Genomic DNA, 53,066 nt, shown 5'->3' with positions numbered 1-53,066 from the left:
TCGCCGCCGAGCCCATCCGGAAGGGCGCCTCGATCTGGCGCCTGGATCCGGATTTCGATCGGCTGATCCCGATGGACAAATACGAGACGGCGCCGCAACCCCTGAAGGAATTGCTCGACCGTTATGCCTATCCGAGCCCGGACAAGCCCGGTTTCATCGTCTATGAGGTCGACAATGGCCGCTTCATGAACCATTCGGCGACCCCGAACACCGATTTTTCGCAATATGGCGGCGCCACCGCGACCCGGGATATCGCCGTCGGCGAGGAGATCACCTGCGACTACGGTGAGTTCTTCGAGGATTTCGAGCGGCTGCACCTGGCCACGGCGTAACAGGCACCCTATCTCCAGGCGACCGTGGCAATTTGGCTGTCGTCCGTCATTTCGACTGTGGACAGCGAGGCTTGATTCTGATATCAGCCGCCACAATTCGTGGTGTCGAGCGCCGCGGAGGCTTGTGGCTATGGCTGCTTGCCTGTTGATATCAAACCCGAAAGACAGGATTGCCCGTGCAGGTACTCGTCCGCGACAATAACGTTGATCAGGCGCTTCGCGCGCTGAAGAAGAAGATGCAGCGCGAAGGCATTTTCCGCGAAATGAAGATGCGCGGCCACTACGAGAAGCCTTCCGAGAAGCGCGCCCGTGAAAAGGCCGAAGCCGTTCGCCGCGCCCGCAAGCTGGCCCGCAAGCGCGCACAGCGCGAAGGCCTGCTGCCGATGACCCCGCGTCCGGTTGCTGCTGGCGGTGCCGCCGGTGCAGCGCGTCCGCCGCGCTGATTATCGCCAATATTTCGTCCTTTTCGAAGGATACCAGGGTGGCGCGATGCGGAATCGCCGCCACCCTTTTATTTTGATTGTGACCCGGCCCGGAGGGGGGAACCGGACCTGAACGACGGCGCAAGTGAGGACAGGGCAGACATGAACGCAACAAGCGTGGAGCGCGGGACCGCATTGCGTGGTTTCGCCCTGACAGCGGCCCTGCTTTCCGGACTGGTGCTTGCCGGCTGCCAGACGTCGGGCCCGGCCGGCGAGTTCAACAACATCGACAAGGCGCAAGGGTCGAGCGAGAACATCTCCTCGCTGTCGGCGGTCATCCAGCGCAATCCCCAGGATCCTGAAGGCTACAATGTGCGCGGTTCGGCCTATGGCCGCGGCGGCCAGTACCAGCAGGCGCTCAAGGACTTCAACCAGGCCATCCAGCTCAACCCGAATTTCTACCAGGCCTATTCGAACCGGGCCCTCATCCAGCGCTTCCTCGGCAACCAGGAAGCCGCACTCGCGGACTACAATCGCTCGATCCAGATCAACGGCAATTACGACGCCGCCTATATCGGCCGCGGCAATCTCTATCGCAAGGCGGGCCGCACCCAGGATGCCTTCACCGACTTCCAGAAGGCGATCCAGCTCGACACGACGGATGCCCGCGCCTACCACAATCGCGGCCTGATCTATCAGAGCCAGGGCCAGCACAAATTCGCCATCGAGGACTTCTCGACCGCCATCTCGCTGGCCCCTGACGCCGCCGAGCCCTACAACGGCCGTGGCCTCTCCTATCTTGCGACCGGCGACGAGGACAACGCCTTCTCCGACTTCAACATGGCGATCAAGCTCGACGGCCAGAACGCCGAGGCCTGGGCCAACCAGGCGCTGATCTACGAACGGCGCGGCGACAAGGCAAAGGCGGCGAAGGCCTATCGCGAGGCCGTGCGCCTCAACCCCACCTACCAGCCGGCCAAGGACGGCCTCGCCCGCGTCAGCTGACATCGGCTCCCGCAGGCCCGCGCCAAGCGCCCCACTGCATCGTGCGTCCGAAAGGACACGCGGCGCGGCGGATCGCCGTCAGTCCGGCAACCCTGTGTTAACCCCCGCGACAAGCCGTTAACCCTCGCCTTGTTCGCGCCAAGTTTTCGGCGGAACGGTCGCGGCGCTCGAGACGTTACTGAAGACTGATTGCGAAAGGACCCTCCCCATGATCAAGAAACTCGTCTGCGCCGCTGCTCTTGCAACGACCGTTTTCGCTGCCGCCCCGGCCAGCGCCGGCAGGCTGCAACTCGGCACGCTCGACTGCACCATCGATGGCGGCACCGGCTATATCGTGACGTCCAACAAGGGCGTGTCCTGCGTCTTCCGGCCCCATCATCACGGGCCGTCGGAAATTTATACAGGCGTCATCTCGAAGCTCGGTGTCGATGTCGGCAAGACGCACCAGGGCCAGCTCATCTGGGCGGTTTTTGCCGCGACCCGTGACCGTGACGCGGGCGACCTTGCCGGCAGCTACTACGGCGTCAACGCCGAGGCGAGCGTCGTGACCGGTGGCGGCGCCAACCTGCTGGTCGGTGGCTTCGACAGCGCCTTCATGCTGGAGCCGCTCAGCGTCCAGGCGCAGACCGGCGTCAATCTCGCCGTGGCGGTGACTTCGCTGGAGCTGATCCACTCGCTCAAATAAGCGGTTTGGGGCCTCGGCTCCAGACCCTTCACTCTGCGGCGCGGAACCGGATAGGATGGTTCCGCGCCGTTTGTTTTTTGGGGGGACGCCATACCGAGGACAGCTCCCGCCGCTGCCATGATTGCAAATCATGCTTGCCGGCAAGCGGTGCATCCAGGACGACGCTGGCCCAAACATATCTCGAAAAAACCGCTTGAGCTCAACCGAGGTTGAGGTTCTACAAACCCGTCCCGAGCAAAACAGCGTCTCGACGCGGCGCGCATGGTCCTGCCGGAAGCCTCGCGCTGGCTTCTGGTGCCGTGCGGCTGCATCAAGATATGCAAAGCAGGGATGGACATGACCGAGATCAGCACAAACAGGGTCGACTGGCGCGCATTGTGGGCAAGCGGCGACCTGGCGCGCTTCTGCTTCATCAGCCTCGGCATCCTGCTTCATGCCACCAATGAGACGATGGTGGCGACCGTCATGCCGGCCATGGTCGGCGAACTGGCCGGCGTGCAGCTCGTCGGCTGGTCGCTGGCGATCCACGAACTCGGCGCCATCGTCGCCGGTGCCGCGGCGGGACGGCTGGTGAGCTATGTGGCGCTGCGCACCAACATGGTGGTCGCCGCCCTGCTTTACGCCGCCGGGGCGCTGATCTGCGCCACCTCGCCTTCCATGCAACTTTTCCTGGCCGGCCGTCTGATCGAGGGGCTGGGCGGTGGCGCGCTGGTGTCGCTCGCCTTCGTCTCGGTCGAACGGCTGTTTTCGCGTGCCATCTGGCCGCAGCTTTTCGGCATCATGTCGGCGATCTGGGGCGTCGCGGCGTTCAGCGGCCCGCTCCTCGGCGCTGTTATGACCGAATTGCTGTCGTGGCGCTGGGCCTTCGGCGTCTTCACCCTCGGCGGCACCGCCATGGCGCTGGCAAGCTTCCTCGTGCTCGACACGCCGGAAGCGACAAGACCCAGCACGAGCGCCGGCAAGGCGCCGCCTTTTCCGTTCATGGCGCTTGGCTGCCTTGCCATTGCCGTGGTGCTGATCGCCTCGGCCGGCGTCGACATCGCCCTGCTGCGTTCCTCGCTGCTGATCGTGCTGGGGCTGGCAGGTCTCGCGCTGTTCTTCTACATCGATGCGCTGAAGCCGCGCTCCCGGCTTTTCCCGGCGCGGCTGTTCTCGTGGCGCACGCCCGTCGGCGCCGGCATGACCATGGTCGCCGCCTTTTCCATCGCGACCTGCTCCTTCGGCGTCTACGGGCCGCTGCTGCTGACCAGCCTGCACGACATTCCGCTGCTGACCACCGGCTACATCATCGCCGCCGAATCGATCGCCTGGTCGATCCTGTCGATCCTCGTCGCCAACGCGCCGCCACGGCGCGAAAGGCTGATCATCGTCTGCGGCGCACTGATGATCGCGGCGGGCATCGCCGGCTTCGCCTACACGATACCGCTGGGCTCGATCCCGCTGATCCTGGTCTGCGCCCTGCTGCAGGGCGGCGGTTTCGGCATCGCCTGGCCGTTCCTGACCCGCGTCATCGTCGCCTCCGCCCCGGACGACGAACAGACCATCGCCTCGGCCGCGGTGCCGACCATGCAGCGCATCGGCTACGCCGTGGGCGCCGCCCTTGCCGGCATTGTCGCCAATGCCAGCGGTTTTTCGCAAGGCCTGAACCATGACGCGGCCGCCGGTGTCGCGAGTTGGCTGTTCCTTGCCTTCGTGCCGCTCGGCATTCTCGGCTGCCTCGCCGCCTTGCGGATATCGGCGGCGGCAAACCGGCCGCTCGCAGCCATCGGCTGACGCAGGTTTCTACCGGACGGCTAATTCACTCGACACGCAGGCGGTAGCCGACACCGGTCTCGGTGGTGATGTAGCGCGGCTGGTCGGGGGTTTTTTCGATCTTCTGCCTGAGCTGGCGCACATAGACCCTGAGATACTGCACGTCTGTCGAATCGTCCCAGATCTGCTTCAGGATGAAGTGGTGGGTCAGCACCTTGCCGGCATGCTGCACCAGGATGCGCAGTATGTCGTACTCCTTCGGCGAGAGCTTCACCTCCCTGTCCTCGACCTTGACGATGCGCTTGACCAGATCGACGCTGAGGTCGCCGCTCTGGAAAACCGGCTTTTCGCCTTGTTGCTGGAACTTGTGGCGCAGCGCAACGCGGATGCGCGCCACCAGTTCGTTCATTCCGAACGGCTTGGTGACATAATCGTCGGCGCCGAGTTCGAGCGCGCTGACGATGCCGGCCTCGTCGGTGCGGCTGGAGAGGATGACGACGGGAATGTCGACGCCCTCGTCACGCCATTTGCGCAGCAGGTCATGGCCCCCTATGCCGGGCAGGCCGAGATCGAGCAACACCAGGTCGGGCTTTTCCTGTTCCATCAGCTCGATCGCCACCTTGGCGTTCGGCGCCTCGCTGACCCCGTAGCCTTGGCTGGCAAGGCCGACCCGCAGCAGCTTGCGGATCGGCGGCTCGTCATCGACAACCAGTATCCTGACATTCGAATTGGTCATCGGGGCTGGTCCACGCCGGGTTCGTCGCCGTGGTTGCCGACACCGCGCGCTTGCGCCGGCACCGGCATCCTGATGGTGAAGGCGGCACCGGGGCGGTCGGTCCGGTTGGCGGCCGCGATCGTGCCGCCCATCGCCTCGACGAAGCCACGGCAGATCGACAGGCCGAGCCCAGTGCCGGCGCGCACCTGATCGCCCTTGCGCACCCGGTAGAAGGTGTCGAACACGCGTTCCAGGTCCTGCGCCGGAATGCCCGGCCCCTCATCCATGATCTGCACGATGCCAGAGCCATTGTCGGCCCAAGCCTGGACGCGGATCGCCGAGCCCGGCGGCGAATATTTCGACGCATTGTCTAGAAGGTTGAACAGCACCTGCTCGAACAACACGGGATCGAGCTTCAGCATCGGCAGGTCGGGCGGAATATCGACCTCGATCTTGTGTTCACTGGCGATCTTGCGGGCTCGGTCGAGTGCCGTACCGACGATATCTCCAAGATAGTGAAGGGCGTAGTTCGGCTCCATCGCACCGGACTCGATCTTAGTCATGTCGAGCAGATTGGCGATGAAGCGGTTCAGCCGTTCCGATTCGTCGATCACCGTCGACAGAAGCTCCGCCCTGTCCTGCTCGGGCAGGTCGGGGGCGAACTCCTTGAGTGTGCCTGCCGCCCCCATGATAGCCGCGAGCGGCGTCTTCAGGTCATGCGAAATCGAGGTCAGCAGCGCCGAGCGCAGCCGGTCGGCTTCGGCGGCGAGCTTGGCGCGGTCGACATCGGCGACGAGCTGGACGCGTTCGATCGCCACCGCCGCCTGGTCTGCCAGCGCGTCGAGCAGCCGCTGCTGCTCGGGCGTCAAAAGCGGGCCCTGCTTGTCATTGTCGAGACCGACGACGCCGATTGCCGTGCGTCCCGTGCGCAAGGGAAGATAGAGGCGCTTGGCACCGGGCAGCGTGTCGGCGCCGCGTCCGGCGGCGCGGTTATGCTCCCAGGCCCAGCGGGCGGCGGCGATGTCGGCCTCGGCCAGCGTGTCGTCGGGCGGATAGCCTGCCTTGACGGTGATGGCGCCGTCTTCCGGCAGCAGCAGCACCACGCGCAGCTTCAGCATCGAGGCGATCTGGAAGGCGGTGGCCCAGAGCACGTCATCGAGCGTGCCGGCGCCGGCGAGCTTCTTGGAGAACAGATAGATGTCCTCGGTTGCCCGCGCCCGTGAGCGGGCGGCGGCGGCCTGACGCTGGACGCGCGCCGTCAGGTTGCTGGCGATGACGGCAACGGCGACGAAGACGGCAATCGCGACGATGCTCTCGGGATCCCGGATCGTCAGCGTGTAGCGCGGCTCGAGGAAAAAATAGTTGAAGGCAAGGACACTGAGGAAACAGGCGTAAAGCGCCGGCCAGAGACCACCGGCCACCGCCGATGTCAGCACGGAGAGCAGGAAGACGATCGCCAGGTTGCGAACGTCGAGGAACTGGTCGAGAACAGTGCTGACGGCCAATGATCCGGCAACGTAAGCCGTGGCGAGCAAATACGGCTTGGCCTGAAACTGCCTCTGCTCGGCTGCCGCGCTCACTCTCCTGGAAGGCGTCTCGGTGTCCCGCTCCGTTCCGGAGATGACATGGACGCTGATGTCGCCGGCATTGCGGATCAGATCATAGGTGAGCGATCCCTCGATCAGTTCCCGCCAGCGCGACCGGGTCGGCCTGCCGACCACGATGTGGGTGAAATTGTTCGCCGTCGCATGGCGAACGATGTCCTGCGCCACGCTCTGGCCCGGAATGGTCGTCACCTCGGCGCCGAGCTGCTCGGCCAGGCGCAGGAGTGTGGCGAGCCTGTCCTTGTCGTCCTCGGACATGCCGGCCGAGCGAGGCGTATCGACATGAAGTGCCGTCCATGGCGCACGAAGCCTGTCGGCCAGCCTGCGTGCGTAGCGAATGCGGGCTGCCCCGCCCGGACGCGCATCGACGCAGACGAGAACCCGTTCCCCGGCAGCCCACGGTCCCTGGATGGCGTGGGACTGCATGTGGTTGAGCAACTGCTCGTCGACGCGCTGAGCGGTACGCCGCAGCGCCAATTCCCGCAACGCGGTCAGATTGCCCGGCGAAAAATAGTTCTCGACGGCACGCTGCGCCGTGTTGGGGAAATAGACCTTCCCCTCCTCCAGCCGCTTGATCAGGTCGTCGGGCGTCAGATCGATGATTTCGACATCGTCGGCCTGGTCGATGATGGAATCGGGCACCGTCTCGCGCACCCTGACCCGCGTGATCTGGGCGACGACGTCGTTCAGGCTTTCGACATGCTGGACGTTGAGCGTCGTATAGACGTCGATGCCCCGCGCCAGGATTTCCTGGACGTCGAGATAGCGCTTGGGGTGGCGGCTACCGGGCGCGTTGGTGTGGGCGAGTTCGTCGACCAGGACCAGCGCCGGACGCCGGGCAAGGATGGCATCGATATCCATCTCGTCGAGGACACGCCCCCTGTAATCGACCTTGCGGCGGGCAATGACTTCATACCCCTCGACCAGGGCCCGGGTTTCCTTGCGGCCATGCGTCTCGACCACGCCGATCACCACGTCGACACCGTCGGCCAGCCTGGCACGGCCCGACATCAGCATCTCGTAAGTCTTGCCGACACCCGGTGCCGCGCCCAGGAATATGCGCAGACGGCCGCGCCCTTCCCGCCCGGCATGCTCTAGCAGCGCGTCGGGAGATGGTCTGTTTTCGACGTAGCTTCTGTTGTCCGGCATCGGGTCCGATCATGAATGGCGCCGGGGACCGTGTCGATCCCCGGCGCCGGCCATCACCTATTTCGCGGCATCCAGCGCCAGGTTGAGAGCCAGCACATTGACCGCCGGCTCGCCGAGCACGCCCAACTCCCGGTCCACGACCTGGCTGTCGACGAGCGCCTTGACCTTGGCTTCGTCGACGCCCCTTGCCTTGGCCACGCGCGGAACCTGGAAATAAGCGGCCTCGGGGCTGATCTGCGGATCAAGGCCGCTGCCGGATGTGGTCACCAGGTCCATCGGCACCGGCGCATTCGGATTTTCCGCCTTCAGCTTCCCGGCATCGTCCTTGATGCGCTCGATCAATTTCGGATTGGTCGGGCCGAGGTTGGAGCCGCCCGAGGCGCCGGCATCATAGCCATTGCCCGCCGCCGAAGGCCGTCCGTGAAAATACTTGTCGCTGGCGAAGGCCTGGCCGATCAGTTCGGAGCCGATCACCTTGCCGTCCTTCTCGATCAGGCTGCCATTGGCCTGGCGCGGGAACAGCGCCTGCGCGATGCCAGTCATGCCCAAGGGATAGATGAGCCCGGTCAGCACGGTGAAGAAGGCGATCATGATGATCGCGGGTCTGATTTGCTTGAGCATCGGAATGATCCTTATGCAAGGCCGAGGGCCGTGACGGCCATGTCGATTATCTTGATGCCGACGAACGGCACGACGATGCCGCCGAGGCCGTAGACGAGAAGGTTGCGGCTGAGCAGCGCACCGGCGCCGATCGCCCGGTACTTCACGCCGCGCAACGACAGCGGGATCAGCGCGATGATGATCAGCGCGTTGAAGATGATGGCCGACAGGATGGCGCTCTGCGGTGTCGCAAGGTGCATGATGTTGAGCGCCTGCAACGGGCCGGTGGCCTGGCCTGGCGCGACGTAGAAGACGGCGAACATGGCCGGAATGATGGCAAAATACTTGGCGACGTCATTGGCGATCGAGAAGGTGGTCAGCGATCCGCGCGTCATCAACAGCGCCTTGCCGATCTCGACGATCTCGATGAGCTTGGTCGGATCGCTGTCGAGGTCGACCATGTTGCCGGCCTCGCGGGCGGCGACCGTGCCGGTGTTCATGGCCACGCCGACATCGGCCTGCGCAAGGGCTGGCGCGTCGTTGGTGCCGTCGCCGCACATGGCGACCAGCTTGCCCTTGGCCTGCTCGTCGCGGATCAGCTTCAGCTTGTCCTCGGGCGTTGCCTGGGCGAGGAAGTCGTCGACGCCGGCTTCCGCCGCGATGGCTGCCGCTGTCATCGGATTGTCGCCGGTGATCATCACCGTGCGGATGCCCATGCTGCGCAATTCGGCGAAGCGCTCGCGGATGCCGCCCTTGACGATGTCCTTGAGGTGGACGACGCCGAGCAGCCGCCCGTCCCTCTCGACCGCCAGCGGCGTGCCGCCCGATTTGGCGATCTCGTCAGCGATCGCCTGCAGGTCGCGTACGGTATCGCTTCCGGGCCGTGTGCCATGCGTGGCTGATGTCGGCTGGCTGACATAGGTCAGGATCGAATCGACCGCGCCCTTGCGCACCGAAGAGCCGTCTACGTCGACGCCGCTCATGCGGGTCTGTGCCGTGAAGGGCACGAACGTGGCGTGCAATGTCGCCATGTCGCGGGCACGGATGGCATATTTCTCCTTGGCCAGCACCACGATCGAGCGGCCTTCCGGCGTCTCGTCGGCGAGCGAGGCAAGCTGTGCCGCGTCGGCCAGTTCCTGCTCGCTGACGCCCTTGACCGGGCGGAACTCGGTCGCCTGGCGATTGCCGAGCGTGATGGTGCCGGTCTTGTCGAGCAGCAGCGTGTCGACGTCGCCGGCGGCTTCGACGGCGCGGCCCGACATGGCCAGCACGTTGAAGCGCACCAGGCGGTCCATGCCGGCAATGCCGATGGCCGACAGCAGCGCGCCGATCGTGGTCGGGATAAGGGTCACGAACAGCGCGACGAGCACGGTCACCGAGATATAGCCGCCTGAGTAGGAGGCAAAGCTCGGGATGGTGGCGGTGGCCAGCACGAAGATCAGCGTCATGCCGACGAGCAGGATGTTGAGCGCGATTTCGTTCGGCGTCTTCTGGCGCTCGGCGCCTTCGACCAGCGAGATCATGCGATCGAGGAAAGTATGGCCGGCGGCGGCGGTGATGCGCACGCGGATCCAGTCGGAGAGCACCTGCGTGCCGCCGGTGACCGCCGAGCGATCGCCGCCGGATTCGCGGATGACCGGCGCGGACTCGCCCGTGATCGCCGCCTCGTTGACCGAGGCGACGCCTTCCACCACCTCGCCGTCGGACGGGATGATGTCGCCGGCCTCGACTAGTACGATGTCGCCGACCTTCAAACCGGTGCCGGGCACCAGCTTGAACTTGGTGCGATCCTCGCCTGTCAAAAGCTTGGCCTGGGTTTCGGTGCGCGCCTTGCGCAGCGAATCCGCCTGCGCCTTGCCTCGCCCTTCGGCGACGGCTTCGGCGAAATTGGCAAACAGCACCGTGAACCACAGCCAGATGATGATCTGCAGCGTGAAGCGCAGATCGCCGCCACCGGTGACGAGATCCTTGACGAACAGCACCGATGTCAGCGCCGACACGACGGCGACGACGAACATCACCGGATTGCGGGCCAGCGTGCGCGGATCGAGTTTGCGGAAGGCACCGCCGATGGCGGGCCACAGGATGCCGGCATCCATGATGCTGGCCGATCTTGACTGGCTCATTTTGAAGATCCGGTTTCAATATTGATGTGCGGCACCGATTGGTCGGATGCCGGAAAAAGATGAGGAAGCCCGTAGGCCAGCAGCCAGAGCGCGATCATGGCGGCGGCAAGCCCAAGAAATGTCGACAGGGTCGGGAAAGGAGGCGGCATTCCCTCCTTCCCCGGATCGGCCCGATGCCTGACATTGCGGCGCTTGTTGCTGAACCAGGACATGTCTGCCTCAGAATGTCTGTCCATGAATCGTTGCCAGGTGCTCGACAACAGGTCCGACGGCGAGCGCCGGGAAGAAGGTCAGGCCGCCGACGATGACGATGACGCCGACCAGCAGCCCGACGAACAGCGGGCCGTCGGTCGGGAAGGTGCCGGCCGAGGCGGGCACCGTCTTCTTCGCCGCCAGCCCGCCGGCGATGGCGAGCGCCGGGATGATGACCAGGAAACGGCCCATCAGCATGCCGATGCCGAGCGTGATGTTGTACCAGGGCGTGTTGCCGCCGAGGCCGCCGAAGGCCGAGCCATTATTGGCCGCCGCCGAGGTGTAGGCATAGAGGATTTCGGAAAAGCCGTGCGGCCCGCCATTGGCGATCGACGCGGCCGCGCTCGGCAGCACCACCGCGATGGCGGTGAAGACCAGCATCGCCAGCGGCAGGCACAGGATGGCCAGCATCGCCATCTTGACCTCCTTGGCCTCGATCTTCTTGCCGAGATATTCGGGCGTTCGGCCGACCATCAGGCCGGCGACGAAGACGGCGATCAGGATGAACATCAGCATGCCATAGAAACCGGCGCCGACGCCGCCGACGATGACCTCGCCGAGCTGCATGTTGATGAGCGGGATCATGCCGCCGAGCGCGGTGAAACTGTCATGCATGGCGTTGACCGCGCCGCAGGAGGCCGCCGTGGTGATGACCGCGAACAGCGCCGAGAGCGCGATGCCGAAACGGGTCTCCTTGCCTTCCATGTTACCGCCGTCGATGCCGAGCGCATGGACCAGCGGATTGCCCGCCGCTTCCGCCCAATAGCAGACGGCGACGCCGGCGATGAACAGCACGCCCATGGCGGCCAGGATCGCCCAGCCCTGACGCTGATTGCCGACCATGCGGCCGAAGACGTTGGTCAAGGCAGCGCCGACGACGAAGATCGACAGCATCTGGATCAGGTTGGAGATGGCATCGGGGTTTTCGAATGGATGTGCCGCGTTGGCATTGAAGAACCCGCCGCCATTGGTGCCGAGCATCTTGATGGCGACCTGCGAGGCGACCGGGCCGAGCGCGATCGTCTGCCTGGCGCCCTCCAGCGTGGTGGCGTTGACGTAAGGCCCGAGCGTCTGCGGCATGCCGAGCCAGACATAGACAAGGGTAAGCACGACGCAGAGCGGCAAAAGCACATAGAGCGTGGCGCGCGTCATATCGACCCAGAAATTGCCGATCGATCTTCCGGAAGCGCGGGCAAAGCCTCGGATCAGCGCGATCGCAATGGCAATGCCTGTGGCGGCCGAAACGAAATTCTGGACAGTCAGGCCGGCCATCTGCACGAGGTAGGACATCGTGCTTTCGCCGCCGTAGTTCTGCCAGTTGGTATTGGTCATGAAGCTGGCGGCGGTATTGAAGGCGAGCGCCGGATCGACCGCGCTCATGCCTGCCGGATTGTAAGGCAGGCCGCCCTGCAGGCGCTGCAGCACATAGAGCACCAGGAAGCCTGCCAGGTTGAACAGCAGCAGCGCCACCGCATAGCTGGCCCAGTGCTGTTCCTCGCGCTCGCTGGTTCCGCAAATGCGGTAGAGCCCCTGTTCGAGCGGGCGGAAGATCGGCGAAAGCGGCGTGCGATCACCTTTGAAGACGCGGTGCATGTAGAAGCCGAGCGGCTTCACCAGCAAAACGAGGATCCCGCAATAGAGGAGGATCTGTATCCATCCGTTCATGGTCATGATGTAGCTTCCGTGCGCCGGTGGATTAGAAACGCTCTGGGCGAATGAGGGCGTAGGTGAGGTAGGCGAGCAGGAACAAGGTCACGCCACCACCGAGGATGTAATCGAAAAGCATGACTCGACCCTCCGCTCAGATACTGTCGCAGGCTTTGACGTAGACGAGGGACAGAGCGAAGAACAAAATCCCGATCCCGAGAACAATGACGTCCATGATTGCCTTCCTTGCTTTCACTCGTGTCTTTCGGCCACAATCGAACAGGCCAAAAACGGCTCGCGCTTGTTCGTCGCCTCGATGGCGACGGCATTCAAAGCTTCTGTCGGCGTGTTATATGGACCCGATCGCCATAAAGGTTCGAGACGGGACGGATGGGAAAGAAATAGGAATTTTATAAAGGTTTCGGGGTAGGCGGCGGACCACCGGCGATAGAGGTCGCCTTCGACGACTACCAGCGAGCCACGGTTTGGAGGTGGCATCGATTATCAGGCGGCGTATTGTGAAAGCGGCAAAGGACCATCCCAAGCCAACGCCAGGCGGGAATTGCGGCCTAACGCAGTGACGCGCTGTAGGATGCTGTTGCACGCAGTCGCATCCAATGGCATTTCCGATGACAGGGCTTCTTGGCGGGCAAGGTTTGAAAAATTTTCAAATTACCCAGGAAAATCAAAAGGTTATGGCGGAGAGAGCGGGATTCGAACCCGCGTTACGGTCTCCCGTAAACACACTTTCCAGGCGTGCGCCTTCAACCACTCGGCCACCTCTCCGTCCTTGCATTTTTCGCGTTGGCCGGTTTCGCCGCGCGGGTTGGGGACAATGCAGTCCCTTCAGGGAGGCCGGTACGCGAAATCAGCGCCGTGGGTGCCGCCAACCAGCAAACACCTTCCCTTCGCACCTGAGCCGTCAAAGCAACAGGCGCGGGGCTCATCTAGTCGATCCCGCGCCGAATGCCAAGCCATAACGGCGGTCTATTCGCTTTGCCGGCCACACACAGCTTCGCCAAGCTGCGTCGCACCCGTTTTTCAAGCCGCCGCCGCCCGAATGATGTGCACAGCCATGGCCGTAGGACCGGCCGCGCTTGACTTCGCCGCGGCCCACCTGTCGAGTGAAGCGGAGGCTTTGCGGGGGGCATCGTCCGGAGATGTCTTCAAGCAGTGAAAAACCGGGCGGAACGCCGGACAGTGGACAGGCGCCGACAGGGCACCCGGACAGCGGGCTGTCCTACGTGCCGGTGGGCTGGCTCATCTTCGTCATGGCTTGGTCGGTCTACGGCCTGGCCTCGGCTTGGTGGCTGACCGGCAATTCCGGCCTGCCGGACAGGATCTTCTATTTCCTCCTCGGCGGGCTTGCCGTCGACATCATCACCATTCTGTGGGGACTCTACCTGCTCGGCCTTGCCTTTGGCCGCTCGGCGCGCTTCCCGCGCCACTTCATCATCTGGCAGGTGGCGACCATCATCTGGGTGCTTGCGAGGCTGGCCTATGTGCTTGCCGTGCCCGATTTCGTCTTCTCCGCCAGGAGCTTGCTCATAGGCGGCGCCGAAATCGCCATCGGCCTGCTCTGCATCTATCTGCTGCGCCGCGGCTCCGGCGCCGAAGGCGTCTATGCCAGGCAGCAAGCCGAAGCGCCGTCGGTCTTCGTTTCCATCGTCGCTGCCTTGCTCGGCATCATCCTGGGCGCGGTCATCGGCGCCGTTGGCGGCTTCCTGGCTGGCTCGGTGATCGCCGATGTCGCCGAGGTCAGTTGCTTCGAGGGCGGCTGCGGCTACTTTGCCGCCTTCATCGGCTTGGCCGGACTGGTGGTCGGCGCCATTGCCGGGGGCATTCTTGCCGTCTTGCTCGTTCACCGCCGCCGGCGCGAGCCGGCCGCATAGGGTTCAGCAAGCGCGGGGCTTCAAATTCGCGTATCGCGATTGCGGACAAGCCGCACGCATTCTATTTCTGGTTTCGGGACATGTGCCGGAGGTCTCCTGGTTAGCGTCCAGGAGGGACCGGGGGAGAGCCTTGATGTTTCGCTTCGTCTTTCGTCTTGCAGCCATGGTCGCGCTGTCGGTTTCCGTCATCATGGCGGTGCTCGACACGACGCGCACGGTGGCGGCTTCGGCCCTTGTGCTGACCCCGCTCAACGCGAGCTGGCTGGCCGTCTCGCCGGACACGCGGGCCGCCTTCGAAAGTTTCGTCCGCACCAAGGCCAGTCCGCTGCTGTGGGATGGCGCCATCGCCTGGGTGCTCAACCAGCCGGGCTTTGCCGTATTCGCGGTGCTGGCCTTCCTGCTTTACGCCATCGGCTACCGGCGGCAGCGGCGCACCGGACGGTTCGCGGCGAACTGACCCATCGCCTGCGTCATTCCGGCCGCCTCCCGACAGCTTGCGCGCAAGGATCGGATCGCGGCGCGGCTTGCCCGTGGCGCGCTTTTCCAAAAGGTCAAAATTCCGCGTGAATTTTGTTTCGGGCCGTGCCAGATTGCCCGGGAGCGGGAGGGGAATACACTCCTGGCTGACGTCGTTTGCCGGCCGGAGAACCGGGCAGGCAGGCGGTGCGTAACGGAAAAAAATAACCGACAGGGTGTGGATCACATGAAACGTATCGTTCTCGGCCTCCTGGCCGCAACCGCAATGGTTCTTCCGGCTTTCGCCGCGGATGTCCAGCCGGCCATCCTTTACGATCTGGGCGGCAAATTCGACAAATCCTTCAACGAGGCTGCCTATCACGGCGCCGAGAAGTTCAAGACCGAGACCGGCACCCCTTACGTCGAGTTCGAAGTGTCGAATGCCTCGCAACGCGAGCAGGCGCTGCGCCGCTTCGCCGAGGACGGCCACAACCCGATCGTCATGGCCGGCTTTGCCTGGGAGGATGCTCTGAAGAAGGTCGCGGCCGAATACCCGGACCTCAACTTCGCCATCATCGACGATGCCGTCGACCTGCCCAATGTCCGCTCGCTGGTGTTCAAGGAGAATGAAGGTTCCTATCTCGTCGGCATCATGGCGGCTATGGCGTCGAAGTCGAAGAAGGTTGCCTTCGTCGGCGGCATGGACATCCCGCTGATCCGCAAGTTCGAATGCGGCTATGTCGGCGGCGCCAAGTCGGCCGGCGCGACCGACGTCATCCAGAACATGACTGGTGACACGCCGGCGGCGTGGAACGATCCGGCCAAGGGCGGCGAGATCGCCAAGACGCAGATCGACCAGGGCGCCGACGTTGTATACGCGGCCGCCGGCGGGACCGGCGTTGGCGTGCTGCAGGCAGCGGCCGATGCCGGCAAGCTCGGCATTGGCGTCGATTCCAACCAGAACGGCCTGCAGCCCGGCAAGGTGCTGACCTCGATGCTGAAGCGCGTCGACGTTGCCGTCTACACGGCCTTCATGGACGGCAAGAACGGCACCTTCAAGGGTGGCGTCGAGAATCTCGGCCTCAAGGAAGGTGGCGTCGACTACGCCATGGACGACAACAACAAGGCGCTGGTAACGGCCGAGATGAAGGCAGCGGTCGAAAAGGCCAAGGCCGACATCATCGCCGGCACGGTCAAGGTCCACGACTACACCGCCGACAACGCCTGCCCGTATTGATCGGCGGCGCCATACGGCAATGACTGGAACCGCCGGGCGTTGCCCGGCGGTTTTGCATCGGCCTATAGCTTGCCGGCCAAGTAACCGAGCGCGAAGACCACTATCAGCCCGATGGCAATGACGTACCCACGCCGGCCGCCAGGCGCGTGCACGCCAACGCCGTGTGGTGGCCGGGACAGGCTTCGGATCACTGTCGGTGACCTGGCATCGTTGCCGCCCAGGCCAACGCTGCGCATTTGCGGCAATTCGGCGAGGCGTTGCGTAACCAGCGCCCAATGATTGGCGCCTGCTGGTTTTTCGGCGCGGTCGAAAACATGCATGCGTTCGGCGAGCCGCACCACCGCGTCGCGGAAGGCAGGATCGATCTCGAGATCGCGCTCGGCCCGCTCGCGCTCGACATCGTTCATCAAGCCGAGCACATAGTCGCCGGCCCTTGCGATGCGGTCGCTTTCACCGGCCATGGCCAGGACCCTCCCCTTTTGCTCACCAGTGTGGCGGTTTGGTCACTGGCACGTCCGGTGCCGCCTGCTCTTCGAGCGCCAGGAAGCGGTCGGTCAGCGCATCGAGCTTGCGTTGCATGCGTTCGATCACCTTCCACTGCTCGGCGATCTGGCCCGACAGTTCCTCGATGGTCTTTTCCTGCTCGGCGGCGCGGATTTCCAGCGTCGTCAGCCGGTCGGTGGGCATGATCATGCAAAGTCCTCAGTTTTGTACCGCGACACCTTGCGCCGCAATGTCAAATCGACCTCGCCATATTAGCGAATGCGAGAGCTTCGGCCACGTTCGAAATTGACAAGAGCGCGGGGATTTGTCGAGAGTGGAGGCTGCTCCGGACAATTGGCACGGGCGGAGCGTCATGCTAGGCGTCTTGACCAAGCGATAAAAAATAAGAGTGGGACGGGCTGCATGGCGCAAGCCGCAATCGAACTGATCGGCATCAACAAGAGTTTTGGCGCGGTGCGCGCCAACCGCGACATCAATCTGGAGATCGCGCGCGGCACCATCCACGGCATCGTCGGCGAGAACGGCGCCGGCAAGTCGACGCTGATGTCGATCCTCTATGGTTTCTACCAGGCCGACAGCGGCGAGATTCGTGTCGGCGGCCAGCCGGCGTCGATCAAGACTCCCAACGACGCGATCGCGCTCGGCATCGGCATGGTGCACCAGCATTTCATGCTCGTCGACAATTTCTCGGTGCTGGAGAACATCATCCTCGGCGCCGAAACCGATGCGCTTCTGAAGAGCAGCATCGCCAAGGCGCGCTCCGAGCTTGACCGGCTGGAGCGCGAATACGGGCTGGAAGTCGATCCCGATGCGATCATCGAGGAACTGCCGGTCGGCCTGCAGCAGCGTGTCGAAATCCTGAAGGCGCTTTATCGCGGCGCCGAAATCCTGATCCTCGACGAACCGACGGGCGTTTTGACGCCGGCCGAGGCCGACCACCTGTTCCGCATCCTCAGGCAATTGAAGGAACAGGGAAAGACGGTGGTGCTGATCACCCACAAGCTGCGCGAGATCATGGCCATCACCGACACCGTGTCGGTGATGCGTCAGGGCACGATGGTGGCGACCAGGGAGACCAGGAAAACCACTGTCGAGGAACTGGCGGAACTGATGGTCGGGCGGCGCGTGCTGCTGAGGGTCGAAAAGGGCGAGGCCGAAGCCGGTGCCGTCAAGCTCGTGGTCAAGAACCTGACGGTCAGGGATTCCCGCGGCGTCACCATGGTCGACGACGTCTCGTTCGATTTGCGCGCCGGCGAGATCGTCGGCATCGCCGGCGTCGCCGGCAACGGCCAATCCGAACTGCTCGAGGCGATTTCCGGCATCAGGCATGCCGTTTCCGGTTCCGTGATGCTCGAGGGCAAGCCGATCGATCTCACCGGCAAGGCCGATCCCGGCGAATTGCGCGACCGCGGCCTCGCCCACGTGCCGGAAGACCGCCACCATGTCGGGCTGGTGCTGGCCTTCGAGGAGAACGAGAATTCCATCCTCGGCTACCATGACGATCCCCGCTACCTCAAAGGACCGTTCCTCAGCGTCGATGCCATCATGGCCGATGCCAGGGACAAGATCGAAAAATACGACATCCGTCCCGGCAATCCGCGCCTGAAGACCGCCAATTTCTCCGGCGGCAACCAGCAGAAGATCGTGCTCGCACGTGAAATCGAACAGGACCCGGGCGTGCTGATCGTCGGCCAGCCGACGCGCGGCGTCGATGTCGGCGCCATCGAATTCATCCACAAGCGCCTGATCGCCATGCGCGACCAGGGCAAGGCGGTGCTGGTGGTCTCGGTCGAGCTCGACGAGATCCGTTCGCTTTCCGACCGCATTCTGGTGATGTTTGCCGGCCGCATCGTCGGCGAGCGCGGCCCCGACGCAACCGAAGGCGAGCTTGGCTTGCTGATGGCCGGTGTCGAACATCAGGAGGCCGCGCAATGAGCACGCCTTACGCCAAATTGCCGGCCTGGGCCGACTATGGGCTGATCCCGCTGATCAACCTGTCGGTCGCCTTCATCGTCGCCGGCTTCGTCGTCATGCTGGTCGGCGAAAACCCGTTCCGCGCCGCCGTCATCCTGATCGAAGGCGCCTTCGGCAAGGGAACAGGCATCGCCTTCACCCTGTTCTATGCCACGACCTTCATATTCACCGGGCTTTCCGTGGCGGTGGCGGCGCATTGCGGCCTGTTCAACATTGGCACTGAGGGACAGGCCTACATCGCCGGCCTCGGCATCGCCATCGTCTGTCTTTCCTTCGACAGCACGCTGCCCTGGTGGCTGACATTTCCGCTGGCCATCGTCGCTTCGGCGCTTGTGGGCGCATCGTGGGCGCTGATCCCCGCCTACCTGCAGGCCAGGCGCGGCTCGCACATCGTCATCACGACGATCATGTTCAACTTCATCGCTGCCTCGATCATGGTCTACCTGCTGGTCGGTCCGTTGAAGCCGGCGGGGTCGCAGGCGCCACAGACGCGCAACTTCCTCGCCGGCGCGGAACTGCCGAAGCTCAACTGGATCATCGAACTGTTCGGCGCCAAGATCCGCTCGGCGCCTCTCAACATCTGCTTCCTGCTGGCGCTGGTGATGGCCTTCCTGGTCTGGCTGCTGATCTGGCGCACCAGGCTCGGCTACGAGATGCGCACCTATGGCCACAGCCCGAAGGCGGCCCGCTATGCCGGCATTTCGGAAACCCGCATCATCATTACAGCGATGATGATCTCGGGCGCGCTGGCCGGCATGATGGCGCTCAATCCGGTGATGGGCGACCAGCACAATGTCGCGATCGACTTCGTTTCGGGCGCCGGTTTCGTCGGTATCGCCGTGGCGCTGATGGGCCGCCTGCATCCGGTCGGCATCGTGCTGGCGGCGATCCTGTTCGGCATGCTCTACCAGGGCGGTGCCGAACTCGCCTTCGAGATGCCGGCGATCAGCCGCGACATGATCGTCATCATTCAAGGGTTGGTCATCCTCTTCGCCGGCGCGCTGGAGCACATGTTCAGGCCCTATATCCAGGCTCTGTTCGCTTCGTTCAGCCCGAAATCGGTGGGCATGCAGGCGGTCACCGGGAAGGGTGCCTGAAATGGATATCTTCAACGCAATCATCCAGGTGCTGGACTCGACCATCCGCCTGTCGGTGCCGCTGCTGCTTGCCTGCCTCGCCGGCCTCTATTCGGAGCGGGCCGGCATTTTCGACATCGGCCTCGAAGGCAAGATGCTGGTCGGCGCCTTCGCGGGTGCTGCCGCGGCTTCCGTGTTCCATTCGGCGCTCATCGGTCTCGGCATGGCGATCCTGATCTCTGTCGCCTTCGCGCTGGTGCACGGCTTTGCCTCGATCACCCATCGCGGCAACCAGATCGTTTCGGGCGTGGCGATCAACTTCGTCGCCGCCGGATCGACCATCATCCTCGGCCAGGCCTGGTTCCAGCAGGGCGGCCGCACGCCGGCGCTGCAACCGGGCGAGCGGTTCGAGGCGATCATCTGGCCTGGCGTCGACGCAGCCAGGGACGTGCCTGTCATCGGTCCGATCTATGCCGAACTGATCTCCGGCCACTCGATCCTTGTCTATTTCGCCTTTGCGATGGTGCCGTTCACCTGGTGGATGCTGTTTCGCACGCGCTTCGGTCTCCGGCTGCGCGCGGTCGGCGAAAATCCGGCCGCGGTCGACACCGCCGGCATCTCGGTCGCCTGGCTGCGCTACCGCGCGCTGATCTGCACCGGTATCCTCACCGGCGTCGCCGGCGCCTATCTGTCGATGGTGCAGAATGGTGGCTTCGTGAAAGACATGACCGCCGGCAAGGGCTACATCGCGCTGGCCGCGCTGATCTTCGCCAAATGGAAGCCGGTCAACGCCATGTTCGCCTGCTTGCTGTTCGGTTTCCTCGACGCGGCGTCGATCCGCCTGCAGGGGACACCGCTACCCATTGTCGGCAAGGTGTCGGTGCAGTTCATGCAGGCCCTGCCTTATGTGCTGACCGTCATCCTGCTCGCCGGCTTCATCGGCAAGGCCATACCGCCGCGCGCCGGCGGCGTGCCCTACGTCAAGGAACGCTAGCGGTCGACAGTTCGGCGCAGACGAAGCACCGGGTTTTGGACACGATCATCGGAGAAAACAACTGAATGTCGCATGATCTGTTCGAAGCGGCCAAGGCCGCCATGGCCAAGGCCTATGCGCCCTACTCGAAATTCCCGGTGGGTGCCGCTTTGCGCACCGAGGACGGACGCATCTTCACCGGCGCCAACATCGAGGTCGCCTCTTATCCCGAGGGCTGGTGCGCCGAGACCACCGCGCTTGGCCACTACATCATGGGCGGCGGTGGCAAGATCGTGGAAATCGCCGTCCTCGCCGAACGCATGGCCAAATGCTCGCCTTGTGGCGGCTGCCGCCAGCGGCTGGCCGAATTCTGCCGTCCGGAAACGAAGCTCTATCTGTGCGATGCTACGGGCGTCGCAGAAACAGTCACGATGGGCGACATGCTGCCCTATGGTTTTCGCGGCGATATTCTCAAATGAAAAGCTGGCTCAAAATGAAAAGCTGGCTCAAATGAAACGTAGGCCGAGATGACGGAAAAGGCGCTGGACCATCTTATCGAAAGGCTCGACGGCCTGGCGCCGTCGACCGCGCTGGTGCTGGGTTCGGGCCTGGGCGGCCTGGTCGACCGGATCGAGAATCCCATCCGCGTCTCCTATGCCGACCTGCCCGGCTTTCCCCGGAGCGGTGTCAGCGGCCATGCCGGCGAAGTGGTGGCCGGGCTGTTTGCCGGCGTTCCGGTGCTGATGCTGTCCGGCCGCGCCCACTACTACGAGCATGGCGTTGCGGCGGCGATGCGGCCGGTGCTGGAAGTGCTTGCCGGCATCGGCATCACGAAACTGATCCTCACCAACGCAGCCGGCTCGGTCGATCCCGATATGCCACCGGGCTCGGTGATGCTGCTCACCGACCACATCAATTTCTCCGGCACCAATCCGCTGATCGGCGAGCCGAGCGACCGCCGGTTCGTCGGCCTCACCGAAGCTTATGATGCCGGCATCCGCGACGCGATCGAACGCGCGGCGAAGGCGACCGGCACAGCGCTGCACAAGGGCGTCTATATGTGGTTCTCGGGCCCCTGCTTCGAGACGCCGGCCGAAATCCGCATGGCGCGCATCATGGGCGCCAATGCCGTCGGCATGTCGACCGTGCCGGAAGTCATTCTCGCCCGCTTTCTCGGCCTGCGCGTCGCCGCCTGCTCGGTCATCACCAACCTGGCCGCCGGCATGACCGGCGCCGAGCTTTCGCACCAGGAAACCAAGGACATGGCGCCGGTTGGCGGTTCGCGGCTCGCAACGGTGCTGCAGCGCGTGTTCCGTGACGGGCTGCTGGAGAGCTGATGCTTCCGCAGGAAATCATCCGTCAAAAGCGCGACGGCCATAGGCTGGCGCCTCACGAAATCGCCGCCTTCATCGACGGCGTGACGTCGGGCACCGTAACCGATGGCCAGGTCGCGGCCTTCGCCATGGCGGTATTCTTCAACGGTATGAACCGCGACGAGGCCGTGGCGATGACGCTTGCCATGCGTGATTCCGGCGACGTGCTCGACTGGTCGGATTTGCCGGGCCCCGTCGCCGACAAACATTCGACGGGCGGTGTCGGCGACAATGTCTCGCTGATGCTGGCGCCGATCGTCGCCGCCTGCGGTGCCTATGTGCCGATGATCTCGGGCCGAGGTCTCGGCCATACCGGCGGCACGCTGGACAAGATGGATGCCATTCCCGGCTACATCAGCCAGCCCGACATCGCGCTGTTCCGCAAGGCGGTGCTGGAAACAGGCTGCGCCATCATCGGCCAAACCGCCGATCTGGCACCTGCCGATCGCCGGCTCTACGCCATCCGCGACGTCACCGGAACCGTGGAATCGGTGCCGTTGATCACCGCATCGATCCTGTCGAAGAAGCTCGCGGCAGGCCTGCAATCGCTGGTGCTCGACGTCAAGGTCGGCAATGGCGCCTTCATGGAGAAATCCCGCGATGCGACCGCGCTCGCCAACAGTCTGGTCGAGGTCGCCAGCGGCGCCGGGCTGAAGGTCTCGGCGCTGATCACCGGCATGAACGAGCCGCTGGCCTCGGCCGCCGGCAATGCCGTCGAGGTGCGCAACGCCGTCGATTTCCTGACCGGCCGCTTGCGCGACCGGCGGCTGGAGGACGTGACGCTGGCGCTTGCCGCTGAAATGCTGCAGTCGGCGGGGTTGGTATCGTCCAACCAGGACGGGATGCGCCGCGCCACCGAGACGCTCGCCAGCGGCCGCGCCGCCGTCACCTTCGCGCGCATGGTGACCGTGCTTGGCGGCCCCGCGGATTTCATCGAGAAGTCGGAAAAGTACCTGCCCGGGGCGGCAACGGAATTCGCGGTCAAGGCGACGACGGACGGTTTCGTTACCGGCATTGCCACCCGCGACATCGGCCTCGCGGTGGTCGGGCTGGGCGGCGGGCGCACACGGCCCGACGACAAGGTCGACCCCGCGGTCGGCATCACCAGGCTGCTGCCCATAGGCGCGGAAGTAAACGCCGGAGATGCGCTGGCGCTGATCCACGCCCGCTCGCCGTCCGATGCCGAAGCGGCCGCCGCGGCCGTGCTTTCAGCCTATGCGATCGGTGCTTCGAAGCCGGTCGCCGACAAGTCGGTCATCCGGCGGATTCTGCCGCGCGGCTGAGTGGACCCTACTGAACCAGCAGCAATGTGCCGTTCTCGGCCTGGTATTTGCCGAGCCGGCTGAGAAAACTCATGCCGATCAGATTGGTGCGCAGTGCCTTGTCGTCGAGCACGATCGCCTGCACACCGTCGACGCTGATGCTGCCGATCTGCAGGCGGTCGATCATCACCACGGCTGCCTTGATAACGCCGTTGGCGGTGCTGACCTCATGACTGAAATCGGAAGGATTGAGCGACAGCCCGATCCTGCGCGCCGTCGACGTATTGACCGCCACCAGCGTCGCGCCGGTGTCGATCATGCCGTCAACCTGACGGCCGTTGAGCTTGAAGGTGGACGAGAAGTGTCCGCGCCCGTCAGCCGCAACCACGACCTTGCGGCCGGTCGGCAGCGGCGCCACCGGTTTGCCGGGAACGGACGCCAGACTGACCTCGGGTTGCGTCTCGGTCCCGGGCTTGGCCGTCACCGCCGATTTCAGCAGATCTTCGAATATTCGCGGATTTGACTGGTAGACAACCGGGATCGATGCCGACGCACCGGCGAAGACGCTGAGAATGAGAAGCTTGCGCAGCATGGATCGGCCTTTGTGAAAGCTGATTCATTAGCGCTGGATGGTGTTTGCCGCTTTAACCGGCCCGAAAACCGCGTCTTTTCGTAAACGATTGGTAAATCATACCAAGCACTTGGTATTACTTCGTCCCGTACATGCGGTCGCCGGCGTCGCCGAGGCCAGGCATGATGTAGCCCTTCTCGTTGAGCTGGCGATCGATGGACGCGGTGAAGACTGGAACATCCGGGTGCGCCTTGGTAAAGCGCTCGATGCCTTCGGGCGCCGCCAGCAGGCACAGGAAGCGGATATTGGTGGCGCCGCGCTCCTTCAACTTGTCGATCGCCGCGATCGCCGAATTGGCTGTCGCCAGCATCGGGTCGACGACGATGACCAGCCGGTCGCCGAGGTCGCTCGGCGCCTTGAAGAAATACTCGACAGCCTCCAGCGTCTCGTGATCGCGGTAGAGGCCGACATGGGCGACGCGGGCCGCCGGCACCAGGTCGAGCAGGCCTTCGAGCAAGCCGTTGCCGGCGCGCAGCACCGAGGCGAAGACCAGCTTCTTGCCCTCCAGCGTCGGGGCCTCCATCGTCTCCATGGGCGTTTCGATCGTTGTCGTCGTCAGTTCGAGATTACGGGTGACCTCATAGCCGAGCAGCAGCGAAATCTCACGCAACAGCCGCCGGAAGCCGGCCGTCGAGGTCTCCTTCTTGCGCATGATGGTCAGCTTGTGCTGGACAAGCGGATGGTCGACGACGGTGACGCCCTTCATGATGTTCTCCTGATGCGGTGTCGCCCGAAACCGCGCGCATGGGTCCTTTCGGACGTGTCGCGCGTCAAGCTGCTTGGGCGAACCCTAGCGGTATTGGACCGGCCAAGGAACCGCTTGGCCCGCATCGACCACAGCTTTGTCGGAAGAAATCAGCGAGCGGCACTGTTCAGCCGGGCAAGAAGCGCCGCTTTGATCTTGCGGTCGACGAAAGCCGCCTCGATGGCCGTCCTGGTGACCGCGGCGAGCGCTTTCTCATTCATCGCGAAATGCTCCGCCGCAATGTCGTATTCGCGCTTCAGCGAGGTCCAGAAATAGGGTGGGTCGTCGGAGTTGAGCGTCACCTTGCAGCCCGCCGCCTGCAGGGCCGGAAACGGATGGTCGGCGAAACTGTCGAAGACCTTGAGCGCGATGTTGGAACCGGGGCAGCACTCCAGCACGACGCCCTCGTCAGCGATGCGCCGGACAAGGTCGGGATTTTCGATGGCGCGCACGCCATGGCCGATGCGCGACGGGCGGATATGGTCGAGTGCCGCCTGGACAGTCTCCCAGCCCGTCAGTTCGCCGGCATGGACGGTGATGCCGAGCCCGGCCTCCCGCGCGATCTCGAAAGCCCTGACATAGTCTTCCATGTCGCCCGTGCGCTCGTCGCCGGCGACGCCGAAACCGGTGACCAGCGGATGGCCGCAGCGCGCCGCGAAGCGTGCCGCCCGCTCGATCGATTCGACGCCGACATGGCGCACGCCGGTGACGATCATGCGGCCCTCTATGCCGGTCTTGGCCTTGGCGCGCAGCATGCCTTCGCCGAGCGCATCGGTGTAGGCCTTGGGCGACAGCCCGGCTTTCGTCGCGTGGTCCGGCGAGGTGAACACCTCGGAGTAGATTGCCCCGTCGCGGGCCAGGCTGGTCAGATAATGGTCGGCCAGCCGCGCGTAATCCTCCTCGGTCCGGAACAGGTCGGCGGAAAAATCATAGGCCGCGAGAAAGGAGGTGAAATCCTGCCAGACGAAGGACCCGTTCTGGATATAGGGCGAGGTATCCTTGCCGTATTTCTGCGCCTGGCGGATGACGAGATCTGGCGCCGCTGCCCCTTCGATGTGGCAGTGCAGTTCCGCTTTCAAAGGCATTCAAACATCCCGTCGGTCAGTCCAGGTCTTGAAAACCCACCACCTGGAAGCGCGGCTGAACACCGCGCCTTAAACAATAGCGCCCGCATCATCGATCGGCTATGGTCCCGCCGGTTTTATGACGGATCAAAAAAATGTCAGTTGAGAGAACCACGGCCGCCGGCGGCATGGAAACCTCCTATGGTTTCAAGCGTGTAGGGGAAGGCGAGAAGCAGTCCCTGGTCAACGATGTTTTCCGCAAGGTCGCCAATCGCTACGACCTGATGAACGACCTGATGTCAGGCGGCCTGCACCGGCTGTGGAAGGATGCCATGGTCGCCTGGCTCAATCCGCCCAAGCGCTCGGGCTGGCGTGTACTCGATGTTGCCGGCGGCACCGGCGACATCGCCTTCCGCATCGTCGATGCCAGCCATGGCCACGCCCATGCCACCGTGCTCGACATCAACGGCTCGATGCTCGCTGTCGGCCGTGACAGGGCCGAAAAGAAGGGCCTGTCCGGCAACACCGATTTCGTCGAGGCCAACGCCGAGGAACTGCCCTTCCCTGACGCCAGCTTCGACGCCTACACCATCGCGTTCGGCATTCGCAACGTCCCGCATATCGACGGGGCCCTGGACGAGGCGTTCCGCGTGCTGAAGCCCGGCGGCCGCTTCCTGTGCCTGGAGTTTTCCGAGGTCGAGATGCCGTTGCTCGACAAGGTCTACGAAGCCTGGTCGTTCAATGCCATTCCCAGGATCGGCAAATTGGTCACCGGCGACGGCGAGCCCTATTCCTATCTGGTCGAATCGATCGCGAAATTCCCCAATCAGCAAAACTTCGCGGCGATGATTTCCCGCGCCGGCTTTGATCGCGTCTCCTTCCGCAACTATTCAGGCGGCATAGCGGCCCTGCATTCGGGCTGGAAGCTTTGACGCCGTCGCCCATCTCCAACACGCGACGTGCCTTGCGCCAGTTCGATGAACCGGTGGGGCGGACGCGGCCATGAGCACCGTCAGCGCGGGGTTCCGGCTCGTACGGGCCGGTTGGGTGCTGGTGCGCGAGGGCGTCGTCGCTGCCTTGCCCGGCGAGGAACTGTCCGGCCTGCCGAAATTCGGCTGGCGGCTGGCGCGGCTGTTCACCCGCCGCCGCGCGCTTGCCTATGAGCGTAGCGATCGGCTGGCCAAGGCAGTGGTCCGGCTCGGGCCTTCCTATGTCAAGCTTGGCCAGTTCCTGGCGACGCGGCCCGATGTCGTCGGCAACGACATGGCGCTCGATCTCGCCATGCTGCAGGACAAGATGCACACCTTCCCGACGGCCGAGGCGGTCGCGGCGATCGAAGCCTCGCTCGGGCGCAAGCTCGGCGATCTCTACAAGCAATTCGGCGATCCGGTCGCCGCCGCCTCCATCGCTCAGGTCCATGCCGCTGAAACCGTCGATGGTGGCGTCGCCAGGAAGGTGGCGGTCAAGGTCATCCGGCCAGGCGTGCGCCGCCGCTTCTTCCAGGACCTCGAAAGCTATTTCCTCGCCGCCCGCTTGCAGGAAAAATACATACCATCGTCGCGCCGGCTGAGGCCGGTCGAAGTAACCGAGACGCTGGCGCAGACCACCAGGATCGAGATGGACCTGCGCCTCGAGGCGGCCGCGCTCTCGGAACTTGGCCAAAGCACCAGGGAAGACCCTGGCTTTCGCGTCCCTTCGGTGGACTGGGAACGCACCGGTCGCGACGTGCTGACCATGGAATGGGTCGACGGCGTCAAGATGAACGATATCGCCAGCCTGCAAAGCGCCGGCCATGACCTGAAGGCGATCGCCGCCAATCTCATCCAATCCTTCCTGCGCCATACGCTGCGCGACGGCTTCTTCCACGCCGACATGCATCCGGGCAATCTGTTCGTCGAGGCAAACGGCACCATCGTCGCCGTCGATCTCGGCATTGCCGGACGCCTCGGCAAGAAGGAGCGCCGCTTCCTCGCCGAGATCCTCTACGGCTTCATCACACGCGACTATCTGCGCGTCGCCGAGGTGCATTTCGAGGCCGGCTATGTGCCGCGCCAGCACAACGTCTCCTCCTTCGCGCAGGCGATCCGTGCGATCGGCGAGCCGATCCACGGCCAGCCGGCCGAAACCATTTCCATGGCCAAGCTTTTGACGCTGCTGTTCGAGGTGACCGAACTCTTCGACATGGCGACACGACCTGAATTGATCCTGCTGCAGAAAACGATGGTGGTGGTCGAGGGCGTGGCGCGCACGCTCGATCCGGCTTTCAACATGTGGAGGACCGCCGAGCCAGTAGTCAGTGGCTGGATAGCCGGTAACCTCGGGCCGCGCGGCTTGCTGACCGACGCACGCGACGGCGGCAAGGCGATGCTGGCGCTGATCCGCCAGGCGCCGGAACTCGCGGCCCGTACGGAACGGCTGTCGCGAGAGATCGACCTGATGGCCGAGCACGGCCTGCGCTTCGATGAGGCGACCGCCCGCGCCATCGGCAAGGCCGAGGCACGCTACAGCCGTTCTGGCCGTGTGGCGCTGTGGGTGATCGCGCTGACGCTGGTCTATATCGCCTGGAAGCTTCTTTAGGCCCCGCCGTCGCTCCGAGGCCTGCGGCTTGCGGCAATTTGATTGCATTGCTATCATCGCTATCAGGCAAGATGAGTAGAGTGCAATCATATGGCCAGCATCACGATCCGCAACCTTGATGATGAGGTCAAGGAACTGCTGCGCCAGCTGGCGGCGGAAAACGATCGCTCCATGGAAGAACAGGCGCGGGTGATGATCCGGGCCGCTGTCGACGGCCAGATCGGCCCGGTTGGCCGTCTCGATCAGATCGAGAAAGCCCTCCTTGAACTGGCCAATTCGCAAGGCGCCCTGACCGTGGCGTCGGCCTTGGCAGTCAAGAGCTTGCCGCGAGGCACACTTTCCAACAAGCGCATCCTGCTCATCATCGGCGGCGGCATCGCCGCCTACAAGGCGCTCGATCTGATCCGCCGGCTGCGCGAGCGTGGTGCGGCGGTGCGGGTGGTCATGACGTCGGCGGCGCAGGAATTCGTGACGACGCTGTCGGTCGGGGCGCTCTCCGCCGACCATGTCTTCACCGACATGTTCGACCGCAACGATGAACACGATGTCGGCCACATCAGGCTATCGCGCGAGGCAGACCTCCTGGTGGTGGCGCCCGCAACCGCCGACCTGATGGCCAAGGTCGCCAATGGCCATGCCAACGATCTGGCCTCGACCGTGCTCATCGCCACCGACAAGCCGGTGCTGATGGCCCCGGCCATGAACCCGAAGATGTGGTCGCATCCCGCCACCCGCCGCAACCGCGCGACCTTAGGCAAGGACGGCATCACCTTCGTCGGCCCCGCCAAGGGTGAGATGGCCGAGAGCAACGAGGCCGGCGAAGGCCGCATGGCCGAACCGCTGGAGATCGTCGCCGCGGTCGAGGCGCTGCTCGATGCCGGCCCCAAGCCGCTGGCGGGGCGCAGGATCATCGTCACGTCAGGCCCGACGCACGAGCCGATCGATCCCGTGCGCTATATCGCCAACCGGTCGTCCGGCAAGCAGGGCCACGCCATCGCCGCGGCATTGGCAAGGCTTGGCGCCGATGTCCGACTTGTCTCGGGTCCCGTAGGCATTGCCGATCCAGCGGGCGTGAAAACCATCCATGTCGAGCGAGCGCAGGAAATGCGCGACGCGGTGGAACAGCTTCTGCCCGCCGACGCTGCGGTATTCGTCGCCGCCGTTGCCGACTGGCGCACCGAGAATTCGGCCGGTGAGAAGATCAAGAAGTTCGCGGGCGAAGGCCCGCCGGTGCTGCGCATGGTCGAGAACCCCGACATCCTGGCTGGTGTCGGTCACCACGGGCAGCGACCCGGGCTGGTCGTCGGCTTTGCCGCCGAGACGCAGGATCTCCTGCGCAACGCCGAGGCCAAGCTCAGCAAGAAAGGTGCCGATCTCATCGTCGCCAACGATGTGTCGCAGACCAGCGGCATCGGTCCTTCAGGCGTGATGGGCGGCGATCGCAACCGGGTCCGGATCGTGTCTAGGACCGGCGTCGAGGAATGGCCCGAAATGACCAAGGACGAGGTGGCGGCGCGGCTCGCCGCGCTCATCGCCGAGCGGTTGAAAACGATCGTCGTCTGACAAGTGTTGGCGGAAGCCGCCAACATCCTGTCGCGTGCTGTGCGCTAAGCCGTCAGTTGGCCAAAAGCTCAGCCGTGCGGGCAAGCGCCCCGCCGAAGCCATTGAGCGGAATTGAAAAGCTTACGACTTGCCCGGTATCGGCCGCGAACGCGTCGATCTTGAGCGTCGTGCCGTTCTTCAGCAGCGGCGTGACATTGGCATCGAACGCCACCGGCACAAGGCAGCCGACCACCTGGCAGGTGTTGAACGGCAAGCTGCCATCGAGCTTCTGGTCGTCTATGGTCAGCGCAACACCCTTGGCAAGCGCCAAGCCGAACGGCAGGGCAAGGGTTCCGGTCGCATCCTCGCCGGTCTTGCTCGACAGCTCGATCGCCAGCAGCCGCTGGTTGCTTTGCTTGTTGAACTGCTGATGCGACAGGCTGCAGACCTTGTTCGTGCCCGATATCTGGCAATTGACCGTCCAGTCGCCGTGAGTTTCGGACAAGGCCGATGCACCACCGGGCAGCTGCGGCGCGTCAGCTGCGGCGGGCGGCGTTGCCGCCAGCTTGTCGCCCTTGGTTTGCGCCGACATGGCCGGCAGGCCGGCGATACAGGCAGCACCCAGCACTGCTGCGAAATACGCGTATTTCCTCATCAAGACCTCTCCCGGCTCCGCCAGCTCGAGGCCGGCGCCGACCCGATAGAGCGGCGAATCGATCGCTTCCGTCAAGTGCAATGCCGGGTTGCCGGGCAGATTCGCCGCAGCCGCAAAGCGGCCACTGCGCCATCTGGAACACGCGCGGATCGGTGAGTGCCGGAACCCGGATCCTGCGCCAGTTCGAGGAAGGTCGGATCGTCGGCGCAGAGAACGAGATCGGTGCCGTTATCCACCTTGAACTGGACGTTGAGGTCCACTGCCGGATGCAAGGTCTTCGCCTCGATGCCGGAATCGGCCATCGCCGAACCCTTGGCCACCAGATATTCGGTGAACAGCTTGTCGATCGACAGGAAGTTCAGCGGAGCTTCGCCGTCGAGGTCGCCCGCACCTGATCAGCGCCGGGGCATCGGTGATCTGGTTGTTGAGGTCCACGTCGCATTCCCGCCATGGCATCGCAGGACAAACACCCTATATATCTGGTGCGATGAGGTTTTTTTGCAGGAATGAGCGGATGTACATGCGTCGTACAGCTATGAGTTTCGTACTGGCGGTACTGGCCGGGGCGGCTTTCGTCGGCTTTGCATCGCCTGCTTCCGCGCAGGTGCTCGATCCTGCGGCCGGAAACAATGTGCTCATCCAGCAGAATGACCTGCAGGCCTTGCAGAGCCGGGTTCAGCGGCAGCAATTTCAGCAGCAGCAACAGCAGTATCGTGCCCAGGATCGCGTCATCGTCCAGCAGCCGCCGCCTGTCGTTCCGCAGGTCAGGCCGAGCTGCCAGACGCAGATAATCGGAAATACCGCCGTCAGCACCTGCCGCTGATCGACGGGCATCTTCTTTTATTTAGCCGACTTACATGGTAGGGCATTTTAGGTGCCCCTGCGGCAGTTTGGATTTTGCAAAGGCGTCGCATCACGCTAAGGGGCATTGCAGCGACTGGATTATCAAGATGGCAGCCACCAAGAAAAAGGCCGTGCGCCAGGCCAAGAAAGGCGAAAGGATCCGCCAGGTGGCGGCCATTCCCTTTCGGCTGAACCCGCGCGGCGGTATCGAGGTGATGCTGGTCACATCGAGAACGACGAGGCGCTTCATCGTGCCCAAGGGGTGGCCGATGAAAGGCAAGAGCGGGCGCAAGGCAGCCACCATCGAGGCGCTGGAGGAAGCCGGGGTGCTTGGCAAAACGCTGAAGCAGCCGGTGGGCACCTATTCCTACTGGAAACGCTTGGCCAACCGCTTTGTCCGCGTCGACGTCATCGTCTTTCTGCTGGAAGTGACGGAAGAGCTTGCCGACTGGCAGGAGGCCAAACGGCGGCAGCGGGCCTGGCTGGCGCCGGCCGAGGCCGCGATGCTCATCGACGAACCCGATCTCTCGACGCTGGTGAACACCTTGGCGCTGCCCAAGCCCGCGCCGCTCGAGCAGGCATAAGCCTCAATTGTCCGTGCTCTCATCTTCAGGAAGCGGCCGTGCCGGCAGGCCGCTATAGGCCCACAGCCATTCGCGCGGAAAAGTGTGGGTTCCCGTCCGGATTGCGCCGCAACAAGGAGTTTGAAGCGCTCGAAAGCGCTTAGTTCAACTTGACCAAGACCACCCGACGGTTCTTGGCGCGGCCGGTCTCCTCGTCATTGCTGGCGACGGGCGCCATCATGCCGGCTCCGGCCGCCGTAAGCCGCGACCCATTGATCCCGTATTTCGCCACGAGCGCCGCCTTGACCGCCTGCGCCCGCCGGGACGACAGGTCGAGATTGTAATCGAAGGCGCCCTGATTGTCGGTATGGCCGACGACGATCACGGTCATCCCGGGCTCATTGGTCAAAAGCGTCGAAATCTCCTTCAGCGTCGGCTCGGACTCCGGCTTGATGTCAGCCTTGTCGGTGTCGAAGAAGATGCCGTAGAGGGAAATGCTGCCGGTGGCGGAGAGCGAGTCCGCCATCTTGGCCGCTTCGACGACTACCATTTTCTTGTCGCGCGCCTTGGGTTCCAGCACCTGCACTACGGCGACGGTGCGACCGTTGAGTTCCTTGCAGTAGAGATTGTCGGTCAACGAATAGGTCTGCACGGTGACATAGGCGTCGCCGCCGTCCTGCGGCACCTTGGCCGAGAAATAGCGCTGGTCGTTGATGCCGGTAGCCAACGCGCAAGCGCCATTGGAGAATGCCGCGTCCTTGAGATCGCTTTCATGGAAGGAATACATCGTCAGGCTCATGTCGCCGCCGCCGCCGCTCGACGAGCGGTCGGCAGCGCCGCCACATTCCTCCTTCTTGCACTCGAACAGGACTTCGCCTCCTGCTGCCTTGATCACATCCTGATAATTGCGCAGCACCTCGAGCGGCGAGCGCTCGGCCGGCAGCACATAGGCGATACGGGTCAGGGCACCCTCCACCTCGGCCTTCTTGTCCGGCGCGAAAACGCGATTGTTCATGGCGTCACGCGCGTTGGGATCTGCACTTGGCTTCAGGGGCGACAGCGGTACGCTGAAGTCGGTAAAGGCAAGCTTTGCGTAGGACACGATGAAAGAGCCTTCGTAGCGCTTGGCCAGTTGATTATCGGCGGCGCCCGCGATATCGGCGGTCGGCACCGTCGCGTCGGCTGCCGCGAGCCGCACTGTCAGCGCGAGAACAAGCCCCGCCCAGAAAACCCTCATGATTGTCGACTTTAATGCATGCATCGATCTATCCCCTCGCTTGAGGCTCGATGCTAGCAGAGCGGGTATGTCCAGTCGATGACGCCGCTCAGGGCAGCCGCTCCAGCAGGATCATCGGGGCGTCGTGATAGAGGATCTGCGTCAGTTCGGTATAGCCGCACTTCCTGGCGACGTTCAAGGAGGCCGTATTGTCGGGATCGATGATGCAGACGGTTCTGGCAAGTCCGAACGTCTCGTTGCCCCAGCTATGCACGCGGCTGACGATCTCCGTGGCAAGGCCGGCGCCGTGCGCGGCCGGAGCGAGCGCCCACCCCGCCTCGGGGATACCTTCGATCGACGGCTCCATGTCGCGCTTCAGATCGTGGAACCCGGCCTCGCCGACGAAGCGGCCAGTCGCTTTCTCCTCGATGGCCCAGAAGCCGTAGCCCAGCAGCGACCACAGGCCGGCGTGACGCAGGAAGCGCATCCAGCTTTCTTCACGCGTGCGCGAGTTGCCGCCGATGAAACGGGTGACGACGGGGTCGGCCCACATCGTGGCATAGGCATCGAAATCGCCGAGCCGGTGTGCCCGCAGGATGGTTCGCGGCGTCTCGATGACCGGGGCGATGGTCGCTTGCGTCGTGTTCATTGGATTTGCCTCGCGTTACGGCCTGCGGTTAGCAAATCGCCGGCGCGGTGCAAGAGCCAGGAAACCAGGAACCATCATCCAAGCCGCAACGTCCGGCAGCCTTCACGACATCCGGGCGCTATGGGATTTTCGCGCGGCGGTGTTATTTTCGACGACGGCTGAATCAGCACGTCCCAATTTTTCAGGCGCCGGCCACTGCCGCCGATCCAAGGAAACCCGCATGGACACCACCGACCTCGTGCTCGCCATCATCCACCATCTGCTGGTGTTCTCGCTAGCCGGGATCATCGGCGCCGAATTCGTGCTGATCCGTGGCGACCTGCCCGCCGCGACGCTCAAGCGGCTCGCCGGCATCGACCGTCACTACGGCATCATCGCCGCGCTCATCATCATCGTCGGTATCGGCCGTGTCGTCTGGGGGCTCAAGGGTTGGGAGTTCTACGTCTACAACTGGGTGTTCTGGGCCAAGATGGCGGCATTCGGCACCGTCGGCCTGCTGTCGATCATCCCGACCGTGCGTTTCCTGTCCTGGAGCCGGCAGGCGAGCGCCAATCCTGCCTTCGCCGTGCCTGTCGGCGAACTGGTCTCGGTGAAGACCTATATCCGCGCCGAGGCGTTCGTCTTCCTGCTGATCCCGGTTTTCGCCGCGGCGATGGCGCGTGGCTACGGCTACTGATCGTCGGCGGCAATCGTTTCAAGCGGAGCGATCGGCACCAGCGGTGCCGGAATGCTGGTCGTCTTCACCTCTGCCTTGCAGATATCGGCGATGACGCAGGCCGGGCAATCCGGCTTGCGCGCCTTGCAGACATAGCGGCCATGCAAGATCAGCCAGTGATGCGCATGGCGCATATATTCGTCCGGGATGATCTTCAGCAGTCCCTGCTCGACCTGTTCCGGGGTCTTGCCAGGCGCCAGGCCAAGCCGGTTGCCGATGCGCAAGATGTGGGTGTCGACCGCCATCGTATGCTGGCCGAAGGCCATGTTGAGCACGACATTGGCGGTCTTGCGCCCGACACCGGGCAGCTTGACCAGCTCATCGCGATCATCGGGCACCTCGCCGCCGTGGTCGCGGATCAACGCCTCCGATAGTGCGATGACGTTCTTGGCCTTGTTGCGCCAGAGCCCGATGGTCCTGATATAGTCGCCGACCCTGGCTTCACCCAACGCCAGCATCTTTTGCGGCGCATCGGCGGCCTTGAACAAAGCCCGCGTCGCCTTGTTGACGCCGGCATCGGTCGCTTGCGCCGACAGCACCACCGCCACCAGCAGCGTGAAGGGGTTGACGTGTTCGAGCTCGCCCTTCGGCTCTGGCCGCTGCACCGAAAAGCGTCGGAAAATCTCGTGCACTTCGGCCGGGCTGTAGCGCGAAGTCCGCCGAGCGGGACGTGGACCCGGCTTGGCATTGGAGCCGTCGCGCCGTCCGGACGGCGGCTCTTTTTCGGGCATGGAAGATTCTTTGGACTTGGGGCTGGCCATTTCCCTCCTATAATATCCTGTCATGAGCGACACAAACGCCTCGTTTCAGGCTGATGAGCCCTTCTTTCACGCATTGCTGACCCCACACCGGTCGCTCGGCCGGACGGGCTTCCTGATCCTGATGGGCGCACTGATGTTCGGCTGGCTGGTCACGGGTGCGTTTTTCCTGTCGCGCGGCGCCTGGCCGGTGTTCGGCTTCTTCGGCCTCGACGTGATTGCCGTCTATATCGCCTTCCGCGTCAATTATCGGGCCGCACGCGCCCGCGAGGAAGTGTCGGTCTCGCGCACCAGCCTCGATATCCGGAAGACGGCCCCCTCGGGAAAATCGGAAGCGCACCGCTTCAACCCTTTCTGGGCGCGGTTTTCGGTCGCCCGTCACGCCGAGATCGGCATCACCAGAATGATCGTGGAAGCACAGGGCCAGAACGTGCCGATCGGCGGCTTCCTCGACCCCGATTCCCGCGAGAGCTTCGCCACCGCCTTCGCGCGCGCGCTGGCGACCGCCAAGGCGCGCTGAAGCAATTCCAGGAAAAGAAGCGGCTTTCCGTCCGGGCTCGAACCCGGAGTCTATCTGGGCAAGCGCTGCAAGAAGGCAAGTTTCGGGTGGCGATCGGCGCCCCAAGAGGCGATATTCCGGCCCAAGGAGACAGGTCCATGAGCACACACACGGCAGTCCTCAAGAAGGACATCACGCCCGAGGGCAGCGACTACGAGATCGTGCGCCGCGCCATCGAGAAGATCAGCCTCGACTATCGCGACCAGCCATCGCTGGAAGAACTGGCCGAGGAGGTCGGCGAGACGCCGACCGGCTTGCAAAAACTCTTCACCCGCTGGGCCGGCCTGTCACCCAAGGCCTTCCTGCAGGCGGTGACGCTGGACCATGCGCGCAAGCTGCTCGATTCCGGCATGCCGCTGCTCGAAACCTCTTTCGAACTGGGCATGTCCGGTCCCGGTCGGCTGCACGACCTGTTCGTCACCCATGAGGCGATGTCGCCGGGCGACTACAAGACGCGCGGCGCCGGCCTCACCATCCGCTACGGCTATCACCCGTCCCCGTTCGGCACTGCCCTGATCATGGCCACGGATCGCGGGCTTGCCGGCCTCGCCTTCTGCGACGTCGGCGAGGAGCGCGCCGCCTTCGCCGACATGTCCGGCCGCTGGCCCAACGCCCTCTATGTCGAGGACAGGGAAGCGACAGGCCCCTATGCCGCGCGCATCTTCGAGCCGACGTTGTGGCGCGCCGACCAGCCGCTGCACGTCGTCATGATCGGCACCGACTTTCAGGTCCGCGTCTGGGAAGCCTTGCTGCGGATCCCGATGGGTAAGGCCCGCACCTATTCCTCGATCGCCGCCAGCATCGGTGCGCCGAGCGCCAGCCGCGCGGTCGGCGCCGCCAACGGCGCCAACCCGCTCTCTTTCGTGGTGCCTTGCCACCGCGCCATCGGCAAATCAGGCGATCTCACCGGCTATCACTGGGGCCTGACCCGCAAGCGCGCCATCCTCGGCTGGGAGGCGGGGCAGATTTCGTCCTAAAATGTCGATTTTTAATTCCGGCTCCAAGGAATATATGAATATTCGCATTGCGAAGTATTAGTGGGAATTATTTCGAGAATTTCTGGATACAACCGGCGACAACCATCGGTTTCTTCACAGCCGTTGTTTTGACGCTTTATTTAAGTTTACACTAAATTAACCATGCTAAAGCGATGATGACCCATATTAATTCGGACATTCCGACTTAATAGGAGGGTTTCGATGACGTTGTTTCGCGCCGCTTTCGGCGCAACTCTGCTGGTCGCGTGCCTGGACCAGGCTGCGATGGCCACACAGCAGAATGTCATTTTCAACGGCACGGTCACCGCGACCTGCACGCTTGTCGTCGCCACCAACGGCACGATGACGGTAAGCCCCGACCTTCAGTCGCTGAGCTCGCACAACAGCGGCGGTTCGGCTGGAACAGTCACGCTCACCACCACCGGGGGTGTTTCGCTGAGCGTCGATCCGGTGACCCTCACCACCGTGCCTGCCGCCGACAGCACGGCCATCACCTGGACATCGACCTATTCTGCCAGCGGCGCCCACACGATCGCGGAAACTGGTTCCTCCACCGCCCTGACTGTCCCCGGCGCCGATCTTGTCTCGGTCCATCTCGCCGGCACCAAGGGCGGCAGCAATCGCTTCGCGAACGGCAACTATCAGGCAACGGTAACGCTGCGTTGCGAATGACGTCCCCGCGAAGGAGGGGTCCTTGAAACATACTCTGAACCTGGCGACGGCGCTGGCCGTCGGATTGATGCCCATTGCCGCGGGCGCCCAGTCGATGTCGCCGATGCGGGGTGAGGTCAACAGTTTCACCGACGCCTTCGCGGTCCGTGTGTTCCCCGCCAATCCCTACGGCCAGAAGATAAAGGTCGAAATCCACGTCTACGATCAGAATTTTCAGCCAGTGGACGCCAAGATCTCTCCGAACGTCTTCCAACTGGGCTCGCAGGCTTCCCGTCCCGTCCTTGTGGTCGTGCCCTTCGGCGGCGCTGCCGAGCGTAAAGTGCGTATCTGTACCGAGAGCATCCCCTTTCCCAATCAACAGACGCAGATAAAGGCACAGATATGCGGAAAGTTTTTTGGGCACCGCAAGTCCTGACAGTCGCGTCTGCGGCGATGTGGACGGGGATCTCGCCGGTTCTGGCCGAGGATGTCTACAACCTCAATCAGAACGAGAGCGGCTTCAATCTGCCCGGCGTGACGTTGCCTCAGGGCCAGGACGAGGTCCACGCCTCCGACGGCACCACCTGCCGTTCGGCGGTGTCGGGCACCGGCGCCTATTTCGACCTCGGCGTTATCAGAGGCAACAGCCAGTCGAACAACGACGTCGCCACCTACGGCCGCGTGGTGATTCCGATCGGTCGTACGCCTAAGCGTGTCGATTGCAGCCGCCTCTATGAACTCGAGGTCGAGCGCCTGCAACTGGAGCTGAAACTGCTCAAGATGGGCCTCGGCGGCGACGGCCCGACGGCGAGCGTGGCCGCCAGCGCTCCCACGCCCGTGGCCGCATCACCCGGATGGGCCAACGAAGGCTGGAGCATCAGGACCGGAAGCGGTGATGGCAAGAAAAAGAAGAAGAAATAACAGGGCGCTGCTTGCGATGGCCGCGCTCGCCGGCTTCTGCCTTCCGGCGCAGGCGGCGATCATCGGCACCTGCACCATCATGGTCGGGGCATCGGGAACGATGACCGCAAATCCGGCCATCGGCATACTCGGATCCAAGCAGGCAGGCGGATCGAGCGCCAGTGCCACCGTGGTGGCAAGCTCCACGCTGTGCTCGCTGTTCAACCTGCTGGACTGTTATTCGGTTTCAGCGCCGGCGCCTGCGGCATTCTCGTCCGCGCCGAGCGGCGGCGGCACCAACGTGACCTTCGTCTCGGTCTTCCGCCTCGATGGCTCGGGCGTCGACAACAATGGAGGCGTGCCGCAAAGGGTCGTCAACGGCACCCACGCCATGCAGATCGACCTCACCGCCACCAAATCGAGCGGTATCTTTCCCGCCGGCAACTATCAGGGCATCGTCACCGTGCGATGCGAGTGAGGCGGCAAATTGTGCTGGACCATTCGCGTGGTCTGGCATCGAACGGCCTGGCAGGATAGCTTCCCCTGCATTCAGCAGGAGGCATTTCTTGATTATCGTAGTCGGCTCGATCAACCTCGACCTTATCGCCAATGTCGACCGCTTGCCGAGCCCCGGTGAGACGGTGAGCGGTTCCGGTTTCACGACGGCGCCCGGCGGCAAGGGCGCCAACCAGGCGCTCGCCGCCGCACGTGCCGGTGCTCAGGTGCGCATGGTCGGCGCCGTCGGCAAGGACAATTTCGCACCCGAAGCTCTAGCGTTGCTGCGCGAGGCCAAGGTCGACCTGTCGGGTGTGGGAGAGACCTTTGCCTCGACCGGCACGGCGCTGATCATGGTCGGCGACGACGGCGAGAACATCATCGCCGTGGTGCCCGGCGCCAATGCTTCCGTGGTGCCCGGCGACCTCTCCAAGGCTTTTCTGAAAAAGGGCGACGTCGTGCTGCTGCAGCATGAGATTCCGCTCGCGACGATCGATGCGGCCCTCGACCAGGCAAGGGCGGCCGGCGCGGTCACCGTGCTCAACACGGCTCCGTTCCACGCCAAAGCGGCCGGCTTCCTCGGCAAGGCTGATTACGTCGTCGCCAACGAAACCGAGTTCGACCTCTATGGCGAGGCCCTGGCGCTCAGCGGCCGCGATCGGAAGGCGCGCATGCGCGATTTTGCCGGGAAAACCGGACGCGCCATCATCGTCACGCTTGGCGGCGACGGCGTGACGGCGGCGACGCCGAGCGATTTCCTGACCGTTCCCGCGTTGAAGATCACGCCGGTCGACACGGTCGGCGCCGGCGACACATTCTGCGGCTATTTCGCGGCCGGCCTGGCATCGGGCCTCACGCTCGAACAGGCATTGGCGCGTGCCGGCGCCGCCGGCTCGCTGGCTTGCCTCAAGCCCGGCGCCCAGCCGGCAATCCCGCTGGCCAAGGATGTCGACCAGGCCTTGCAGGAAACCCGTTGAGATGATGCGCCCCCGCACCAGACATGCCGTACCCGCGGCCAGCGACATCTGCCGCCTGTCGGCTGTCGAACTCGCCGACGCGATCCGCCGAAAGAAACTCTCCGTGCGCGAGGTGGTGACGGCGTTCCTCGATCGCATCGATGCGGTCAACCCGCTGGTCAACGCCATTGTCTCGTTGCGCGACCGCGCCGACATCTTGCGCGACGCCGACGCCGCCGATATCAGGCGGACGGATGGAAGCGGCTCCCTCTTTGGCCTTCCCGTTGCCATCAAGGACCTTGCCTCCACAAAGGGCCTCAGGACCTCGTTCGGCTCGCCGATCTTCGCCGATTTCGTGCCTCAGGAAGACGATTTCTTCGTCGAACGCATCCGCGACGCCGGCGCCATCATCATCGGCAAGACCAATGTTCCCGAATTCGGGCTCGGCTCCAACACCTACAACAACGTGTTCGGGCCGACGCTGAATGCTTTCGATCCGTCGCTCACCGCCGGCGGCTCGAGCGGCGGTGCGGCGGTGGCGCTGGCACTCGACATGGTGCCCGTCGCCGACGGCAGCGATTTCGGCGGTTCGCTACGCAACCCGGCGGCCTGGAACAATGTCTACGGTTTTCGGCCATCGCAGGGGCTCGTGCCCGCTGGTCCCGACTTCGAGGTTTTTCAGGCGCAGATGGGCGTGGAGGGGCCGATGGGTCGCAATGTCGCCGACATGGCGCTGTTGCTCGACGTGCAGGCCGGTTATCACCCGCAGGCGCCCCTGTCCTATGAGAAGCAAGGCTCCTTCCTTGAAGGGCTCGCGACGGTGGCGACCGGCGGCCGCATCGCCTGGCTGGGCGATCTCGGCGGCCATCTGCCGATCGAGCCCGGCATCCTCGATCTTTGTGAGGCAGCACTCGCACGGTTCACGGATGTATCCTTCCTGGCCGAGCCCTTGCGACCGGATTTCGATTTCGAAGCACTCTGGCAAGCCTTCGTGACGCTGCGCCAGGCCAGCAGCGGCTGCGCCCTGAAAGTGCATTATGACGATCCCGCCAGGCGCGGCCTGCTGAAACCGGAAGCCGTCTGGGAAGTAGAGAACGCCATGCGGCTGACGGCGCCGCAAATCCGCGCGGCTTCGGTCGTGCGCACCTCCTGGCACCGGATGCTGTTGTCGATCTTCGACCGCTTCGACCTCATCGCGCTGCCAACCGCACAGGTCTTCCCCTTCGATGTCGGCACCCATTGGCCCCGCGAGGTCGCCGGGCGGGCGATGGACAGCTACCATCGCTGGATGCAGGTTTCAGCCTTCGCCCCCTTGGGCGGTTGCCCGGCGGTCAATGTGCCGGTCGGCTTCGACGACAGGGGCCGGCCGATGGGCATGCAGCTGATCGGCCGGCCACGCGGCGATCTCGCCGTGTTGAAGGCCGCGGCCGCCTATGAGACGACGTTGCCCTGGCCTGCCGGCGCCTGAGCCAGGCGCGCCGCGCACCGGCTTGCGTCGTTATCGCCGCCATGCATTGATTGTCGCCTGAAAGGCCGCGTAGCGGCATTGCGAGGAAAAATCATGTCGCTGGAACTCTACGCCGCCTATGTTCTTGCCTGCATCGTCATCATCCTGGTCCCCGGGCCAACGGTGACCTTGATCATCGCCAACAGCATCCGCCACGGAACTCGTGCTGGTCTCGCCAATGTCGCCGGCACACAGGCGGGTCTCGCCGTCATGATCGCCATCGTCGGCATCGGCCTCAACACGCTGATCTCGGGCATGGGCCACTGGTTCGAGTGGGTGCGTCTGATCGGCGCCGCCTACCTGATCTGGATGGGCGTGCAGATGTTCCGCTCGAAGGGCACGCTGAACGCCGACGGAACCGCCCGGAAACCGCGCGGTGGCTTCTTCCTGCAGGGCCTGCTGGTGGCGCTGAGCAATCCCAAGACGCTGATTTTCTTCGGCGCCTTCTTCCCGCAGTTCATCGCGCCGCAGGGCAATTATTCGCTGCAGATCGCCGTCATGGGCCTAACCGCCATGATCTTCGCCGCCATGTCGGATTCGACCTATGCGCTCGCCGCCGGCCGCGCCGGCCGTATGCTCTCGGCCAGCCGCGTCAAGCTCCTGTCCAGGATCAGCGGCAGCTTCATGGTCGGCGGCGGCCTGTGGCTGGCGTTTTCGCGGTCGAAGTAACCACGAAAGCGCCTTCTTCATATATTTTCACAGAGACATATTGAAGAATTGCACGCCGCTGCACAATTCTTCACTATGCGCAAATCAAACGTTTCCTTTCGGGATCGCTTGCTTATTTGGCAATATGAGTACAGCGACGCAGTGGTCGGCATCGCTTTCTTTTGCGCCTTTGCGCTGATGAAATCCATCGCGATTGTAGGGCTTCAGGCCAATCCGGTCGTCGCCAGCCAACGCGTGATGGCCGTGGTCGAATACATCAGAGTGAAGCCTATCAGCCCGTATGCCATGGTAGGTCACAATTTATACTATACCTACGATGTGCGCCTTGATGACGACAACACGCGGATATCAATCGACGATGACGTCGAGCGACCGCATCTTCTTGGCTCTCTCGTTCCTATTGAACGGCAACACCACAAGCACGGCGTCGACACCTATCGATTGCTCAATGGGTGACAACGCGCGCTGGTGACAACGCGCGTTGTCAAAAAAACGTCAGTTAAGCCGCCTCAGCCTCTCCACCAGCAGCCCAAAAAACCCGTCATGGTCGATGTCGCGCATCACCATGGCGTTCTTTTCCCGCTTGGTCACGCCCCACCAGTCGATCACGGTCATGCCCATGGTCAGTTCCGAGGCGGTTTCCACGCTGACATTGCAATGGCGGCCCTTGAACAGGTCCGGCTTCAACAGGTAGGCGATGACGCAGGGGTCGTGCAGCGGCCCGCCATCGGTGCCGTACTTCTCCTCGTCGTAACGCTCGAAGAATTCGAGCATGTCTGCCGTGGCGATGCCGACCTTGCTGCCAAGCTTGCGGAAGGCATCGATGCGCTTGGACGTGGTCAGCGCCTTGTGGGTGACGTCGAGCGGCATCATCACGATCGGGATGCCGGACTTGAAAACCAGATCGGCGGCCTGCGGATCGACATAGATGTTGAATTCGGCGGTCGGCGTGACATTGCCGCCTTCGAAGAAGCCGCCGCCCATCAGCACGATTTCCTTGATGCGCGGTGCAATGCGCGGTTCGCGGATTAGTGCCAGCGCTATGTTGGTAAGCGGCCCGAGCGGGCAAAGCGTGATGGTGCCACTCTCTTCCTTCATCAGCGTCTCGACGATGAAATCGACGGCATACTGCTCCTGCAGCTTCATCGTCGGTTCGGGCAGTTGCGGCCCGTTGAGACCGGTCTTGCCATGCACCTCCTCGGCGGTGACCAGTTCGCGCGCCAACGGACGGATGGCGCCGGCATAGACCTTGATATCTGGCCGGCCGGCCAGTTCGCAGATCTTGCGGGCGTTCTTTTCGGTCAGTTTCAACGGCACGTTGCCGGCAACGGCAGTAATGCCGATGATGTCCAGTTCGCTACTGCCGAGCGCCAGCAGAATGGCGACGGCATCGTCCTGGCCGGGATCGGTGTCGATGATGATCTTGCGTGGTTGGGGCATTTCAATTCCTTGTTTGGCTAGCCATCAGCTCACCGGACCGATCGTGCGCCCGAAAAACGCCAACCGGCTGCAAGCTGCCGAACCGCTCGACGGGGAACGGTCCCGGCCTGCGCGCTTCTCCTTGCATCCGCGCGTCGTTTCAAGCGCCATGTCGATTATTCCTGTGAGTCCACGGCTTGGTCTTTTTGGGCGGGTCTTTTGGTGGCTTGAACTTGGTCGTGGGGCGGACCATATCAAGGCCATCGGGAAAAATGCCATTTGGGTTTTTCCAGTTTATGTCGCTCTTGAGAGGACAGTGTAACATGAGCCGAATGACGCCTTTCTCCAGCCCGCTTCTCCTGGGTTTCGACGCCATGGAAAAGACCCTGGAGCGTCTGGCGAAGTCCGGTGACAGCTACCCTCCCTACAACATCGAGCGCCTCAGCGGTGCCGACGGCAAGGCCGAAAGGCTACGCATTACACTTGCCGTCGCCGGTTTCGCCGAAAGCGATCTCGATGTGACAACGGAGGAAAACCAGTTGGTCGTGCGCGGTCGTCAGACCGACGATACCGAGCGCGAATTCCTTCATCGCGGCATTGCCGCACGCCAGTTCCAGCGCTGCTTCGTGCTGGCCGACGGCATGCGCGTGATCGCGGCGGAGCTGAAGAACGGCCTTTTGTCGATCGATCTCGATCGGCCGGAGTCTGAACGGCTGGTACGGAAAATAAATATATCGGTGAAAGACTGATCTTCACTGATGGCTCTCATGCGGGATGGCCTTGAGCGGCGTCCTCGCGCCAAGGAGGCTTGAAATGACCAGAACTGACGAAACCATCACCATGACCAGCGGCGAGTTCGCCCATCTCGGCGAAGGCTCGGTCGCCTATCTGCGCAAGGTCTCGAGCGATGAACTGCTCGGCCGCTTCCCCAACATCGGCGAAATCGCGCCCGGTATGGAGCTGTGGGCCCTGTTTGGCGCCAACGGCCAGCCGATCCTGCTTTCCGATGCGCGTGACCGTGCCTTGGCCGGCGCCATGGAAAACGACCTGACCACCGTCGCCATTCATTAAAGTCGGCCAGTGGGTTAACTGAAAAGGGCCGCTCACGGCGGCCCTTGGGGTGATTTTTAAAAAAGATGGCTTCAGGCCGCGTGCGAGGCCTGCGTGTCCGACAAAAGCGCGTGGATCGCCGCGGCGTCGCGCGTCCCCCTGACCTTGGCCACCGTGTCGGCGTCGCGCAGCACGCGCGCGATGCGCGACAGCGCCTTTAGGTGATCGGCACCCGCCCCTTCAGGCGCCAGCAGCAGAAACACCAGATCAACCGGTTGGTCATCCAGCGATTCGAAATCGACCGGGGTTTCCAGCCGGGCGAAAACGCCGGCGATGCGCTTCACGCCGGCGAGCTTGCCGTGCGGTATGGCGATGCCGTTGCCGACGCCGGTCGAACCCAGGCGTTCGCGCTGCAGGATGGTGTCGAACACCTCCCGTTCCGGGATGCCCGAAATCGCCGCGGCCCGCTCGGACAGCAATTGCAGAAGCTGCTTCTTGGAGTTCGCCTTCAACGCCGGCAAGATCGCCGGAACGCTGATAAGATCGCTCAGATCCATGCTTGAAAATCCTTGTTCGCCTGCCGCGCCAGTCCCCACCCCTCGTGCGGCCGGCTTTTATCCCTGTGCGACTTTGGTCGTGGACGGATCGATCCAGCCGATGTTTCCGTCGGGCCGGCGATAGACGATGTTGAGATGGTCGGTTCCGGCATTGCGGAAAACAACCACCGGACTGTCCTTGGTATCGAGCTCGATGACGGCTGAGGCCACCGACATGGTCTTCAGCGTCATGGTTGATTCGGCGACGATGGCCGGTGCGAAATCCTCCGGGATCTCCTCATCGTCATCGGCAAGCGGTGCCATCACGGTATAGGCAATGTCGGTCAACTCGCCATTGGCATTGCCCGAATTGTGCGATTTCAGACGGCGCTTGTAGCGCCGAAGCCGGGTCTCCAGCCGATCGGCGGCGGCCTCGAAGGCGAGCGTCGGATCCTGGGCATCGCCGGTGGCCTGCAGCGAGGCGCCGGAATCCAGCCGGATCATGCAATCCGCCGAATAGCGCGAGCCCGATTTGATGACGGTGACGTGCCCCGCGAAGCCGCGATCGAAATATTTGCCGATCGCTTCACCGACACGATCGTTGATGCGTGTGCGGAACGCATCGCCGATATCCATGTGCTTTCCCGAAATGCGCAGATTCATCTGAAAACTGACCTTCCTTGCTCAGGCTTCAAACTGGCCCGAGTTTATACTCGTGATCCGTGCGCACAAGCTTTGCGGCGTCACTCGCGCCGATTTAAATCCGAACTTTCCGGTTGATCACAAGCCGCCTTCTTGACCGTCCCGGGTCATTGTCGTGACGGACCATCCGCTAGCGGGCATCAAGCCCGTCTCATGCGGGCGGGCTTCTAGCCACTTCACCGTGGCTTGTCAATGAAACTCGAAAACTGTGAAAATCGCGAGTGCCTAACGGCCGGCGCTGGCGAGCGCCCGCTTCTCGCGCCGGCGCTGCACCGATGAGGGAATATTCATGCCTTCCCGGTACTTGGCGACCGTACGACGGGCGATATCGACGCCGCTTTCCCTCAGCATGTTGACGATAGCATCGTCCGACAGCACATCGACCGGCTTCTCTTCGTCGATCAATTGCTTGATGCGATCACGCACCGCTTCGGAGGAATGCGCATCGCCACCACCCGATGCCGCGATCGAGGCGGTGAAGAAATAGCGCAGTTCGAACACGCCGCGCGGGGTGAGCATGTATTTGTTCGCGGTGACCCGGCTGACCGTCGATTCGTGCATGCCGATGGCGTCCGCCACCGTGCGCAGGTTGAGCGGCTTCAGGTGGCGCACGCCATGGACGAGGAAGGCGTCCTGCTGGCGTACGATTTCCGAGGCCACTTTGAGGATCGTCTTGGCCCGCTGGTCGAGGCTGCGTGTCAGCCAGTTGGCATTCTGCAGGCACTCGGCCAGGAAGTCCTTCTCCGCCTGGTTCTTCGCGTGCGGCGACACCTGGGCGAAATAGATATGGTCGACCAGCACGCGCGGCAGCGTTTCGGCGTTGAGTTCGACGGTCCAGCTGCCGTCATTGGCCGCCCGCACCTCGACATCGGCGACGATCGAGTTACTGGCGCCGCCCGAAAACGCCATGCCCGGCCGCGGGTCGAGCGCCCGGATTTCGGCCAGCATGTCGAGCAAATCCTCCTCATCGACGCCGCAGAGCCGCTTAAGCGTCTGGAAATCGCGGCGCGCCAGCAGTTCGAGATTGGCAATCAGGGCCTTCATGGCCGGATCGAGCCGGTCACGCACGGCAAGCTGCAGGGAAAGGCATTCCGCGAGATCGCGGGCAAACAGGCCGGCCGGCTCGAAGGTCTGGCATACGGCCAGCACCTTGCCCACCGCCACGCCGTCGGCGCCAAGCCGCCCAGCGATCTCCGCCAGATCGGCCCTGACGTAGCCGGTCTCGTCGAGCCCATCGGCAAGTTCTCCGGCGATCAGCCGCGCTACGGGATCGGTGAAGGCGAGCGCGACCTGCTCGCTGACATGGTCGCGCAGCGTGATCGCGCTCGCCGCCATGTCGCCGGCATCGAGCCCCTCGGAAGAGGAGCCGCCGCCACTGCCCGAAGCCGATTTCCATTGCGCCGTCAGGTCGGGCCCGAGCCGTTCGCTGGTGCCGGGATCATCGGGAAACAGGTTTTCCAGGGACGTATCGAGCTTTTCCGAGATCGCCTCGGCGCTCCATGCCGTCTCGTTCTCGAACCAGTCGCCATCGGGCGCCGCTTGCGGCTCAGCCTCGAGCTTCTGCGCCTGATCGCTCGCGGCATCGTCCTGCGGCTCGGCGCGCTCCAGGAGCGGGTTGCGCTCGATCTCCTCGTCGATGAAATGCTCGAGCTCGGCATGGGTGAACTGCAGCAGCCGAATCGACTGCATCAGCTGCGGCGTCATCACCAGCGACTGCGACTGTCGGAGCTGTAGTTTCGCCGCCAATGCCATGGTTCGGTTTCAAACGCCTCCTCTACGCGTCCGGACTTCCGGAATGAATTTCTCGGCCGGCCATAGAAACTGGCCCGGCTTTTGCTTGTCAAGGCAAAGCCTAGCAAAACTCGCTTACCGGAGCGTTATTGCGGATCAAAATCGCGAAAAACTGGCCGTCGGCGCGCAAAAAATCGTATCAGGAAACAAATTTCACGCTGAGAGCGATTCCAGGAGCCGGGAAAAAATGGCTTTCCGATCGGAATACCGTGAAAAAAGACACGGGACGGTTCGCTGTTTCAGACAGCGAACGTCTCAGAGCGTGAAACCCTCGCCGAGATAAAGCCGCCGCACGTCGGGATTTGCCACCACTTCGTCGGCGCGGCCATGGGTCAGCACCTGGCCGGCATGGATGATATAGGCACGGTCGATGAGGCCGAGCGTCTCACGCACATTGTGGTCGGTGATGAGGACACCGATGCCGCGCGCCGTCAGGTGACGCACCAATTGCTGGATGTCGGCGACGGCGATCGGATCGATGCCGGCGAAGGGTTCGTCGAGCAGCATATAGGCCGGGCGCGTCGCCAGCGCGCGCGCGATTTCCAGGCGCCGCCTTTCGCCGCCCGAGAGCGACATGGACGGCGCCTTGCGCAGATGGCTGATGTGAAATTCCTCGAGCAGTTCGTCGAGGCTGCGCTCGCGAACCTTGCGGTCCTTTTCGACCACTTCGAGCACGGCGCGGATGTTCTGTTCGACATTGAGGCCGCGGAAGATCGAGGCCTCCTGTGGCAGATAGCCGATGCCGAGGCGCGCGCGGCGATACATCGGCATCGAGGTGACGTCGAAGCCGTCGATCTCGATCGTGCCTTCATCCACCGGCACCAGGCCGGTGACCATGTAGAAACAGGTCGTCTTGCCGGCGCCGTTGGGGCCGAGCAGCCCGACGGCTTCGCCAGCGCGCACGCCCAGCGTGACGCCGCTGACGACCTTGCGGCCCTTGTAGCTCTTGGTCAGGCCCTTGGCGATCAAGGTTCCCTTGAACTTCGCCTTGTCGACGGTGATCGCGGCCGGAGCCGAAAGCTTGCCTGCGGCCCGTCCCGGAAGACGCGCCGTCAGCGACGACAGGCTGGCCATCAGGGGTTCGTCGCTCCCGATTTCGACGCATCCGATTTCGGCGGGGGCGTGATCGACATCTGCACGCGCTGCCCGGCGCATGGGTCGACCTGGGCCAGCCCGCTTTTCATCTGCACGGTAAGCTTGCAGCCGACCAGGACATTGTCGTTTTGCGACAGGACGACCTTTTTGCCCGAAAGCACAAGCACCTGGCTCTTCATGTCGAAGCTGCCCTGATCGCCGGTCGCGACCTGCTGATCCGACTTGATGTAGACCTTGTCGGAGATCTCCAGGTGATCGATGTTGGCCGAGCCGGTCATGGCTGCCGCCCCGGCGGCTTCGGCCCCCTTCGCGCCCGCGTTGGGATCCTTGACGTAGTAGACCATCATCTTGCCGGCCTTCATCAGCGTCGGCCCCTGGACGACGGTGACGTTGCCGGTGAAGATGGCGACACTGTCGGCCTGGTGGACTTCCAGCTTGTCGCTTTCGATCTGGATCGGCTTGTCGCCGGCCAGTTTGAGACCCGACACCTGACTGGCCGCCCCCGACTGGGCCAGCGACGGCGCCAGGCTTAGCAGGAACAGCGCCGAAGTTGCGGCCGCAAGCCGTGTCGAACTATTGACCCACATTCGATTCTTCGCCCTTTGCCTCAGCCGCCTTCAGAACGGCGGGATCGATATTGACACGAACTTTGTTCTCGAACACCAGGATCTTGCCATTGTCCTGGACCGACATCGAATCCGCCCTGATCTGCGACCCGCCACGGCTGACATCGACGGGATCATCCGTCTTCATAGTGCCTTTGCCCATGTCGAGGAAGACCGATTTGAACTTGGCCTGCATGCCGTCGGTCGTGGTGATGGTCACGTCGCTGTTAAGTTTCATCGTGTTGCCGTCGCGATCGTAGGTACCGTGCGAGGCTTTTACCGCCGCGACATTGTCGGGCGCGATCGGCACCTTGGCGTCGATGCCTTCGAGTTCGATGATGCCTTGCGTGCTCACATCCTGTATCGCCCGCAGCGCCGTCATCGAATAAGGCTGCTTCTGCTTGGTGAAACCGTTGAGTTTGGGATTGGCCATCACCAGCTTGCCGTTGGAGAAGGCGGTGCCTTCGGCCTGCACGGCGACGGAGACGGGCGCGGCGAAATAGGAGTAGACCGGGAAGGCCACGGCGATCAACGCCGCGGCCAAGGGCACGGCGAATTTGAGCACGCGCACGCGGCGCGAATGACGCTGGGCGCGGTCGAAAGCTTCGCCCCGCGTCCAGCCATCCGCCGGGGGAGCCAACTCCGTCTCCGGGCTGGTCTGTTCATTCGGTCGCGCTAACATGACTGCTTTCTTCCAAAACCCTGCCCAGGAGCCCCGCCTATAGGTGGGACGCCAGCGCCCTCACGCAAGCACAAGCCGACGAAAACCGCAAAAATGTGACAGCTGCCGTGCACAAACAAAACCGGGTCAGCGCAACAGCCAGTGCTTCATAGCAGAAATAGACGCCCTTGCGTCTTTTTTCATCACCGAAGTTCTTCGCACTTACCTTGCATCGCCCGCATAGGCCAGTCACAAAAAAGACAGCATATGGACCGTCGCGCGCAGATTGCCGCGCCATGTGCGGGACGGAACTGCTTCCCGATGAAGACATCATGGTCTAAAAGCGTCTCTTCCCGCTGACTGTGAGGCTGACGATGGCATTGAGAGCCGACGACCTGATCGACCGCCGCCGCTTGCGGCGCAAACTGACTTTCTGGCGTGTTGCGGCCTTTGGCATCGTGGCGCTCGGCGTGATTGCGCTGTCGACCTGGTTCTATGGCGACGATTTCGGCGGCTCTGCCGTCGACCACATCGCCAAGGTCAGGATCGAAGGCACCATCACCGAGGACGACGAACTGATCAAGCGGCTGGAGACCATCCGCCAGTCGCCGAAAGTAAAAGGCGTGATCCTGGTGGTCGATTCTCCCGGCGGCACGACCGTCGGCGGGGAGTCGATCTACGAGGAGGTGCGCAAGCTCGCCGCCGATAAGCCTGTCGTGGCCGAGGTCGGCACGCTCGCCGCGTCGGCGGGCTACATGATCGCCAGTGCCGCCGACCATATCGTCGCCCGCAAAACCTCGATCGTCGGCTCGATCGGTGTGCTGATCCAGTATCCCGACGTCAGCGGCCTGATGGACAAGCTCGGCGTCAAGCTGGAGGAGGTGAAATCCTCGCCGCTGAAAGCCTCACCCTCGCCCTTCAAGCCGACCAATGACGACGAACGCGCCATGGTCCGCAAGCTCATCCTCGACAGCTACGACTGGTTCGTCGGCATCGTCGCGGAACGCCGCAAGATGACCCACGAGCAGGCGCTGGCGCTCGCCGACGGTTCGATCTTCACCGGCCGCCAGGGTGTTGCCAACGGGCTGATCGACGCCGTCGGCGGCGAATCCGTGGCGATCGACTGGCTGGCGACCAAGGGTGTCGATGCCAAGCTCAAGGTGGTCGAGTGGAAGGACACGGAACGGCGCGGCGGTTTCCTGTTCTCGAAGGCGATGGCACGCACGGTCGCCGGCGCCCTCGGCCTGCCGGACTCCGGCGGCGACGTCATCCATGAACTTGGCGCCGACCGCTTGTTTCTTGACGGTCTCGTTTCCGTCTGGCACCCTTGAGACGCGTTGGGACAGCTGAAAAAGCAAATAAAATCATCTTGATAATTTTGGCCGAACTGCTTTCACGGGGACCCGTCTGATGATCAAGTCCGAGCTTGTGCAGATTATTGCCACGCGCAATCCGCATCTTTTCCTGCGCGACGTCGAAAACATCGTCGGCGCGATCTTCGATGAAATCACCGACGCGCTTGCCGAGGGCAACCGGGTCGAATTGCGCGGTTTCGGCGCTTTTTCGGTGAAGAACCGACCTGCCCGCACCGGCCGCAACCCGCGCACCGGCGAATCCGTCGAGGTCGAGGAGAAATGGGTGCCGTTCTTCAAGACCGGCAAGGAACTGCGTGAAAGGCTGAACGGCGGCAAGTAGCCGGACGGCTTGTCCCGGCCCGCTTGCGACGGAAAATATCATGCTCAACCGCTTCATACTTATCGTGATCTTCGTGCCCCTGGCGATCATCCTGATCGCTTTGGCCGTCGCCAACCGCGAACTCGTCGCCTTCACGCTGGACCCGTTCAATCCCGGCAATCCGAAGCTGACGCTGACCTTGCCGCTGTTTATTTTCCTGTTCCTGGCGCTCGCCGTCGGCATGGTCGTCGGCAGCCTGGCGACCTGGGTCAAGCAGGGCCGCTACCGCAAGCTGGCGCGCCAGCGCGGCGTCGAGGCGGAAAACCTGCGCCAGGCGGTCCGCGCGCCTTCAGTGCCGCAAGCCCCGGTCCAAGGGGCGGCCCTAGGGTCAGCCCCAGGGTCAGCATTGCCGAAGCCCACCAATTGAAGCGTCGGCCGGCGCATTTCTTTTCACGGAGCCTTTCATGCTGACCATTTCGGCCGCCGAGGTCGATCGTGCGCTGACCTTTCCTGGTCTGGTCGAGACGCTGCGCACGGCATTTCGCGAGGGCGCGGTGCAGCCGGTCAGGCATCATCACGCGGTCGAAAGGCCTGACGGTGCGGCGTCGACCCTGCTGCTGATGCCGGCCTGGACCGACTTTCAAGCCCCGGGCGGTTCCGCCGGCGGCCATATCGGCGTCAAGATCGTCACCGTCTCGCCCGACAACAACGCCATCGGCAAGCCCGCCGTGATGGGGCTCTACCTCCTGCTCGACGGCAGCACCGGCGAACCGGAAGCGCTGATCGACGGCCAGCGGCTGACGCAGTGGCGCACGGCCTGCGCCTCGGCGCTCGCGGCGTCCTATCTCGCCCGCGGCGATGCCTCGCGGCTGCTGGTGGTCGGCGCCGGCGCGCTGTCACCCTTCCTGGCCAAGGCGCATAGCGCCGTGCGGCCAATCAAGACCATCCGCATCTGGAACCGCACCTCGGCCAACGCCGAGAAAGTCGCGGCCGATCTGCGCGCCGAGGGCTTCGCGGCCAGCGCGGCGACCGATCTCGATGCCGAGCTTGGCCAGGCCGACATAGTTTCCTCGGCGACAATCACCACCACGCCGCTGATCAAGGGTGCGCTTCTGCGGCCGGGAACCCATGTCGATCTGGTTGGCGGCTTCACCCCGACGATGCGCGAAAGCGATGACGACGCGATCATGCGCGCCCGCGTCTATGTCGACACACGCGCCGGCGCCACCAAGGAGGCCGGCGACATCGTCCAGCCACTGGCCTCCGGCGTGCTGAAGCCGGAAGCCATCGTCGCCGACCTGCACGAACTGGCGCGCGGCCAAAGGGAAGGCCGCGGCAGCCCTGACGAGATCACGCTGTTCAAGTCGGTTGGCGCGGCACTCGAGGACTTGGCGGCCGGCATTGCCGTCTACAAGGCGCTCAGGGGCTAATCGGTGGTCGGCGAGTAATAGACGATGCCGTCGCCAGGCCTGACGCGGTGCAGCGGTGCCGCCTTGCCGTGGTTGACCTGCATGAAGCCGCCTTGCCGGCCGCGCATGGTCGGCCGACGCTACCGCGATCCAACACGCGCTCATTTCTGTTCCCCATTGGCCTGTTCTCCGTCGGCCAATGCTTGCCCGCCCACCGGCCGGCGGTGCCGGCGCAGCGACTGGATCAGGTCAAGCAAGCGTTCGGAACGGGTAGTGTGCTGAGAGTTCTGCAAATTCGCTGAGAGAGGGCGGTCATGGCAGGCTGGTGATGTTCAACGTCACCTGATTCCCGCGAAGGAACGCCACCATGACCAAGATTGAGAGTAAGACCGCCA

General features: G+C 63.5%; 61 protein-coding genes, 1 tRNA gene and 1 pseudogene (1 of these 63 running past the window's edge). 37 read left to right on the top strand and 26 right to left on the bottom strand.

What is annotated here, in order from left to right:
- The 5 genes from O7B34_RS24620 to O7B34_RS24600 all read left to right on the top strand — a co-directional run.
- Positions 1-332 carry the 3' portion of an SET domain-containing protein gene (locus O7B34_RS24620; RefSeq protein WP_027142987.1) on the top strand. It extends 55 nt beyond the left edge of the window, so only the last 332 of its 387 coding nucleotides appear in the window; its start codon lies beyond the left edge, outside the window; it ends in the stop codon at positions 330-332.
- A gap of 176 nt (positions 333-508) precedes the next feature.
- Positions 509-775 (top strand): 30S ribosomal protein S21, encoded by a 267-nt coding sequence (gene rpsU, locus O7B34_RS24615; protein WP_010911429.1) that lies wholly within the window; start codon positions 509-511, stop codon positions 773-775.
- 141 nt (positions 776-916) lie between these two features.
- The gene (locus O7B34_RS24610; RefSeq protein ID WP_027142988.1) at positions 917-1,759 is read left to right on the top strand and encodes a tetratricopeptide repeat protein; all 843 of its coding nucleotides are present in this window, start codon (positions 917-919) and stop codon (positions 1,757-1,759) included.
- Between the two features lie 208 nt (positions 1,760-1,967).
- Entirely contained in the window at positions 1,968-2,444 is a 477-nt protein-coding gene (locus tag O7B34_RS24605; protein WP_027142989.1) for a DUF992 domain-containing protein, read from the top strand.
- 336 nt (positions 2,445-2,780) lie between these two features.
- A complete protein-coding gene (locus O7B34_RS24600) occupies positions 2,781-4,217 on the top strand; it encodes an MFS transporter (RefSeq protein ID WP_337148487.1) in 1,437 nt (478 codons plus the stop codon).
- A 25-nt stretch (positions 4,218-4,242) separates the two neighbouring features.
- Here the strand turns inward: O7B34_RS24600 and O7B34_RS24595 are convergent, their stop codons facing one another.
- The 8 genes from O7B34_RS24595 to O7B34_RS24560 all read right to left on the bottom strand — a co-directional run bounded on the left by O7B34_RS24595 (position 4,243) and on the right by O7B34_RS24560 (position 13,075).
- Positions 4,243-4,932, bottom strand: a complete 690-nt coding sequence (locus tag O7B34_RS24595; RefSeq protein WP_140504348.1) for a response regulator transcription factor — start codon at positions 4,930-4,932, stop codon at positions 4,243-4,245.
- A complete protein-coding gene (locus O7B34_RS24590) occupies positions 4,929-7,664 on the bottom strand; it encodes a sensor histidine kinase KdpD (protein WP_337148486.1) in 2,736 nt (911 codons plus the stop codon). The genes O7B34_RS24595 and O7B34_RS24590 overlap by 4 nt, the downstream gene beginning before the upstream one ends.
- Positions 7,665-7,721: 57 nt before the next feature.
- Positions 7,722-8,285: a potassium-transporting ATPase subunit KdpC gene (gene kdpC / locus O7B34_RS24585; RefSeq protein WP_337148485.1), complete on the bottom strand. Its 564-nt coding sequence runs from the start codon at positions 8,283-8,285 to the stop codon at positions 7,722-7,724.
- 11 nt (positions 8,286-8,296) lie between these two features.
- Complete coding sequence (kdpB, locus tag O7B34_RS24580) at positions 8,297-10,390, bottom strand: potassium-transporting ATPase subunit KdpB (RefSeq protein WP_337148484.1); 2,094 nt, start codon at positions 10,388-10,390, stop codon at positions 8,297-8,299.
- Complete coding sequence (locus O7B34_RS24575; RefSeq protein ID WP_337148483.1) at positions 10,387-10,602, bottom strand: hypothetical protein; 216 nt, start codon at positions 10,600-10,602, stop codon at positions 10,387-10,389. Before O7B34_RS24575 ends, kdpB begins: the two co-directional genes overlap by 4 nt.
- A 7-nt stretch (positions 10,603-10,609) precedes the next feature.
- A complete protein-coding gene (gene kdpA, locus O7B34_RS24570) occupies positions 10,610-12,313 on the bottom strand; it encodes a potassium-transporting ATPase subunit KdpA (RefSeq protein ID WP_337148482.1) in 1,704 nt (567 codons plus the stop codon).
- 25 nt (positions 12,314-12,338) lie between these two features.
- Complete coding sequence (gene kdpF / locus O7B34_RS24565; RefSeq protein ID WP_032919213.1) at positions 12,339-12,428, bottom strand: K(+)-transporting ATPase subunit F; 90 nt, start codon at positions 12,426-12,428, stop codon at positions 12,339-12,341.
- 557 nt (positions 12,429-12,985) lie between these two features.
- Positions 12,986-13,075 (bottom strand) — tRNA-Ser (locus tag O7B34_RS24560).
- Positions 13,076-13,449: 374 nt separating this feature from the next.
- Between O7B34_RS24560 and O7B34_RS24555 the strand changes: the two genes are divergently transcribed.
- The 3 genes from O7B34_RS24555 to O7B34_RS24545 all read left to right on the top strand — a co-directional run bounded on the left by O7B34_RS24555 (position 13,450) and on the right by O7B34_RS24545 (position 15,874).
- Positions 13,450-14,181: a hypothetical protein gene (locus O7B34_RS24555; protein WP_337138776.1), complete on the top strand. Its 732-nt coding sequence runs from the start codon at positions 13,450-13,452 to the stop codon at positions 14,179-14,181.
- Positions 14,182-14,314: 133 nt separating this feature from the next.
- Positions 14,315-14,638 carry a hypothetical protein gene (locus O7B34_RS24550; RefSeq protein WP_027142997.1) on the top strand — a complete coding sequence of 108 codons (324 nt, stop codon included), beginning with the start codon at positions 14,315-14,317 and terminating at the stop codon, positions 14,636-14,638.
- Between the two features lie 246 nt (positions 14,639-14,884).
- A complete protein-coding gene (locus tag O7B34_RS24545; protein WP_140502920.1) occupies positions 14,885-15,874 on the top strand; it encodes a BMP family lipoprotein in 990 nt (329 codons plus the stop codon).
- Positions 15,875-15,936: 62 nt separating this feature from the next.
- Here the strand turns inward: O7B34_RS24545 and O7B34_RS24540 are convergent, their stop codons facing one another.
- Positions 15,937-16,335, bottom strand: coding sequence for a hypothetical protein (locus O7B34_RS24540; RefSeq protein WP_337148480.1), 399 nt, complete (start codon positions 16,333-16,335; stop codon positions 15,937-15,939).
- Positions 16,336-16,357: 22 nt separating this feature from the next.
- Positions 16,358-16,564: a SlyX family protein gene (locus O7B34_RS24535; protein ID WP_181165827.1), complete on the bottom strand. Its 207-nt coding sequence runs from the start codon at positions 16,562-16,564 to the stop codon at positions 16,358-16,360.
- A 216-nt stretch (positions 16,565-16,780) separates the two neighbouring features.
- Between O7B34_RS24535 and O7B34_RS24530 the strand changes: the two genes are divergently transcribed.
- The 6 genes from O7B34_RS24530 to deoA all read left to right on the top strand — a co-directional run bounded on the left by O7B34_RS24530 (position 16,781) and on the right by deoA (position 23,057).
- Complete coding sequence (locus tag O7B34_RS24530) at positions 16,781-18,313, top strand: ABC transporter ATP-binding protein (RefSeq protein ID WP_337148478.1); 1,533 nt, start codon at positions 16,781-16,783, stop codon at positions 18,311-18,313.
- Positions 18,310-19,449 (top strand): ABC transporter permease, encoded by a 1,140-nt coding sequence (locus tag O7B34_RS24525; protein WP_337148477.1) that lies wholly within the window; start codon positions 18,310-18,312, stop codon positions 19,447-19,449. Before O7B34_RS24530 ends, O7B34_RS24525 begins: the two co-directional genes overlap by 4 nt.
- A 1-nt stretch (position 19,450) precedes the next feature.
- The gene (locus O7B34_RS24520; RefSeq protein WP_337148476.1) at positions 19,451-20,422 is read left to right on the top strand and encodes an ABC transporter permease; all 972 of its coding nucleotides are present in this window, start codon (positions 19,451-19,453) and stop codon (positions 20,420-20,422) included.
- A 65-nt stretch (positions 20,423-20,487) separates the two neighbouring features.
- Positions 20,488-20,880, top strand: coding sequence for a cytidine deaminase (gene cdd, locus O7B34_RS24515; protein ID WP_337148475.1), 393 nt, complete (start codon positions 20,488-20,490; stop codon positions 20,878-20,880).
- 48 nt (positions 20,881-20,928) lie between these two features.
- On the top strand, positions 20,929-21,738 hold the full coding sequence (locus O7B34_RS24510; protein WP_337138782.1) for a purine-nucleoside phosphorylase: 810 nt from the start codon (positions 20,929-20,931) through the stop codon (positions 21,736-21,738).
- Positions 21,738-23,057, top strand: coding sequence for a thymidine phosphorylase (gene deoA, locus O7B34_RS24505; protein WP_337148474.1), 1,320 nt, complete (start codon positions 21,738-21,740; stop codon positions 23,055-23,057). Before O7B34_RS24510 ends, deoA begins: the two co-directional genes overlap by 1 nt.
- A 7-nt stretch (positions 23,058-23,064) precedes the next feature.
- Here deoA and O7B34_RS24500 read toward each other — a convergent pair whose 3' ends face one another.
- The 3 genes from O7B34_RS24500 to O7B34_RS24490 all read right to left on the bottom strand — a co-directional run bounded on the left by O7B34_RS24500 (position 23,065) and on the right by O7B34_RS24490 (position 25,497).
- Positions 23,065-23,628, bottom strand: a complete 564-nt coding sequence (locus O7B34_RS24500; protein WP_337148473.1) for a TIGR02281 family clan AA aspartic protease — start codon at positions 23,626-23,628, stop codon at positions 23,065-23,067.
- 115 nt (positions 23,629-23,743) lie between these two features.
- The gene (gene upp, locus O7B34_RS24495) at positions 23,744-24,373 is read right to left on the bottom strand and encodes a uracil phosphoribosyltransferase (protein ID WP_027143010.1); all 630 of its coding nucleotides are present in this window, start codon (positions 24,371-24,373) and stop codon (positions 23,744-23,746) included.
- Positions 24,374-24,522: 149 nt separating this feature from the next.
- Positions 24,523-25,497 (bottom strand): adenosine deaminase, encoded by a 975-nt coding sequence (locus O7B34_RS24490; RefSeq protein ID WP_337148472.1) that lies wholly within the window; start codon positions 25,495-25,497, stop codon positions 24,523-24,525.
- A 134-nt stretch (positions 25,498-25,631) separates the two neighbouring features.
- On the opposite strand from O7B34_RS24490, the gene ubiE reads away from it, so the two are divergent.
- The 3 genes from ubiE (at position 25,632) to coaBC (ending at position 29,616) form a co-directional block, all read left to right on the top strand.
- Positions 25,632-26,408, top strand: coding sequence for a bifunctional demethylmenaquinone methyltransferase/2-methoxy-6-polyprenyl-1,4-benzoquinol methylase UbiE (ubiE, locus tag O7B34_RS24485; protein ID WP_337148470.1), 777 nt, complete (start codon positions 25,632-25,634; stop codon positions 26,406-26,408).
- A gap of 70 nt (positions 26,409-26,478) precedes the next feature.
- Entirely contained in the window at positions 26,479-28,053 is a 1,575-nt protein-coding gene (gene ubiB / locus O7B34_RS24480; protein ID WP_337148469.1) for a 2-polyprenylphenol 6-hydroxylase, read from the top strand.
- Between the two features lie 90 nt (positions 28,054-28,143).
- Positions 28,144-29,616: a bifunctional phosphopantothenoylcysteine decarboxylase/phosphopantothenate--cysteine ligase CoaBC gene (gene coaBC / locus O7B34_RS24475; protein WP_337148467.1), complete on the top strand. Its 1,473-nt coding sequence runs from the start codon at positions 28,144-28,146 to the stop codon at positions 29,614-29,616.
- A 52-nt stretch (positions 29,617-29,668) separates the two neighbouring features.
- On the opposite strand, the gene O7B34_RS24470 is transcribed toward coaBC, so the two are convergent.
- On the bottom strand, positions 29,669-30,325 hold the full coding sequence (locus O7B34_RS24470; protein WP_337148466.1) for an invasion associated locus B family protein: 657 nt from the start codon (positions 30,323-30,325) through the stop codon (positions 29,669-29,671).
- Positions 30,322-30,552 (bottom strand): hypothetical protein, encoded by a 231-nt coding sequence (locus tag O7B34_RS24465; protein ID WP_337148465.1) that lies wholly within the window; start codon positions 30,550-30,552, stop codon positions 30,322-30,324. The genes O7B34_RS24470 and O7B34_RS24465 overlap by 4 nt, the downstream gene beginning before the upstream one ends.
- A 212-nt stretch (positions 30,553-30,764) precedes the next feature.
- On the opposite strand from O7B34_RS24465, the gene O7B34_RS24460 reads away from it, so the two are divergent.
- Both O7B34_RS24460 and O7B34_RS24455 read left to right on the top strand, forming a co-directional pair.
- Positions 30,765-31,073, top strand: coding sequence for a hypothetical protein (locus tag O7B34_RS24460; RefSeq protein WP_337148541.1), 309 nt, complete (start codon positions 30,765-30,767; stop codon positions 31,071-31,073).
- 127 nt (positions 31,074-31,200) lie between these two features.
- The gene (locus O7B34_RS24455; RefSeq protein WP_027143018.1) at positions 31,201-31,677 is read left to right on the top strand and encodes an NUDIX hydrolase; all 477 of its coding nucleotides are present in this window, start codon (positions 31,201-31,203) and stop codon (positions 31,675-31,677) included.
- 139 nt (positions 31,678-31,816) lie between these two features.
- Here O7B34_RS24455 and O7B34_RS24450 read toward each other — a convergent pair whose 3' ends face one another.
- A complete protein-coding gene (locus tag O7B34_RS24450; protein WP_337148463.1) occupies positions 31,817-32,917 on the bottom strand; it encodes an OmpA family protein in 1,101 nt (366 codons plus the stop codon).
- A gap of 64 nt (positions 32,918-32,981) precedes the next feature.
- Entirely contained in the window at positions 32,982-33,521 is a 540-nt protein-coding gene (locus O7B34_RS24445; RefSeq protein WP_337148462.1) for a GNAT family N-acetyltransferase, read from the bottom strand.
- 220 nt (positions 33,522-33,741) lie between these two features.
- On the opposite strand from O7B34_RS24445, the gene O7B34_RS24440 reads away from it, so the two are divergent.
- Complete coding sequence (locus O7B34_RS24440; RefSeq protein WP_337148461.1) at positions 33,742-34,197, top strand: DUF2214 family protein; 456 nt, start codon at positions 33,742-33,744, stop codon at positions 34,195-34,197.
- Here O7B34_RS24440 and nth read toward each other — a convergent pair.
- Entirely contained in the window at positions 34,191-34,997 is an 807-nt protein-coding gene (gene nth / locus O7B34_RS24435; RefSeq protein WP_337148460.1) for an endonuclease III, read from the bottom strand. The two genes, O7B34_RS24440 and nth, sit on opposite strands and share 7 nt — an antisense overlap.
- A 22-nt stretch (positions 34,998-35,019) precedes the next feature.
- On the opposite strand from nth, the gene O7B34_RS24430 reads away from it, so the two are divergent.
- The 10 genes from O7B34_RS24430 (at position 35,020) to O7B34_RS24385 (ending at position 42,185) form a co-directional block, all read left to right on the top strand.
- Positions 35,020-35,514, top strand: coding sequence for a DUF2244 domain-containing protein (locus tag O7B34_RS24430; RefSeq protein ID WP_027143023.1), 495 nt, complete (start codon positions 35,020-35,022; stop codon positions 35,512-35,514).
- Positions 35,515-35,651: 137 nt separating this feature from the next.
- Positions 35,652-36,530, top strand: a complete 879-nt coding sequence (locus tag O7B34_RS24425; RefSeq protein ID WP_027143024.1) for a methylated-DNA--[protein]-cysteine S-methyltransferase — start codon at positions 35,652-35,654, stop codon at positions 36,528-36,530.
- 222 nt (positions 36,531-36,752) lie between these two features.
- Positions 36,753-37,223: a hypothetical protein gene (locus tag O7B34_RS24420; RefSeq protein ID WP_337148459.1), complete on the top strand. Its 471-nt coding sequence runs from the start codon at positions 36,753-36,755 to the stop codon at positions 37,221-37,223.
- A 22-nt stretch (positions 37,224-37,245) separates the two neighbouring features.
- The gene (locus O7B34_RS24415) at positions 37,246-37,638 is read left to right on the top strand and encodes a hypothetical protein (protein ID WP_337148458.1); all 393 of its coding nucleotides are present in this window, start codon (positions 37,246-37,248) and stop codon (positions 37,636-37,638) included.
- On the top strand, positions 37,605-38,123 hold the full coding sequence (locus tag O7B34_RS24410; RefSeq protein WP_337148456.1) for a hypothetical protein: 519 nt from the start codon (positions 37,605-37,607) through the stop codon (positions 38,121-38,123). The genes O7B34_RS24415 and O7B34_RS24410 overlap by 34 nt, the downstream gene beginning before the upstream one ends.
- On the top strand, positions 38,098-38,580 hold the full coding sequence (locus O7B34_RS24405) for a hypothetical protein (RefSeq protein ID WP_337148455.1): 483 nt from the start codon (positions 38,098-38,100) through the stop codon (positions 38,578-38,580). Before O7B34_RS24410 ends, O7B34_RS24405 begins: the two co-directional genes overlap by 26 nt.
- 88 nt (positions 38,581-38,668) lie before the next feature.
- Entirely contained in the window at positions 38,669-39,574 is a 906-nt protein-coding gene (locus tag O7B34_RS24400) for a ribokinase (RefSeq protein ID WP_337148454.1), read from the top strand.
- Position 39,575: 1 nt separating this feature from the next.
- Positions 39,576-41,021: an amidase gene (locus O7B34_RS24395; protein WP_337148453.1), complete on the top strand. Its 1,446-nt coding sequence runs from the start codon at positions 39,576-39,578 to the stop codon at positions 41,019-41,021.
- Between the two features lie 93 nt (positions 41,022-41,114).
- Positions 41,115-41,729 (top strand): LysE family translocator, encoded by a 615-nt coding sequence (locus tag O7B34_RS24390; RefSeq protein ID WP_337148452.1) that lies wholly within the window; start codon positions 41,115-41,117, stop codon positions 41,727-41,729.
- A gap of 75 nt (positions 41,730-41,804) precedes the next feature.
- Positions 41,805-42,185 carry a hypothetical protein gene (locus O7B34_RS24385; RefSeq protein ID WP_337148451.1) on the top strand — a complete coding sequence of 127 codons (381 nt, stop codon included), beginning with the start codon at positions 41,805-41,807 and terminating at the stop codon, positions 42,183-42,185.
- 39 nt (positions 42,186-42,224) lie between these two features.
- Here the strand turns inward: O7B34_RS24385 and O7B34_RS24380 are convergent, their stop codons facing one another.
- Positions 42,225-43,169 carry a nucleoside hydrolase gene (locus O7B34_RS24380; RefSeq protein WP_337148449.1) on the bottom strand — a complete coding sequence of 315 codons (945 nt, stop codon included), beginning with the start codon at positions 43,167-43,169 and terminating at the stop codon, positions 42,225-42,227.
- Between O7B34_RS24380 and O7B34_RS24375 the strand changes: the two genes are divergently transcribed.
- The 3 genes from O7B34_RS24375 to O7B34_RS24365 all read left to right on the top strand — a co-directional run bounded on the left by O7B34_RS24375 (position 43,144) and on the right by O7B34_RS24365 (position 44,219).
- Positions 43,144-43,470, top strand: a complete 327-nt coding sequence (locus O7B34_RS24375) for a hypothetical protein (RefSeq protein ID WP_156938169.1) — start codon at positions 43,144-43,146, stop codon at positions 43,468-43,470. The genes O7B34_RS24380 and O7B34_RS24375 overlap by 26 nt on opposite strands.
- A gap of 1 nt (position 43,471) precedes the next feature.
- Positions 43,472-43,897 carry an Hsp20 family protein gene (locus tag O7B34_RS24370; RefSeq protein ID WP_013893014.1) on the top strand — a complete coding sequence of 142 codons (426 nt, stop codon included), beginning with the start codon at positions 43,472-43,474 and terminating at the stop codon, positions 43,895-43,897.
- A 64-nt stretch (positions 43,898-43,961) separates the two neighbouring features.
- Positions 43,962-44,219: a DUF1150 family protein gene (locus O7B34_RS24365; RefSeq protein ID WP_015315721.1), complete on the top strand. Its 258-nt coding sequence runs from the start codon at positions 43,962-43,964 to the stop codon at positions 44,217-44,219.
- Between the two features lie 71 nt (positions 44,220-44,290).
- On the opposite strand, the gene ptsN is transcribed toward O7B34_RS24365, so the two are convergent.
- The 6 genes from ptsN to lptC form a co-directional block, all read right to left on the bottom strand.
- Entirely contained in the window at positions 44,291-44,755 is a 465-nt protein-coding gene (gene ptsN / locus O7B34_RS24360) for a PTS IIA-like nitrogen regulatory protein PtsN (protein WP_027056629.1), read from the bottom strand.
- Between the two features lie 57 nt (positions 44,756-44,812).
- Complete coding sequence (gene hpf / locus O7B34_RS24355; protein ID WP_027143036.1) at positions 44,813-45,397, bottom strand: ribosome hibernation-promoting factor, HPF/YfiA family; 585 nt, start codon at positions 45,395-45,397, stop codon at positions 44,813-44,815.
- A 264-nt stretch (positions 45,398-45,661) separates the two neighbouring features.
- Entirely contained in the window at positions 45,662-47,188 is a 1,527-nt protein-coding gene (rpoN, locus tag O7B34_RS24350) for an RNA polymerase factor sigma-54 (RefSeq protein ID WP_337148447.1), read from the bottom strand.
- A gap of 294 nt (positions 47,189-47,482) precedes the next feature.
- The gene (lptB, locus tag O7B34_RS24345; protein ID WP_027143038.1) at positions 47,483-48,301 is read right to left on the bottom strand and encodes an LPS export ABC transporter ATP-binding protein; all 819 of its coding nucleotides are present in this window, start codon (positions 48,299-48,301) and stop codon (positions 47,483-47,485) included.
- Positions 48,301-48,909 carry an LptA/OstA family protein gene (locus tag O7B34_RS24340; RefSeq protein WP_337105444.1) on the bottom strand — a complete coding sequence of 203 codons (609 nt, stop codon included), beginning with the start codon at positions 48,907-48,909 and terminating at the stop codon, positions 48,301-48,303. The genes lptB and O7B34_RS24340 overlap by 1 nt, the downstream gene beginning before the upstream one ends.
- The gene (gene lptC / locus O7B34_RS24335; protein WP_337148445.1) at positions 48,896-49,609 is read right to left on the bottom strand and encodes an LPS export ABC transporter periplasmic protein LptC; all 714 of its coding nucleotides are present in this window, start codon (positions 49,607-49,609) and stop codon (positions 48,896-48,898) included. The genes O7B34_RS24340 and lptC overlap by 14 nt, the downstream gene beginning before the upstream one ends.
- A 353-nt stretch (positions 49,610-49,962) precedes the next feature.
- Here lptC and sppA point away from each other — a divergent pair, with 353 nt between their 5' ends.
- The 4 genes from sppA to O7B34_RS24315 all read left to right on the top strand — a co-directional run bounded on the left by sppA (position 49,963) and on the right by O7B34_RS24315 (position 52,692).
- Positions 49,963-50,919, top strand: coding sequence for a signal peptide peptidase SppA (gene sppA / locus O7B34_RS24330; protein WP_337148443.1), 957 nt, complete (start codon positions 49,963-49,965; stop codon positions 50,917-50,919).
- Positions 50,920-50,998: 79 nt separating this feature from the next.
- Positions 50,999-51,283, top strand: coding sequence for an integration host factor subunit beta (locus O7B34_RS24325; protein ID WP_006200394.1), 285 nt, complete (start codon positions 50,999-51,001; stop codon positions 51,281-51,283).
- Between the two features lie 40 nt (positions 51,284-51,323).
- The gene (locus tag O7B34_RS24320; protein ID WP_337148441.1) at positions 51,324-51,689 is read left to right on the top strand and encodes a DUF1049 domain-containing protein; all 366 of its coding nucleotides are present in this window, start codon (positions 51,324-51,326) and stop codon (positions 51,687-51,689) included.
- A 37-nt stretch (positions 51,690-51,726) separates the two neighbouring features.
- Positions 51,727-52,692, top strand: a complete 966-nt coding sequence (locus O7B34_RS24315; protein WP_337148439.1) for an ornithine cyclodeaminase family protein — start codon at positions 51,727-51,729, stop codon at positions 52,690-52,692.
- Positions 52,693-52,697: 5 nt separating this feature from the next.
- Here O7B34_RS24315 and O7B34_RS24310 read toward each other — a convergent pair.
- Positions 52,698-52,836 (bottom strand): annotated as a pseudogene (locus O7B34_RS24310) (EVE domain-containing protein); the annotation flags it as partial.
- Positions 52,837-53,066 lie beyond the last annotated feature (230 nt).

This window comes from Mesorhizobium sp. Cs1299R1N3, assembly GCF_037179625.1.
Lineage (GTDB): Bacteria > Pseudomonadota > Alphaproteobacteria > Rhizobiales > Rhizobiaceae > Mesorhizobium > Mesorhizobium salmacidum.
This window is presented reverse-complemented; position numbering and strand designations above follow the sequence as displayed.

What these genes read in the sequence shown, in the direction of transcription:
- O7B34_RS24610 (WP_027142988.1), top strand. Translation starts at nt 917, where the DNA reads ATGAACGCAACAAGCGTGGAGCGCGGGACCGCATTGCGTGGTTTCGCC.
- O7B34_RS24605 (WP_027142989.1), top strand. Translation starts at nt 1,968, where the DNA reads ATGATCAAGAAACTCGTCTGCGCCGCTGCTCTTGCAACGACCGTTTTC.
- O7B34_RS24600 (WP_337148487.1), top strand. Translation starts at nt 2,781, where the DNA reads ATGACCGAGATCAGCACAAACAGGGTCGACTGGCGCGCATTGTGGGCA.
- O7B34_RS24595 (WP_140504348.1), bottom strand. Translation starts at nt 4,932, where the DNA reads ATGACCAATTCGAATGTCAGGATACTGGTTGTCGATGACGAGCCGCCG.
- O7B34_RS24590 (WP_337148486.1), bottom strand. Translation starts at nt 7,664, where the DNA reads ATGCCGGACAACAGAAGCTACGTCGAAAACAGACCATCTCCCGACGCG.
- kdpC (WP_337148485.1), bottom strand. Translation starts at nt 8,285, where the DNA reads ATGCTCAAGCAAATCAGACCCGCGATCATCATGATCGCCTTCTTCACC.
- kdpB (WP_337148484.1), bottom strand. Translation starts at nt 10,390, where the DNA reads ATGAGCCAGTCAAGATCGGCCAGCATCATGGATGCCGGCATCCTGTGG.
- O7B34_RS24575 (WP_337148483.1), bottom strand. Translation starts at nt 10,602, where the DNA reads ATGTCCTGGTTCAGCAACAAGCGCCGCAATGTCAGGCATCGGGCCGAT.
- kdpA (WP_337148482.1), bottom strand. Translation starts at nt 12,313, where the DNA reads ATGACCATGAACGGATGGATACAGATCCTCCTCTATTGCGGGATCCTC.
- kdpF (WP_032919213.1), bottom strand. Translation starts at nt 12,428, where the DNA reads ATGCTTTTCGATTACATCCTCGGTGGTGGCGTGACCTTGTTCCTGCTC.
- O7B34_RS24555 (WP_337138776.1), top strand. Translation starts at nt 13,450, where the DNA reads ATGTCTTCAAGCAGTGAAAAACCGGGCGGAACGCCGGACAGTGGACAG.
- O7B34_RS24550 (WP_027142997.1), top strand. Translation starts at nt 14,315, where the DNA reads ATGTTTCGCTTCGTCTTTCGTCTTGCAGCCATGGTCGCGCTGTCGGTT.
- O7B34_RS24545 (WP_140502920.1), top strand. Translation starts at nt 14,885, where the DNA reads ATGAAACGTATCGTTCTCGGCCTCCTGGCCGCAACCGCAATGGTTCTT.
- O7B34_RS24540 (WP_337148480.1), bottom strand. Translation starts at nt 16,335, where the DNA reads ATGGCCGGTGAAAGCGACCGCATCGCAAGGGCCGGCGACTATGTGCTC.
- O7B34_RS24530 (WP_337148478.1), top strand. Translation starts at nt 16,781, where the DNA reads ATGGCGCAAGCCGCAATCGAACTGATCGGCATCAACAAGAGTTTTGGC.
- O7B34_RS24525 (WP_337148477.1), top strand. Translation starts at nt 18,310, where the DNA reads ATGAGCACGCCTTACGCCAAATTGCCGGCCTGGGCCGACTATGGGCTG.
- O7B34_RS24520 (WP_337148476.1), top strand. Translation starts at nt 19,451, where the DNA reads ATGGATATCTTCAACGCAATCATCCAGGTGCTGGACTCGACCATCCGC.
- cdd (WP_337148475.1), top strand. Translation starts at nt 20,488, where the DNA reads ATGTCGCATGATCTGTTCGAAGCGGCCAAGGCCGCCATGGCCAAGGCC.
- O7B34_RS24510 (WP_337138782.1), top strand. Translation starts at nt 20,929, where the DNA reads ATGACGGAAAAGGCGCTGGACCATCTTATCGAAAGGCTCGACGGCCTG.
- deoA (WP_337148474.1), top strand. Translation starts at nt 21,738, where the DNA reads ATGCTTCCGCAGGAAATCATCCGTCAAAAGCGCGACGGCCATAGGCTG.
- O7B34_RS24500 (WP_337148473.1), bottom strand. Translation starts at nt 23,628, where the DNA reads ATGCTGCGCAAGCTTCTCATTCTCAGCGTCTTCGCCGGTGCGTCGGCA.
- upp (WP_027143010.1), bottom strand. Translation starts at nt 24,373, where the DNA reads ATGAAGGGCGTCACCGTCGTCGACCATCCGCTTGTCCAGCACAAGCTG.
- O7B34_RS24490 (WP_337148472.1), bottom strand. Translation starts at nt 25,497, where the DNA reads ATGCCTTTGAAAGCGGAACTGCACTGCCACATCGAAGGGGCAGCGGCG.
- ubiE (WP_337148470.1), top strand. Translation starts at nt 25,632, where the DNA reads ATGTCAGTTGAGAGAACCACGGCCGCCGGCGGCATGGAAACCTCCTAT.
- ubiB (WP_337148469.1), top strand. Translation starts at nt 26,479, where the DNA reads ATGAGCACCGTCAGCGCGGGGTTCCGGCTCGTACGGGCCGGTTGGGTG.
- coaBC (WP_337148467.1), top strand. Translation starts at nt 28,144, where the DNA reads ATGGCCAGCATCACGATCCGCAACCTTGATGATGAGGTCAAGGAACTG.
- O7B34_RS24465 (WP_337148465.1), bottom strand. Translation starts at nt 30,552, where the DNA reads ATGGCCGATTCCGGCATCGAGGCGAAGACCTTGCATCCGGCAGTGGAC.
- O7B34_RS24460 (WP_337148541.1), top strand. Translation starts at nt 30,765, where the DNA reads ATGTACATGCGTCGTACAGCTATGAGTTTCGTACTGGCGGTACTGGCC.
- O7B34_RS24455 (WP_027143018.1), top strand. Translation starts at nt 31,201, where the DNA reads ATGGCAGCCACCAAGAAAAAGGCCGTGCGCCAGGCCAAGAAAGGCGAA.
- O7B34_RS24450 (WP_337148463.1), bottom strand. Translation starts at nt 32,917, where the DNA reads ATGCATGCATTAAAGTCGACAATCATGAGGGTTTTCTGGGCGGGGCTT.
- O7B34_RS24445 (WP_337148462.1), bottom strand. Translation starts at nt 33,521, where the DNA reads ATGAACACGACGCAAGCGACCATCGCCCCGGTCATCGAGACGCCGCGA.
- O7B34_RS24440 (WP_337148461.1), top strand. Translation starts at nt 33,742, where the DNA reads ATGGACACCACCGACCTCGTGCTCGCCATCATCCACCATCTGCTGGTG.
- nth (WP_337148460.1), bottom strand. Translation starts at nt 34,997, where the DNA reads ATGGCCAGCCCCAAGTCCAAAGAATCTTCCATGCCCGAAAAAGAGCCG.
- O7B34_RS24430 (WP_027143023.1), top strand. Translation starts at nt 35,020, where the DNA reads ATGAGCGACACAAACGCCTCGTTTCAGGCTGATGAGCCCTTCTTTCAC.
- O7B34_RS24425 (WP_027143024.1), top strand. Translation starts at nt 35,652, where the DNA reads ATGAGCACACACACGGCAGTCCTCAAGAAGGACATCACGCCCGAGGGC.
- O7B34_RS24420 (WP_337148459.1), top strand. Translation starts at nt 36,753, where the DNA reads ATGACGTTGTTTCGCGCCGCTTTCGGCGCAACTCTGCTGGTCGCGTGC.
- O7B34_RS24410 (WP_337148456.1), top strand. Translation starts at nt 37,605, where the DNA reads ATGCGGAAAGTTTTTTGGGCACCGCAAGTCCTGACAGTCGCGTCTGCG.
- O7B34_RS24405 (WP_337148455.1), top strand. Translation starts at nt 38,098, where the DNA reads ATGGCAAGAAAAAGAAGAAGAAATAACAGGGCGCTGCTTGCGATGGCC.
- O7B34_RS24395 (WP_337148453.1), top strand. Translation starts at nt 39,576, where the DNA reads ATGATGCGCCCCCGCACCAGACATGCCGTACCCGCGGCCAGCGACATC.
- O7B34_RS24390 (WP_337148452.1), top strand. Translation starts at nt 41,115, where the DNA reads ATGTCGCTGGAACTCTACGCCGCCTATGTTCTTGCCTGCATCGTCATC.
- O7B34_RS24385 (WP_337148451.1), top strand. Translation starts at nt 41,805, where the DNA reads ATGCGCAAATCAAACGTTTCCTTTCGGGATCGCTTGCTTATTTGGCAA.
- O7B34_RS24375 (WP_156938169.1), top strand. Translation starts at nt 43,144, where the DNA reads ATGATGATCTTGCGTGGTTGGGGCATTTCAATTCCTTGTTTGGCTAGC.
- O7B34_RS24380 (WP_337148449.1), bottom strand. Translation starts at nt 43,169, where the DNA reads ATGCCCCAACCACGCAAGATCATCATCGACACCGATCCCGGCCAGGAC.
- O7B34_RS24370 (WP_013893014.1), top strand. Translation starts at nt 43,472, where the DNA reads ATGAGCCGAATGACGCCTTTCTCCAGCCCGCTTCTCCTGGGTTTCGAC.
- O7B34_RS24365 (WP_015315721.1), top strand. Translation starts at nt 43,962, where the DNA reads ATGACCAGAACTGACGAAACCATCACCATGACCAGCGGCGAGTTCGCC.
- ptsN (WP_027056629.1), bottom strand. Translation starts at nt 44,755, where the DNA reads ATGGATCTGAGCGATCTTATCAGCGTTCCGGCGATCTTGCCGGCGTTG.
- hpf (WP_027143036.1), bottom strand. Translation starts at nt 45,397, where the DNA reads ATGAATCTGCGCATTTCGGGAAAGCACATGGATATCGGCGATGCGTTC.
- rpoN (WP_337148447.1), bottom strand. Translation starts at nt 47,188, where the DNA reads ATGGCATTGGCGGCGAAACTACAGCTCCGACAGTCGCAGTCGCTGGTG.
- lptB (WP_027143038.1), bottom strand. Translation starts at nt 48,301, where the DNA reads ATGGCCAGCCTGTCGTCGCTGACGGCGCGTCTTCCGGGACGGGCCGCA.
- O7B34_RS24340 (WP_337105444.1), bottom strand. Translation starts at nt 48,909, where the DNA reads ATGTGGGTCAATAGTTCGACACGGCTTGCGGCCGCAACTTCGGCGCTG.
- lptC (WP_337148445.1), bottom strand. Translation starts at nt 49,609, where the DNA reads ATGTTAGCGCGACCGAATGAACAGACCAGCCCGGAGACGGAGTTGGCT.
- sppA (WP_337148443.1), top strand. Translation starts at nt 49,963, where the DNA reads ATGGCATTGAGAGCCGACGACCTGATCGACCGCCGCCGCTTGCGGCGC.
- O7B34_RS24325 (WP_006200394.1), top strand. Translation starts at nt 50,999, where the DNA reads ATGATCAAGTCCGAGCTTGTGCAGATTATTGCCACGCGCAATCCGCAT.
- O7B34_RS24320 (WP_337148441.1), top strand. Translation starts at nt 51,324, where the DNA reads ATGCTCAACCGCTTCATACTTATCGTGATCTTCGTGCCCCTGGCGATC.
- O7B34_RS24315 (WP_337148439.1), top strand. Translation starts at nt 51,727, where the DNA reads ATGCTGACCATTTCGGCCGCCGAGGTCGATCGTGCGCTGACCTTTCCT.